This is a genomic window from Amorphus suaedae (genome assembly GCF_053629675.1).
The window spans coordinates 2,554,897-2,612,567 of record NZ_JBRJIT010000001.1 but is presented as its reverse complement, the minus strand read 5'-3'; the positions used below and the strand labels follow the sequence as shown (position 1 = coordinate 2,612,567).

Annotated in this window: 47 protein-coding genes (2 of these 47 only partly in view); 20 read left to right on the top strand and 27 right to left on the bottom strand. The window is 65.9% G+C overall.

The genetic code is table 11. From position 1 onward, the window contains the following. Positions 1–302, bottom strand: the beginning of a protein-coding gene (locus AB7M35_RS11665; protein ID WP_453959941.1) for an ABC transporter substrate-binding protein. It extends 982 nt beyond the left edge of the window; 302 of the gene's 1,284 nt are visible here — the first part of the coding sequence; it begins with the start codon at positions 300–302; its stop codon lies beyond the left edge, outside the window. A 285-nt stretch (positions 303–587) separates the two neighbouring features. Here AB7M35_RS11665 and AB7M35_RS11660 point away from each other — a divergent pair, with 285 nt between their 5' ends. Together AB7M35_RS11660 and AB7M35_RS11655 are read left to right on the top strand one after the other, a co-directional pair. Then, entirely contained in the window at positions 588–1,274 is a 687-nt protein-coding gene (locus AB7M35_RS11660) for a DUF2848 domain-containing protein (RefSeq protein ID WP_453959938.1), read from the top strand. Positions 1,275–1,302: 28 nt separating this feature from the next. Further along, a complete protein-coding gene (locus AB7M35_RS11655; protein ID WP_453959937.1) occupies positions 1,303–2,007 on the top strand; it encodes a GntR family transcriptional regulator in 705 nt (234 codons plus the stop codon). Between the two features lie 28 nt (positions 2,008–2,035). On the opposite strand, the gene AB7M35_RS11650 is transcribed toward AB7M35_RS11655, so the two are convergent. Beyond that, a complete protein-coding gene (locus tag AB7M35_RS11650; RefSeq protein WP_453959935.1) occupies positions 2,036–2,725 on the bottom strand; it encodes a GntR family transcriptional regulator in 690 nt (229 codons plus the stop codon). Between the two features lie 175 nt (positions 2,726–2,900). On the opposite strand from AB7M35_RS11650, the gene dctP reads away from it, so the two are divergent. From dctP to AB7M35_RS11625, 5 genes are all read left to right on the top strand, one after another. Further along, the gene (dctP, locus tag AB7M35_RS11645) at positions 2,901–3,896 is read left to right on the top strand and encodes a TRAP transporter substrate-binding protein DctP (protein ID WP_453959933.1); all 996 of its coding nucleotides are present in this window, start codon (positions 2,901–2,903) and stop codon (positions 3,894–3,896) included. A gap of 180 nt (positions 3,897–4,076) precedes the next feature. After that, positions 4,077–4,646 (top strand): TRAP transporter small permease subunit, encoded by a 570-nt coding sequence (locus AB7M35_RS11640; protein WP_453959932.1) that lies wholly within the window; start codon positions 4,077–4,079, stop codon positions 4,644–4,646. Next, complete coding sequence (locus AB7M35_RS11635) at positions 4,643–5,971, top strand: TRAP transporter large permease (RefSeq protein WP_453959930.1); 1,329 nt, start codon at positions 4,643–4,645, stop codon at positions 5,969–5,971. The genes AB7M35_RS11640 and AB7M35_RS11635 overlap by 4 nt, the downstream gene beginning before the upstream one ends. Then, complete coding sequence (locus AB7M35_RS11630; RefSeq protein ID WP_453959929.1) at positions 5,968–7,341, top strand: malonyl-CoA decarboxylase; 1,374 nt, start codon at positions 5,968–5,970, stop codon at positions 7,339–7,341. Before AB7M35_RS11635 ends, AB7M35_RS11630 begins: the two co-directional genes overlap by 4 nt. Continuing rightward, positions 7,338–8,849 (top strand): malonate--CoA ligase, encoded by a 1,512-nt coding sequence (locus tag AB7M35_RS11625; RefSeq protein WP_453959928.1) that lies wholly within the window; start codon positions 7,338–7,340, stop codon positions 8,847–8,849. Before AB7M35_RS11630 ends, AB7M35_RS11625 begins: the two co-directional genes overlap by 4 nt. A 38-nt stretch (positions 8,850–8,887) precedes the next feature. Here the strand turns inward: AB7M35_RS11625 and AB7M35_RS11620 are convergent, their stop codons facing one another. From AB7M35_RS11620 to wecB, 3 genes are all read right to left on the bottom strand, one after another. Beyond that, positions 8,888–11,047, bottom strand: coding sequence for a glycosyl transferase family protein (locus AB7M35_RS11620; RefSeq protein WP_453959927.1), 2,160 nt, complete (start codon positions 11,045–11,047; stop codon positions 8,888–8,890). A 9-nt stretch (positions 11,048–11,056) separates the two neighbouring features. After that, positions 11,057–13,255 carry a hypothetical protein gene (locus tag AB7M35_RS11615; RefSeq protein ID WP_453959924.1) on the bottom strand — a complete coding sequence of 733 codons (2,199 nt, stop codon included), beginning with the start codon at positions 13,253–13,255 and terminating at the stop codon, positions 11,057–11,059. Between the two features lie 90 nt (positions 13,256–13,345). After that, positions 13,346–14,476 carry a non-hydrolyzing UDP-N-acetylglucosamine 2-epimerase gene (wecB, locus tag AB7M35_RS11610; RefSeq protein ID WP_453959921.1) on the bottom strand — a complete coding sequence of 377 codons (1,131 nt, stop codon included), beginning with the start codon at positions 14,474–14,476 and terminating at the stop codon, positions 13,346–13,348. Positions 14,477–15,132: 656 nt separating this feature from the next. Here wecB and AB7M35_RS11605 point away from each other — a divergent pair. Together AB7M35_RS11605 and AB7M35_RS11600 are read left to right on the top strand one after the other, a co-directional pair. After that, entirely contained in the window at positions 15,133–17,148 is a 2,016-nt protein-coding gene (locus AB7M35_RS11605; protein WP_453959919.1) for an NfrA family protein, read from the top strand. Positions 17,149–17,253: 105 nt separating this feature from the next. After that, positions 17,254–18,084 (top strand): hypothetical protein, encoded by an 831-nt coding sequence (locus tag AB7M35_RS11600; protein WP_453959916.1) that lies wholly within the window; start codon positions 17,254–17,256, stop codon positions 18,082–18,084. A gap of 29 nt (positions 18,085–18,113) precedes the next feature. Here the strand turns inward: AB7M35_RS11600 and AB7M35_RS11595 are convergent, their stop codons facing one another. From AB7M35_RS11595 to AB7M35_RS11555, 9 genes are all read right to left on the bottom strand, one after another. Then, positions 18,114–18,461 carry a RidA family protein gene (locus tag AB7M35_RS11595; protein ID WP_453959914.1) on the bottom strand — a complete coding sequence of 116 codons (348 nt, stop codon included), beginning with the start codon at positions 18,459–18,461 and terminating at the stop codon, positions 18,114–18,116. 23 nt (positions 18,462–18,484) lie between these two features. Continuing rightward, a complete protein-coding gene (locus AB7M35_RS11590; RefSeq protein WP_453959912.1) occupies positions 18,485–19,507 on the bottom strand; it encodes a histone deacetylase family protein in 1,023 nt (340 codons plus the stop codon). Continuing rightward, entirely contained in the window at positions 19,504–19,998 is a 495-nt protein-coding gene (locus AB7M35_RS11585) for an N-acetyltransferase family protein (RefSeq protein ID WP_453959911.1), read from the bottom strand. Before AB7M35_RS11585 ends, AB7M35_RS11590 begins: the two co-directional genes overlap by 4 nt. A 1-nt stretch (position 19,999) precedes the next feature. Next, positions 20,000–20,932, bottom strand: coding sequence for a 3-keto-5-aminohexanoate cleavage protein (locus AB7M35_RS11580; RefSeq protein WP_453960713.1), 933 nt, complete (start codon positions 20,930–20,932; stop codon positions 20,000–20,002). Between the two features lie 2 nt (positions 20,933–20,934). After that, positions 20,935–22,290 carry an aminotransferase family protein gene (locus AB7M35_RS11575; RefSeq protein ID WP_453959909.1) on the bottom strand — a complete coding sequence of 452 codons (1,356 nt, stop codon included), beginning with the start codon at positions 22,288–22,290 and terminating at the stop codon, positions 20,935–20,937. A 16-nt stretch (positions 22,291–22,306) separates the two neighbouring features. Next, positions 22,307–23,386, bottom strand: coding sequence for an ABC transporter ATP-binding protein (locus AB7M35_RS11570; protein WP_453959907.1), 1,080 nt, complete (start codon positions 23,384–23,386; stop codon positions 22,307–22,309). Positions 23,387–23,464: 78 nt separating this feature from the next. Next, complete coding sequence (locus AB7M35_RS11565; RefSeq protein WP_453959905.1) at positions 23,465–24,604, bottom strand: extracellular solute-binding protein; 1,140 nt, start codon at positions 24,602–24,604, stop codon at positions 23,465–23,467. Positions 24,605–24,644: 40 nt separating this feature from the next. Then, a complete protein-coding gene (locus AB7M35_RS11560) occupies positions 24,645–25,430 on the bottom strand; it encodes an ABC transporter permease (protein ID WP_453959903.1) in 786 nt (261 codons plus the stop codon). Then, positions 25,430–26,296 carry an ABC transporter permease gene (locus tag AB7M35_RS11555; RefSeq protein ID WP_453959900.1) on the bottom strand — a complete coding sequence of 289 codons (867 nt, stop codon included), beginning with the start codon at positions 26,294–26,296 and terminating at the stop codon, positions 25,430–25,432. Before AB7M35_RS11555 ends, AB7M35_RS11560 begins: the two co-directional genes overlap by 1 nt. Positions 26,297–26,396: 100 nt before the next feature. Between AB7M35_RS11555 and AB7M35_RS11550 the strand changes: the two genes are divergently transcribed. Beyond that, on the top strand, positions 26,397–27,368 hold the full coding sequence (locus AB7M35_RS11550; protein ID WP_453959898.1) for a LysR family transcriptional regulator: 972 nt from the start codon (positions 26,397–26,399) through the stop codon (positions 27,366–27,368). Between the two features lie 13 nt (positions 27,369–27,381). Here AB7M35_RS11550 and AB7M35_RS11545 read toward each other — a convergent pair whose 3' ends face one another. The 4 genes from AB7M35_RS11545 to AB7M35_RS11530 form a co-directional block, all read right to left on the bottom strand. Next, complete coding sequence (locus AB7M35_RS11545) at positions 27,382–27,981, bottom strand: nuclear transport factor 2 family protein (protein ID WP_453959896.1); 600 nt, start codon at positions 27,979–27,981, stop codon at positions 27,382–27,384. A gap of 96 nt (positions 27,982–28,077) precedes the next feature. Then, positions 28,078–28,641 carry an NADPH-dependent FMN reductase gene (locus AB7M35_RS11540; RefSeq protein ID WP_453959894.1) on the bottom strand — a complete coding sequence of 188 codons (564 nt, stop codon included), beginning with the start codon at positions 28,639–28,641 and terminating at the stop codon, positions 28,078–28,080. A gap of 94 nt (positions 28,642–28,735) precedes the next feature. Further along, positions 28,736–29,713: a tripartite tricarboxylate transporter substrate binding protein gene (locus tag AB7M35_RS11535; RefSeq protein ID WP_453959892.1), complete on the bottom strand. Its 978-nt coding sequence runs from the start codon at positions 29,711–29,713 to the stop codon at positions 28,736–28,738. Positions 29,714–29,856: 143 nt separating this feature from the next. Next, positions 29,857–30,627 (bottom strand): IclR family transcriptional regulator, encoded by a 771-nt coding sequence (locus tag AB7M35_RS11530; RefSeq protein WP_453959890.1) that lies wholly within the window; start codon positions 30,625–30,627, stop codon positions 29,857–29,859. A gap of 130 nt (positions 30,628–30,757) precedes the next feature. On the opposite strand from AB7M35_RS11530, the gene AB7M35_RS11525 reads away from it, so the two are divergent. Further along, a complete protein-coding gene (locus AB7M35_RS11525) occupies positions 30,758–31,192 on the top strand; it encodes a tripartite tricarboxylate transporter TctB family protein (RefSeq protein WP_453960711.1) in 435 nt (144 codons plus the stop codon). Between the two features lie 5 nt (positions 31,193–31,197). After that, positions 31,198–32,718, top strand: coding sequence for a tripartite tricarboxylate transporter permease (locus AB7M35_RS11520; protein ID WP_453959888.1), 1,521 nt, complete (start codon positions 31,198–31,200; stop codon positions 32,716–32,718). A gap of 100 nt (positions 32,719–32,818) precedes the next feature. Here AB7M35_RS11520 and AB7M35_RS11515 read toward each other — a convergent pair whose 3' ends face one another. The 5 genes from AB7M35_RS11515 to AB7M35_RS11495 all read right to left on the bottom strand — a co-directional run bounded on the left by AB7M35_RS11515 (position 32,819) and on the right by AB7M35_RS11495 (position 38,600). Further along, positions 32,819–34,255, bottom strand: a complete 1,437-nt coding sequence (locus AB7M35_RS11515; RefSeq protein WP_453959886.1) for an aldehyde dehydrogenase family protein — start codon at positions 34,253–34,255, stop codon at positions 32,819–32,821. A 134-nt stretch (positions 34,256–34,389) separates the two neighbouring features. Next, positions 34,390–35,193 carry an NAD-dependent epimerase/dehydratase family protein gene (locus AB7M35_RS11510; RefSeq protein ID WP_453959884.1) on the bottom strand — a complete coding sequence of 268 codons (804 nt, stop codon included), beginning with the start codon at positions 35,191–35,193 and terminating at the stop codon, positions 34,390–34,392. 153 nt (positions 35,194–35,346) lie between these two features. After that, complete coding sequence (gene araD, locus AB7M35_RS11505; protein WP_453959883.1) at positions 35,347–37,065, bottom strand: L-arabinonate dehydratase; 1,719 nt, start codon at positions 37,063–37,065, stop codon at positions 35,347–35,349. Further along, positions 37,062–37,865: an MBL fold metallo-hydrolase gene (locus tag AB7M35_RS11500; RefSeq protein WP_453959881.1), complete on the bottom strand. Its 804-nt coding sequence runs from the start codon at positions 37,863–37,865 to the stop codon at positions 37,062–37,064. The genes araD and AB7M35_RS11500 overlap by 4 nt, the downstream gene beginning before the upstream one ends. Before the next feature lie 15 nt (positions 37,866–37,880). After that, positions 37,881–38,600, bottom strand: coding sequence for a ribonuclease activity regulator RraA (locus tag AB7M35_RS11495; protein WP_453959880.1), 720 nt, complete (start codon positions 38,598–38,600; stop codon positions 37,881–37,883). A gap of 355 nt (positions 38,601–38,955) precedes the next feature. Here AB7M35_RS11495 and AB7M35_RS11490 point away from each other — a divergent pair, with 355 nt between their 5' ends. From AB7M35_RS11490 to AB7M35_RS11480, 3 genes are all read left to right on the top strand, one after another. Beyond that, on the top strand, positions 38,956–39,936 hold the full coding sequence (locus AB7M35_RS11490) for a C4-dicarboxylate TRAP transporter substrate-binding protein (protein ID WP_453959877.1): 981 nt from the start codon (positions 38,956–38,958) through the stop codon (positions 39,934–39,936). Between the two features lie 113 nt (positions 39,937–40,049). Beyond that, positions 40,050–40,559 carry a TRAP transporter small permease gene (locus AB7M35_RS11485; protein ID WP_453959875.1) on the top strand — a complete coding sequence of 170 codons (510 nt, stop codon included), beginning with the start codon at positions 40,050–40,052 and terminating at the stop codon, positions 40,557–40,559. Beyond that, entirely contained in the window at positions 40,559–41,839 is a 1,281-nt protein-coding gene (locus AB7M35_RS11480) for a TRAP transporter large permease (RefSeq protein WP_453959873.1), read from the top strand. Before AB7M35_RS11485 ends, AB7M35_RS11480 begins: the two co-directional genes overlap by 1 nt. 61 nt (positions 41,840–41,900) lie before the next feature. Here the strand turns inward: AB7M35_RS11480 and AB7M35_RS11475 are convergent, their stop codons facing one another. After that, a complete protein-coding gene (locus tag AB7M35_RS11475) occupies positions 41,901–42,632 on the bottom strand; it encodes a GntR family transcriptional regulator (RefSeq protein WP_453959869.1) in 732 nt (243 codons plus the stop codon). Positions 42,633–42,772: 140 nt separating this feature from the next. Then, positions 42,773–43,228: an acyl-CoA thioesterase gene (locus AB7M35_RS11470; RefSeq protein ID WP_453959867.1), complete on the bottom strand. Its 456-nt coding sequence runs from the start codon at positions 43,226–43,228 to the stop codon at positions 42,773–42,775. Positions 43,229–43,513: 285 nt separating this feature from the next. Here AB7M35_RS11470 and AB7M35_RS11465 point away from each other — a divergent pair, with 285 nt between their 5' ends. Then, positions 43,514–44,362, top strand: a complete 849-nt coding sequence (locus tag AB7M35_RS11465; protein ID WP_453959866.1) for a fumarylacetoacetate hydrolase family protein — start codon at positions 43,514–43,516, stop codon at positions 44,360–44,362. A 37-nt stretch (positions 44,363–44,399) separates the two neighbouring features. Here the strand turns inward: AB7M35_RS11465 and AB7M35_RS11460 are convergent, their stop codons facing one another. After that, positions 44,400–46,943, bottom strand: a complete 2,544-nt coding sequence (locus AB7M35_RS11460) for an HWE histidine kinase domain-containing protein (protein ID WP_453959864.1) — start codon at positions 46,941–46,943, stop codon at positions 44,400–44,402. After that, entirely contained in the window at positions 46,930–47,874 is a 945-nt protein-coding gene (locus AB7M35_RS11455; protein ID WP_453959862.1) for a biliverdin-producing heme oxygenase, read from the bottom strand. The genes AB7M35_RS11460 and AB7M35_RS11455 overlap by 14 nt, the downstream gene beginning before the upstream one ends. A 160-nt stretch (positions 47,875–48,034) precedes the next feature. Here AB7M35_RS11455 and AB7M35_RS11450 point away from each other — a divergent pair, with 160 nt between their 5' ends. The 4 genes in view from AB7M35_RS11450 to glgX are tightly spaced (at most 16 nt apart) and all read left to right on the top strand, a layout consistent with a single transcriptional unit that may run on beyond the window. Then, on the top strand, positions 48,035–50,119 hold the full coding sequence (locus AB7M35_RS11450; RefSeq protein WP_453959860.1) for an alpha-1,4-glucan--maltose-1-phosphate maltosyltransferase: 2,085 nt from the start codon (positions 48,035–48,037) through the stop codon (positions 50,117–50,119). Beyond that, positions 50,116–53,433 (top strand): maltose alpha-D-glucosyltransferase, encoded by a 3,318-nt coding sequence (treS, locus tag AB7M35_RS11445; RefSeq protein ID WP_453959859.1) that lies wholly within the window; start codon positions 50,116–50,118, stop codon positions 53,431–53,433. Before AB7M35_RS11450 ends, treS begins: the two co-directional genes overlap by 4 nt. Continuing rightward, on the top strand, positions 53,430–55,640 hold the full coding sequence (gene glgB / locus AB7M35_RS11440; protein WP_453959856.1) for a 1,4-alpha-glucan branching protein GlgB: 2,211 nt from the start codon (positions 53,430–53,432) through the stop codon (positions 55,638–55,640). The genes treS and glgB overlap by 4 nt, the downstream gene beginning before the upstream one ends. Positions 55,641–55,656: 16 nt before the next feature. Further along, positions 55,657–57,671, top strand: the 5' portion of a protein-coding gene (glgX, locus tag AB7M35_RS11435) for a glycogen debranching protein GlgX (RefSeq protein ID WP_453959854.1). The gene runs 73 nt beyond the window's last position; 2,015 of the gene's 2,088 nt are visible here — the first part of the coding sequence; the start codon lies at positions 55,657–55,659; its stop codon lies beyond the right edge, outside the window.

Here is a 57,671-nt window from a genome sequence, read left to right as displayed (position 1 = left end):
GCCACCATGACGTCCATCTTCGTGTCTTCCGCGAGACGGCGGAACTCCGACACCACGCCTTCACCACCCTGGGCTTCGTCGACGTAGGTCGGCGCGATCGGCACGCCACCGATGCCGCCGGCGGCGTTGATCTGGTCGATCATCAGCTCGGCGGCATTGCGCCCGGGCATGCCGTAGGCGGCCGCCGGACCGGACGTGAAGGTGAAAACGCCCATGCCGATCTCGGCGGGCTTGTCCTGCGCCAAGGCCGGCACGGCGCCGATGATCAGGGCTGCGCCCAATGTCGCGGCAAGTTTCCGCATCTTCGTTCTCCCTCGTGATTCGCGGCCGACACACGCTCCGTGCTCGACCAGACTGTCTGCGCGCGAGGAGGCTGTTGAAGGCATGGAACCGCGCCCTCGCGCCGGAACACGATTCCATCTAAAAAGAACTTGTGAAATTTCACAAGGGTATTAGTTCATCTTAGTGATGGAATTGCGGGCAGGCACGCTTCTGCGCCAATCGGCGGGCGGGCTTCGTCTGCCAATCGGCGCAACACCGCGATGAGCGGCCAAGCGCCATGGGAATGCGAGGGAAGGGCGACTGACATGACTGAACTTGCCGTTCACATCGAGAGCCTCGCCGGCCCGCGCCAGCGAACCGTTGCCGTCACGGACCTCGTCATCGCGGGCTGGACCGGTCGCAACAAGGAAGCGATGGAACATCACATCGCCGAGCTGGAGGCGCTGGGCGTCAAGCGCCCGCCACAGACACCGATGTTCTACCGCGTTTCCGCGAGCCGTCTGTCGACGGCCGATGAGATCGAGTGCCTCGGCGGGGCGTCGAGCGGTGAAGTCGAGTTCGTACTGATCTCCGCGCCAGACGGCCTCTACGTCGGCGTCGGATCGGACCACACCGACCGCGAGGCGGAAACGTCGGGCGTGACCCTGTCGAAGCAGTTGTGCGACAAGCCGGTCGGCGCAACCGTCTGGCCTTACGACGAAGTGAAGGACCATTGGGACGAGCTGCTCGTGCGCAGCCATGCCGTCATCGACGGTAAACGGGTGCTCTATCAGGAGGGGCCGGTCGCGGGCATGCTATCGGCGGAGACGCTGATGGCAGGCTACAGCGCGAGCGGATCGCTCCAGCCGGGAACCGTGATGTTCGGTGGAACGCTGCCTGCGATCGGTGGGATTCGGCCTGGAACCCGCTTCGAATGCGAACTCTGGGATCCAATCCTCAACCGGGGACTGTCCTGCGCCTACGATGTGAAGTCGTTGCCTGATCTCGGCTGAGCGTATGGCCGCAGCGGGGGAGAATGACATGCAGGCTATGGGCGTCGGCGAGCAGGCGGAACGGGGCGGCGAGGCGGGAGCGGCGCGTGACGGGCTCCGTCACCGCAAGTCGCTGCGCGAGCGGGCCTACGAGGCGATCAAGCAGCAGATCATCACCTGTGAACTCCGGCCGGGCGAGGTCCTGAGCGAGGCTGCGGTCAGCGCCGCTCTCGACATTGGCCGGACGCCTGTTCACCAGGCGCTCGACCGGCTGATGCTCGAGGGGATGGTTGACGTTCTGCCCCGCAAGGGCGTGATCGTGCGTCCCCTGAGCCTCGACGAGGCGCTGGAGATCATCGACGTGCGTCTCGTGAACGAAACCTACTGTGTCCGACTGGCCGCAGACCATGCCGATCGGGCAGACGTTGACGCCCTGCGTGCCAATCTGGATCGCATGAGCGACGCGTCCCGGCGACGGGACGTCGCGGAGATGATGCGGCTGGACCGGGCGTTTCACACGACGCTTTCATCGGCCGGCCGCAACACGATCCTGTCCGACTTCCTCGGCAACCTGCACGACAGGGCCCAAAGGTTCTGGTTCGTGTCGCTGCGCGCGCCGGATCACAACGACCGCGTCTGCGAACAGCATGCCGCGATCGTGGATGCGATCGCGTCCCATGATCCGGACGCGGCCGAAGCTGCAATGCGCTTTCATATCGAAGCGTTCCGGACCAACGTGACGCGTCAGATCTGACGGCTGGCGGCCGCCGGCCGTCGGATGCCTATTCGGCAGCATCCTTCGTACGCAGGATCGCAACGAAGTCGGCGAAGCGCTCGCCCTGGATCGTCACGTGGTCACGCAGTGCGGTCTCCGCCGAAGCTGCGTCGCCGGTCGTGATGGCCTCGACGATGGCACGGTGCTCGGCCAGCGACTGTCCCATTCGCCGCGGAACGCGGAGCTGCAGGCGCCGATATGTCATCAGCCGCTGATGCAGGCGGGTCGCCTCCGCGGTGAGATAGTCGTTGCCGCTGGCCGCGTAGATGATCGCATGGAACTGGCCGTTCTCGGCATAATAGGCATCGGGATCGCCGGCGGCGGCCGCCGCCTCGCACGCCTTCAGGCTGGCGACCAGCCGCTCGAGTGCCTCGGGTTCGGCGCGCCGCGCGGCAAGCCGCCCCGCCATGCCTTCCAGGCCGGCCATCACCTCGAACATCTGGATCAGGTCGCGGGTCGACATGCGTCGAACGAAGGCGCCGCGATTGGGGATCAGGTCGACAAGCCCGGTGGAGGAGAGCTGGCGCACGGCCTCTCGCACCGGTGTGCGCGACACGCCGAACCGCCGCGCGAGCGCCTGCTCGTCGAGCCGCGTTCCGGCCGGAGGCGTTCCGGTCAGGATCTCGTGCTCGAGCGCATCGCGGATGTCCACGACGCGCGAGCGGGAGGCGCGGGAACGGGGTGCGGGCGTGGTCATCGGGAAACTGCCGGCAACTCCTGGTACCTTCAGAGCGGCTTTCGGTCGCCATCCGTCTCGGAGTTCGAGAGGAAGCGCCGTCTCAAATCGTATACAACTGCATTGACATCGCATGCAACAGCTGGTTGCCTGCCCTCAACGTGCGGGACATGCACGGATAGAGGGAGGAACACCAATGACTGTAAAATCTGCAATCCTGTCCGCCGTCTGCGTCGCTGCGCTGACCGGCGGTGCCTACGCCGAAGACATCACGCTGCGGGCCTCGCATCAGTGGCCGGGCGGCAAGGGCGACGTTCGCGACGTCATGGTCGAGATGATTGGCGACGAGATTGCCAAGGACGATGTCGGCCTCAAGTTGCAGGTCTTCCCCGGTCAGTCGCTCTTCAAGGCCAGGGACCAGTGGGGCGCCGTGACCAAAGGGCAGGTCGACATCACCGCCTTCCCGCTCGACTACGCCTCCGGACGCCATCCGGAGTTCTCCGCGACGCTCATGCCGGGTCTGGTCGGCAACCACGAGCGTGCCCAGCGCCTCAACGATTCTCCGTTCATGGAATCCATCAAGGCGTCCATCGAGAAGGCCGGCGCAATCGTGCTGGCGGACGCGTGGCTGGCCGGCGGGTTCGTGTCGTCCACCGAGTGCATCACGACGCCTGACAGCGCCAAGGGACAGATCCTCCGGGCCGCCGGACCGGCGTTCGAGGAGATGCTGGTGGGCGCGGGGGCCTCGATCTCCTCCATGCCGTCCTCTGAAATCTACACCGGCATGCAGACCAACGTGCTCACCGGCGCGAACACGTCCTCGGGTTCGCTGGTCTCTTATCGGATCTACGAAGTCTCGAAGTGCCTGACGGCGCCGGGCGAGAATGCCCTCTGGTTCATGTACGAGCCGATCCTGATGTCGAAGCGCTCCTTCGACAAGCTGAACGAGAAGCAGCAGCAGGCGCTGCTCGAGGCCGGCAAGAAGGCGGAGGCCTATTTCGCCGAGGAAGCCGCCAAGCTCGATAGCGAATTGATCGAGATCTACAAGAAGGCCGGCGTCGAGGTCGTCGAGATGTCGAAGGAGAACTACGACGCCTGGCTGAAGATCGCCAAGGAGACCTCCTACAAGAACTTCGCCGAGAAGGTGCCGAACGGCCAGGAACTGATCGACCAGGCCCTCGCCGTCAAATAGCGGGTCCATCCGGGCGGGGCCGCACAGGTCCCGCCCTTCGTTTTCCGGGAGCCTTTGCGGCGGGGGCGGATCGAGAGCACCCGACGGAAACCGGCTCCTGTTTCATGTGCCTGAGCGCTATCCGGCTTCGCGGATCCCCGTGTGTCCGCGCCGAAATCGCTCGTGTGGGGGAGAGTGCCGATGCGCGGCTTCGTAGCTGTCGTATCCTTCATGTCGCGCATCGCCGGCGTGGTGGCGGCCGTGCTGTTGTTCACGGCGGTCCTTTCGGTCAGCCATATGGTGTTCGTGCGGTACGCGCTCGGTCATTCGACCGTCTGGCAGACCGAGTACACGACCTACGCGATCGTCGCCGCGACGTTCCTCGGCGCTCCCTGGACCCTGATGGTCCGCGGTCACGTCAATGTCGATCTGCTGCCGCTCGCCGCCGGTCGCCGTGGTCGCATCGTCCTGGAAACCTTCAGCAGCCTTGCGGCGCTCGTCTTCGTCCTGCTGCTCGCCTACAGCGCCTGGTTCTTCGTGGAAGAAGCCTGGGTCAACGCGTGGCGCACCGAAACGGTCTGGTCCATTCCGCTGTGGATCCCGGTCGCCCCCATGTTCGTCGGCACGGCGCTGCTGGCGCTCCAGTACGCCGCCGAACTGATCAACCTCCTCGTGTTCGGTCCGCGGGATGACGGCGACGACCCGCTTCTTGCGTCAGGCACCGCTCCGTTTTCCGGGACGATCCACAATTCGGAGGGCACCCGCACATGAGCCCGATGACCTCTGGCCTCCTCATGCTGGCGGGGCTGTTCGTGTTGCTCAGCATCGGCACCCCGATCGCCTTCGCCCTCGGGCTCGTCGCCCTCGGCGGGCTCTATTCCGTCTACGGAGGCTCGTTCCTGGAAACGCTGGGCGAGCAGATGTTCACCTCGCTCTCGTCGTTCAGCCTCGTTTCGATCCCGATGTTTATCCTGATGGGCGCCGCGGTGGCGTCCTCGCCGGCCGGCAAGGACCTCTACGAGGCGCTCGACCGGTGGCTGAACCGGGTGCCGGGCGGCCTCGTTCTGTCGAATCTGGGGGCCTGTTCGATCTTCGCGGCGCTCTCGGGTTCCTCGCCGGCGACCTGCGCGGCGATCGGCAAGATGGGCATCCCCGAGATGCGCGCCCGCGGCTATCCGGCCGAGATCGCCGCGGGGTCGATCGCCGCCGGCGGGACGCTCGGAATCCTGATCCCGCCCTCGGTCACCATGATCGTCTACGGCATCGCCACCGAGACCTCGATCGGGCGGCTGTTCCTGGCGGGTCTGGTGCCCGGCTTCATGCTCACCGTGTTCTTCATGGTGTGGACCGTCATTGCCTGCAAGCGGCGTGGCCTCGGCCTGACCGACCTCGCCAAGCGCTTCACCATGCGCGAGCGGTTCCGCGCGCTGCCGCGCGTGCTGCCGTTCCTCGCCATAGTCGTCGGGGTGCTCTTCACCCTCTACGGGGGCGTCGCGACGCCATCTGAGGCGGCGGGCGTCGGGGCGCTGTTCTGCCTGATCCTGGTGGTGCTGATCTACGGCGTGTTTTCCAGGAGCTGGAAGTTCCGGCAGATGCCGGTGATCTTCCGCGACACGCTCAAGGAGAGTGTGATGATCATGCTGATCATCGGCGCCTCCGAGATCTTCGCCTTCGCGCTGTCGTCGCTGTTCATCACCCAGTCGGTGGCCCAGGGCATCGCCGCGATGGACGTGAACCCCTACGTGCTGCTGGCGATCGTCAACGTGTTCCTGCTGGTGGCCGGGTTCTTCCTGCCGCCGGTGGGCGTGATCCTGATGACGGCGCCGATCCTGATCCCGATCATCACCGGTGCCGGCTTCGATCCCTACTGGTTCGCGGTGGTGCTGACCATCAACATGGAGATCGGACTCATCACGCCTCCCGTGGGCCTTAACCTCTACGTCATCAACGGCATTGCGCCCGACATCTCATTGAGTCAGATCCTGCGCGGCTCGCTTCCCTACGTGCTGTGCATGGTGCTGGGAATCGTCGTGCTGTGCGTCTTCCCGGAAATCGCTCTCTTCCTTCCGAACCTGGTGATGGGGCCTAGTCTATGAGCGGCGTGTCTCTGCTGTCCGATCTCCTGGGAACGCTCGCCCGCAGGTCCTGGCTGGGCGAGAGGCCCGCAGAGAAACGGCTGACGGTCGACGAGCTGAAGGACCTGTGCAGCAAGCTCGTCCGTTCGCGCGGCGAAGCGACCGGGGTGCGCATAGCGGCAGACATCCTCCAGGGCGTGAGCGCCCTCGAGGACGACGAGATGCCGGCGTTCTTCCAGATGTTGGCCGATCGGTTCTCCCCGGATGCCCCCCGCCTTGCCGAGGCGGCAAGCGCCTATGCCGCCCATCCGGACCATCACGCGCTCGCGCGTCTGCAAGCCGAGGCCGAGCCGCCGCGGCAGGAACTCTTCCGCCGTCTCAATCTGGCGCCGGGCGGAACCGCCGAACTGGTGCGGCTGCGCGAGCGGCTGCTTCCGCTGGTACGCGATGGCGGCGATGGCTTCCTGTCCGTCGACCTCGACCTCCAGCACCTGTTCGGATCCTGGTTCAATCGCGGCTTCCTGGTCCTTAGGCCGATCAACTGGGACACCTCTGCCCGGGTCCTGGAAAAGATCATCGCCTATGAGGCCGTGCACGCCATCGACGACTGGGATGCGTTGCGCGAGCGCCTGGAGCCGGCCGACAGGCGATGCTTCGCCTTCTTCCATCCCTCGATCCCGGACGATCCGTTGATCTTCGTGGAGGTGGCGCTCACCCGCGAGATCCCGGCGAAGATCGACACGCTGCTTGCCAGCGACCGTGAAAGGATCGAGCTGGAGGACGCGCAGACCGCGGTCTTCTACTCCATCTCCAACTGCCACAAGGGCTTGGCTGGCGTGTCGTTCGGCTCCTTCCTCATCAAGCAGGTGGCCGAGGATCTGAAGGAGAGCGTGCCGACCCTCAAGACGTTCGTGACCCTGTCGCCGGTCCCGACCTTCGCGAAGTGGCTGGACAGCCTGACTAAATCCACCGTGGCGCGGCTGGAGGCGGACGAGAAGCAGGCGATCGCCATCGTTGCCGGTCAGGGCTGGGCCAGCGACCCGGAAACCGCCGAGCAGGCGGAGGAGGGGCTGTTGTCGCTGGCGGCGCGCTATTTCCTCACGGCCAAGCGGAGCGACGGCCAGCCATTGGATCCGGTCTCGCGGTTCCACCTCGGCAACGGCGCGCAACTGCATCGCATCATGCATCTGGGCGACGCGTCCCCGGGAGGGTTGCGGCAGGCCTGCGGGCTGATGGTCAACTACCTCTATGACCTGCCGCGCGTGGAGGAACGCCACGAAGCCTACGCGGATGCCCGCACGATTGCCGCGAGCCGGCAGGTGATGAACCTCCTGCCTGCGCGCGCCGCACAGACCTCCACCACCGACGCTTCCGCGGAGACTGCCGCATGACGAACCACCTTTTCAACGGGCTGCTCGACACCGGGCTGGCCGCGCCCGAGCGGACCTTCGCGGAGCTCACGAGCGGCGAACGCTTCACCTACGGCGACCTCGACACGATGTCGGCGCGCATGGCGAACGTTCTGGTCGCGAATGGTGTCGAGCCTGGCGACCGGGTGGCGGTGCAGGTTGAAAAGTCTGTCCAGGCGCTGATCCTCTATGTGGCGACGGTCCGTGCGGGAGCGGCCTTCCTCCCCCTCAACACCGGCTACACATCCAGTGAGATCGACTATTTCCTCAACGACGCCGGACCGCGCGTCTTCGTGTGCGATCCGGGCACGCAGGGAGCCCTGTCCGGCATTGCCGAGAAGGCCGGCGCGGCAGTGCTGACCCTCGGCAAGTCCGGCAAGGACGGCACGCTCGCCGACCAGGCAAGCGACGCGAAGACGTCCTTCGATCCGGTGCCGCGCGGAGCCGACGACCTGGCGGCCATCCTCTACACGTCGGGGACGACCGGACGCTCCAAGGGGGCGATGCTGAGCCATGAGAACCTGCTGTCGAACGCGCGCGTCCTGAAGGACACATGGGCGTTCACGCGGGACGATGTGCTGCTGCACTGCCTGCCGATCTTCCACACCCATGGCCTGTTCGTGGCGACCAATACCGCGCTGGTCGCGGGTGCATCGCTGATCTTCCTGCCGAAGTTCGATCTCGACGAGATCTTTGCCCAGATGCCCCGGGCGACATCGATGATGGGCGTTCCGACCTTTTACACCCGCATGCTCTCCGACCCGCGGCTGACCCGCGAGCTGGCGGGGCACATGCGGCTCTTCACCTCCGGCTCGGCCCCGCTCCTCGCCGACACGCACGTCGCCTTCGAAAAGCGAACCGGCCAGCGGATCCTCGAACGCTACGGCATGACCGAGACGAACATGAACACCTCCAACCCCTACGACGGGGAGCGCCGGGCCGGAACGGTCGGGTTCCCGCTGAAGGGCACCGAGGTGCGCATCGTCGGCAAGGAGGACGGAGAGCCCGTGCCGCAGGGCGAGATCGGCGTGATCGAGGTGAAGGGGCCGAACGTCTTTTCAGGGTATTGGAAGATGCCGGAGAAGACGGCGGCGGAATTTCGCGAGGACGGGTTCTTCATCACCGGCGATCTCGGCGTCATCGACGCCGACGGCTATCTGACGATCGTCGGGCGGGACAAGGACCTGGTGATCTCGGGCGGCTACAACGTCTATCCGAAGGAGATCGAGGGCTTCATCGACGAGTATCCGGGCGTGGTGGAAAGCGCGGTCATCGGCGTGCCGCACGCTGATTTCGGCGAGGGCGTCGTGGGCGTCGTGGTCGCCAGCGAGGCGATCGAGGAAAGCGCGCTCCTCGCTTCCCTGCAGGGCCGACTGGCGAAATACAAGCAGCCGAAGCGGATCGTTTTTGTGGACGAACTGCCCCGCAACACGATGGGCAAGGTTCAGAAGAACCTGCTCCGCGACTCCTATTCCGGGCTGTTCTCGTGAGGCCCGCTGGCGCCGAGCTGCGGTGACGTTCCGACCTGTCAGGTGATGGGTTGGGGCGCCGGCTCCGCGGCGGAAGCGTTGCCGTCACGCCGGTGCGCCTCGAACAGCCGCTGCTGCTCGGCCACGGCCCTGGCGAGGAGTTCGGGTGTGAGCAGCCCCCGTTCCACCAGGAATTCACCGATCTTGCCGTGCCTGCCCGGATCGTAGGCGGCGATCGCCAGGTCGAGGTCGAACGGAGAGATCAGGCCGGATTCGATCAGCAGCTCGCCGAGCAGCGGAGTTGCGGGCTGATCATCGATGGGCGCATCGCCGCCGGAGAGGATGCGCAACGCGGAGGTTACCTCGCTCTCGGTCGCGATGTTCAGCGCGTAGCCATCGGGCAGGTGCTCCGCGAGTTCCCGTTCGTGGTCTGGCGAGAGCGGGCCGGTAATCGCCAGCTCGACCTTGCCGCCTGCCTGTCGGCCGAACGGCACCGCTCCGCAATGCACGCACACACGCAGCGGCAGAAGCTCCGCATGGGCCCTCACCATCGCCTCGCTTAGCCGGCAGCGCGGCAGCCCGTTCTGGAAGCTCATGGCTTCTGCCAGGGTGTCCTCGTCGAGCGCACCGCGAAGAATGAGCGTCCGGCCCAGTGGCAGGTGGGTTGATGCCTGATCGACGAGCGCTTCCGTCAGCACCCGATCGTCGACCGCCCTCCACGACACCAGCAGTTCCCCCAGTCGCTGGCTGCGGTTCGCGGTCAGTTCGAAGGATGGGAAGTCGTGCATGGTCTTGTCCCAGACCAGCTTCTTTCCGAACAGGTAGTTGGCCAGGAACAGGCGCCAGGCGCGTGCCGCTGCACAGAAGTTGATGAAGTTGCCGATGACCATGCGCGGCGCCGACAGCAGCGCGTGCTCCCAGCCGTAGATGCGGCCGACGAAATACATCCGCTGGACCACCCGTAGCGACAGGGCGACGGCGTTTGCCTTGAGTGCCAGGGCAACCCAGCCATCGGGCGCGATGACCGCAGGAAACCGCAGCGTGGCGATGCCGAAGAGGGAGCAGAAGTAGAGGATCATCACCTGCAGAACGAGCAGGTAGGCGATGATGCTGACGAACGAGGTCACCAGCCCCTTGCGGTCGCGAAAGAGCAGATAGCGTTCTGCCAGTCCGCCGCGCCAGCCGATCTGCTGCCAGCCCTGCAGCGCGATTCCGAGGGTCCAGCGTGCCTTCTGTCGATAGGCCGCGCGGAACGTGTCCGGGAAATACTCGCGCACGCACATCGGCATCTCGATGCGGTTCCGCTTGTCGCGTCCATAGCCGAACCAGGTGTGCCGGGAGACCTCGTAGCGGACGGGAAACTGGCAGAACACGCCCTGCAACCCGTAGGCCGACAGGCGCGCACCGATGTCGTAGTCCTCGGTCAGGCTTTCGACGCTGAACGGCTGGTTTTCATCGCGCTCGCACAGCACCAGGAGGGCGCGGCGGGAGAAGCATGTCCCGACGCCCGCCGAGGGCACCATGCCGGACATGCTTTCGCGAACGACGAGATCCTTGGCGTGCCATTCGGCGAACTCGTCCATGTAGGTGCCGGCAACCAGCTCGTACCAGTCGCGCTCCAGCGAGGTGACCGGGATCTGGATCAGGTCCTTGCGCGGCAGGAGATAGTTGAAAAACCGCAGCTCGAGCGGGTGGAGAACATCCTCGCTGTCGTGCAGCACCACGCCGGCAAATTCGGTGCCGTGTGTCTTCTCGTACCCGAAGATCGCGGCGATGATCCAGTTGAGGCAGTCGGCCTTGCAGGTCGGCCCGTCGTGTGGAACTTCCACGCGAACGAGCTGGCCGTAACGCCGCCGCATGCGCTCCACCTCGGCGATCGTGCGCTCGTCGTTGCGATAGGTCCCGGCGAAGATCGTGTAGGTGCCGTAGTCGAGCGTGTTGACCATGTTCTCGAGCATCGGCGCAATCACGTCGTACTCGAGCCACGCCGGGATCATGATCGCGATCGGTTGCTCGGGCCGCGCCAGGATCTGGCTTGCCTCCAGCGGCTTGTGCGTCCGCCACACCGTCAGGGAACGCCAGATGCGTCGTGACCAGTACCAGGCGTCGATGAAGAGGTCGTCGACGCTGGAGATGAGGATGATCAGGCTGATGAGCCCGATCAGCCACTCCAGCGTCGAGTAGTAGGACGCGAATAAGTACGGCGCGTAGAGAGACATCGTCTTGCGTCAGTGCTTCTTCGCGCGACGGCGCGCAAACACGGCACGCAGCACCATGAGAACGAAAAGGATCACGACGGCCGCGGCGATGGGAACCCGCGCCTCCCATGCTTTGAGAAGGAGGCTCTCTGCCTTCTCGGTCACCGTCCCGCTGTCCTCGACGGTGTCCGCCTTACGCACCGCGGTGGGGGTCAGGATGGAACCGTCGGGCGTGATGATGGCCACGCTGTCGCGACCAAATCGGAAGGAATGGCTGACCGTCGGCAACGACGTTCCGAGCGTGCGCACCTGAATGCCCCTCTGACCCTCGAGGTCGAACGCTTCGGCCACCACGAGTTCGTCGATCGGCTGGGCATCGATCACGACGTCACCGTCGCGTTTCACGACCAGGCGTCCGTTCTCAACTGAGACGCTGGAGTTGGCACCAGCGACGGTGTTCCCGAACGCAAGGAAGGAGCTGTCGACGGCGACAGGCGAATCCACGGCGCTGAAACGGGTGTTTTGGACGGAAAGGCCGGTCGAGTCGGCACCGCGCACCACGAGGGGAAGCGAGGCCTCGGGGTCTGCCAGATAGCTTGCCGGGACGATCAGCCGGGGATTGACGGCAAGACCTGCGACCGCAGCCACGAAGCCTTCCAGGCGGCCCGGCTTGCCAAGAACGATGCGGCTTGTGGGCAGCACCTCTGCCGGAAATGCCTGAGGCGTCTCCGAGCAGTTATAGCTCGACGGCTGCCGCTGGACGCGAACGGTGAGGAGGTTGCTCTCAGCGAGCGCGTAGGCGGGAATCGCAGCCGTGATCTCGGTCGAGCTGCCGTCTTCCGGGAGCCGTGCGGCACCCAGCAGATAGTCGTTGAGAAGGACCGATGCGACGGGCGAGGAGGCCGATGCCCCGGGCGCCGCAGCGACGTCGATGACCACGCTGGACGGCAGCAGGCCCTTGGCGGCGACGGAGCTGAAGTCGAAAACCGTTGTCCAGTCCGATTGCGCGAGCACGTTGAAGGTGCCCCGGGTGCCGCCGAGCTGGACCAGGGGGATACTGTCTCTGTCGGTGTCGTTCGGATCAATCGCGTTGACGGTTATCGAGCGCGATTCCGCGAGCTTGCGCCAGAAACTGCCGAAAAGGGTCGCTGCGTTGCCCGCGCCGCCAGGGGGTATCGCCATCAGCGGCCGGTTTGCGAGGGTTGCGAGGCTGACCGTCGGTCCGGGGTCGGTGTGCACGAAGCTGGCTGCGCCGTCACGAAGCTTCTGGAAGGCTGCCTGCGCATCCGCGCCGCTCACCTGTTGCGCGAGGGCATCCAGCGCATCGCCGATCGATGCCTGGAGTGCCGGATCCGCGATCGCGAGATCAGCGGCGAGCGGGCTCGTCGGCAACAGAAGCAGCGCGCCAAGTTCCGCCTTGTCCCGGATCGTGTGGATGCCCTTGCCGCCGAGGCTCGCGAACGCCGGGAGACCGCTCAGGGCGGCGGGCACCTCGAGATCGGTGATGTCGACGTCGTCACCAACGTCCGGCAACGTCCGGAAAGTGGGGGATTTGCCCTGGTGCTCGAGCGTGACGCCAATGCGCCATGCCGCGTCGTACACCTCGGAGGGCGTGGACTTTCCGGAAACCAGGACGACGGGTTTGGACGGAAGCGCGCTCCAGGCCGTCAGAAGGTCGGTGATGCCGGCGGTGTCATAGCGGAACTGGAAGCGGGAGGACGGATCGATGGAGATGAGGTCGCCGATCGCGCGCGCTTCGCTGCAATAGTCTTCCGTTGCCACCGACCAGCGCAAGCCGAGTTCGACAAAGCCGGTCGGCCGCGCCGCGGCGTCCACGCCGATCACGAGATCCAGCGGTCCTTTTGCGGACGTCGGCGCGCGGGCCGCCACGGGATATCCGTCCACGGACACGACGAAGGTCGTCCGGCGATCGTCGGCCCGGAAAAAGCGGCTCTCGATGGAAACCTCGGCATCCTTGATGTCGAGGCCGGTCGGAACGGGCAGATAGACGAGCCGGCTCGCGTCGAGGGACGCGAGCGTTTCGGGCTTCGTCAGGCCGATGTCTGCGAAGGTGTAGCTGCGCGTAACCCAGGTATCGGCCTGCAGCGCCTCGAGCGCCGAAACGACGGAAGCGGAATCCGCATCCTGGGCATGTGCGGCGAGTGCGGACGCCAGAAGGGCAATTGCCCCGAGCGTTGCGGTACGGGCGTTCGGCGTCAATCGGATCATGAAGCTGACTTATGTTTTTCTCTTGAGGCAGCAAAAAGCGGCCGTGCGCGTTTGGGGCGCTATCGATGCGGTCGTGCGCGGCGGGTGGAGTTAGTTAAACTCCTCGATCATGTTCCCTTTGAGCGCGGCGACGATGCGTTCGGCCGCGTGGCCGTCGCCGTAGGGGTTCGTGATGCGAGACATCTCCATATAGGCGGCCTCGCTGTCGCACAGACGTGAAATTTCTGTCACGATTCGATCCGGGTCGGTTCCGACCAGCCGCACCGTGCCGGCGGTGACGGCTTCCGGCCGCTCGGTCACGTCGCGCATGACGAGCACCGGCTTGCCCAGCGAGGGCGCCTCTTCCTGTACGCCGCCGGAATCCGTCAGGATCACATGTGCCCGCTGCATCAGGTAGACGAACGGCAGATAGTCGAGCGGAGGGAGCAGGTGGATCGCGCCTTGCGTCCCGAGCATCGCGCGGACGGGACCCTGCACATTGGGGTTGAGGTGAACCGGATAGACGATCTGCACGTCGTCGCGCGCAGCAAGCGTGGTCAGCGCCCGGCAGATGTTCTCGAAGCCGCTGCCGAAACTCTCGCGTCGATGCCCCGTCACGAGGATGATTTTCCGCAGCGGGTCGAGAAAGGCGAACTGCTCCGTTAGGCGTGAGAGCAGGGCGGGGTCGGCCTCGATCGCCGCAAGGGTCGCTTCCAGCCCGTCGATCACGGTATTGCCGGTGACGAAGATGCGTCCGGCGGCCTGGCTTCGCTTCAGGTTTTCCTTCGCGGTGTGGGTCGGGGCGAACAGGAGGTCGGCTACCAGGTCGATGACACAGCGGTTCATTTCCTCCGGCCACGGCTGGCTGAGATCGAATGTCCGCAGTCCCGCTTCGACATGGGCGATCGGGATATGGCGGTGGAAAGCGGCGAGCGCGGCCGCCATTGCCGTGGACGTGTCACCGTGCACCAGAACACGGTCGGGCCGAACGTCGGCCAACACCGTATCCACCGCGCTGATGGCCTTGGCGACTAGGCCATTGAGCGACTGGTCGCGCGTCATGATCTGAAGATCGTGGTCGGGCCGGATGTGGAACAGGTTCAAAACCTGTTCGAGCATTTCGCGGTGTTGGCCCGTAACGCAGACCACCGACTCAATGGTCGGGTCTGCTTCGAGCGCCATCACCACCGGCGCCATCTTGATGGCTTCCGGCCGGGTTCCGAAAACGGAGAGGACTTTCACAGAAATCACCTGACGTGCCGCCGTGGCGCGAGTCCAGCCACGACCTGACACCGTGCGCGGGACGACCTGGCGGGCTTGGTTTTGCGGCTCGCCGAGATCGCCACTCCGCCGCCTGGCGGGGTTGCACGCTCCAAGCCGATTGCGAGCACGCTCTTACGTCCGGCAGGCCCTCCTGTCGACTCTGGCCAATGCGTTGCCTGCGGCAGATTGAATCAGCGGGCGCCGCCCGACGCGCGGCGGGGCGGCGCCGGCCGCGGGCAGATGGCTGTTCGAAGTCTCGCTCGGGCGGGAAGTGCTGGACGCTCGACTCGCGGGACTCGATGATCGATTCGCGGTCGGAAATTGATTCGCGCAGCCGCTGCCGTCCGGTCGGTACGGCCGACCGGCTCTTGTCGGTGCTTCTGGCCCGTCTCGGAGACCGGCATATCGCTCCGGCTCCTGAGATGGCGCGCAGGGCGGTCTCTTGCCCGTTCAGAGGCGCACACGCAGGAAAGGCAAGGGTACAGGTGGAGATCTTGCGATCTGGTAAAGCGCCGCGGTCGGCCTCGCGCAAAGGCGGGCGGTCCGCTTGGCGGTTGCCTGCGCGCTGGCTTCTGCCTGCCCGCGGTCCCTTGGGATGCCTTCTTGTCCTGGGCCCGCTTTTCTGCGGCGCATTCGTGAACCCTTCGGCGTTCGCGCAAGATCCGGGGCAGGCTGGTGCTGCGCCGGAGACCGCCGGTCCGGGGACCGGGTCCTCGACGAATGCCGCGCGGCCCGACGGCGAACCAGCCGCGGCCCCTGCGGCCGAGCCGACAGAGAGCGGTGTCGAGATCGTCCCGCTGCCGTTGACGGGGCCGGCCTATCTTCTTGCGCAAAAAGCCTACGCCGAGCTGGACGCCGGCGACTACGACGCGGCGATCGCCCATACGCGTGAGGCACTGCGCCAGCGGCCGGACGTACAAAGGCTGAAATATCTGCTCGTCGACGCCCTCGTCGCGGCGGGGCGGCGCGATGAGGCAGAGGCGGCGATCGAGGGCTATCTCGCGTCGACTCCTTCCGATACGCGGCTCCAGGAGACGCTGGCCATGCTGCGGGCCGGACCCGAGGGCCCCACGCCCGCCTTCCTCGCGGCCCGGGATGCCTATGCCGCCTATGCCGCGCGCAAATACGAGCGCGCGGTCGCGCGGGCGGAAGATGCGCTCCGGCTCGACCCGGGCAACGCCGCCTACCGCAAGCTCTTGGCCAACGCGAAGGCGGCAATCGTTGCAAGCAGGCCCGATCCGTCGTTCGTCGCGGCGCAGGCCGCCTACCGCGCCTACGACGCCGGCCGCTACGACGAGGCGATATCCAGCGCACGCACGGCGGTTCGCCTTGCTCCCGGTAACCGGGGCTACAGCCTGCTTCTGGCCGATGCCCTGTCGGCCGCCGGTCATCCCGATCAGTCGCTTGCCGTTCTCGGTACTCTGCCTGACCCGGACCGCTACGACGTCGTCTCCCGCATGGCGGTCGCCGAAGCAGACCTTGAGAACTGGACCGCTGCCGCATCGGCCTATCGCCAGGCAAGGCTCGTTGCGCCAAACGAGACCGACCGGGCTACCGCAGTTGCGGGCGAGATCCGGGCGACGGCGGCCGCCGGTGACAAGGCGGCGGCCGCCCGTCTGTTCGACGAGGCGAATGCGGCCGGCGCCCTGGCGGCGCTTTCCGATCTCGATCGCGCCTACACCGCCGCCAATGTCGGCCGGGACGCCGCGGCCCTCGCCGCCTTCGATGCGGCCCGCGAGGCCGGCAAGGTGCACGGCACGGTCAATTTCGATGCGGCCTATGCCGCCAAGCACGCTTTTCAGAATGCCGATGCGGTTGGTTACTTCAAGTCGGGCATCGACGATGCCGTCGCCGCCGGGCAGGACATCAACGATCCGACGCTGTTTGCGATCCGGCGTGACGTCTCCGACCTGACGCGCGTCTGGGGCGCCTATCTGACGCTGTCGCATGCCCCGCTCGGTGCGGCTCAGGCCGGCTCGGGCGTTTCATCGTTCACCAACGGCTCCGCCATCACCCAGCTCGGTGCGGAGGTCTTCTGGCGACCGCCGGTGATCGGTTATCGCGACGGCGCGCTGTTCGAGTTCTTCGCCCGTGACTTCATCACCCTGCACGACGAGTCGGGCGGCCCCACCGGCTTCAGCACCCAGCAGGGCATGGTTGGTGCGCGCTGGAAGCCTCTGAAGGACTGGAACCTGGTCTTCGAAGTGGCGAAGCTCGTCAAGCTCGGTTCGGATGCGCGCAACGACACCGTCCTGCGCACCGCGTTTTCCGAAGGGATGGGAACAGACCTGCGCGTGGACGTGCCGTCCTGGTGGATGTGGCAGGTCTACGGAGAGGTGGACTACTACCTGGAGAACCCGCAGACGATTGCGCTGGCGGACGCGCGGGTCGGCCGCAGCTTCCGCCTCGACGGGATCAGCGACCGGCTGGTGGCCACACCCTTCGTCGGGATCTCCGAGAGTTATGACAGCTCGCTGGCAACGGCGGAGGCGCTTGGTGCGGGACCCGGCATCGCGCTGCGCTACTGGTTTCGCGAGGACACCTATAATGCGCCGCGGTCCTATGTGGATGCCAGCATCCGCTATCACGCCAAACTCACCGGCGACGACCGTGCAGAGGGCCTGTTCGGCGGCATCACCTTCTACTACTAGCCCCGGGCGCTCTCGATCGGCGATCGGCAGGCGGTCAGAATTTGGCGTGACCGGTCAACGAGGTCCTGGCGGTCGGGAAGCATGGTTATGAGGTGGAAGTTTGCCGTGGCGCTTGCCCTCGCGCTCGCGGTTCTGGCCGGGGCCCTTGCCGGACTGCGATGGTGGTCGGAGCCCGAAAGCGCAAAGATCGCCGGAGTGTTGTGGCAGCCAGATCGCGCGACCGTGCGCCCGGATGGCAACTGGGACCGCCTCGGTGCGCGCACGCTCGTCGTGCAGTTCGGCGTCGCCGGGGACGTGGCGTTCTTTGCGGGTCTGTCGGAGACGCCGGTGTCGCCGCTTCCGGACTGGTCGCGGATCGCGCGGGAGCCTTGGGCGAAGGACGTGATCCTCGGGCTCGCCGGTGCCTATGACGAGCCCTGGGCGCGCGCGCATGTGGCGGAGCTCGTGGCGCGGTCCCGGCAGGTTGCCGCCCTGAAGACGCCGCTGAACGTCACCGGCTTCTATTTTCCCGTGGAGGTGGATCCAACCTGGACGGAGGCGCCTGAGATCGCGCCGCTGCTCGATCAGTTGCCGCGTCCGCTCTGGATCAGCGTCTATGACAACTCCAACATCGGCCCTGACACGCTGGTCGACTGGTTGGAGACGTGGTTGCCCGGCGATGTCGGGGTGTACTTCCAGGACGGTGTCGGCGTCTTCGCCCGCTCGCCCGAAGTCGCGCGCGACTATGCCGAGGTGATGCGCGGGAGGTTGGGAGCGGCACGGTTCCGGCTCATCGCCGAAGCCTTCCGGCCGAACCCCGGCGGCGGTTTTCGCTCCGCCACCGCCGGGGAACTTGTTTCACAGCTCGATGCCTACGACGGATTCCAGACCTATCTGTTCGACGGACCGCACTACGTGTCGGAGGAACTCGTCGACAAGGTTCTGGAAGCCGACTGACCCGCCGGCGGGGGCCGTCCGGCCCGGTGCTACTGCGCGGCGACGATGATGATCTCGACGAGGTGCTTCGGCGTGGCGAGCTTGGCTTCGCCGGTCGCGCGGGCCGGCGCATGGCCCGGTGCCACCCAGGCGTCCCAGACGGCGTTCATTTCGGCGAAATCGGCCATGTCGGCGAGCCAGATGGTGGCCTGCAGGATCCGTGTCTTGTCGGTGCCCGCGGTCGTGAGATGCGCGTCGATCTGTTCGAGGATGGTCTTCGTCTGCTCGGCCACGGTGGTGTCCGGCGTGCCGACCTGGCCAGCCAGATAGACGGTGCCGTTGTGGATCACGACCTGGCTCATGCGGGGGCCGGTCTCGTGTCGGATGATGTCGCTCATTGTGTCCTCTGGGTGGGCAGGGCTCAGGCTTCCGCGAAGCCCTGCAGTACGTGGGTGAGGTTGTCGCCAAGGGCGTCAGACAGATACCCGCCCTCCTGCACGAAAAGCGTGTCCAACCCAAGCCCCGCGATTGCCGCACCGATCCGGGCGAAGCCTGGCGTGGTCACCGCGAGACCCTTGAACGGGTCGTCGACATGGGCGTCGAGACCCAGTGCCACGACCAGCGCGTCGGCTCCGAAGGCCACAATGCGCTCGAAGGCGAGGTCCAGCGTTTGGAGAAAGGCGTCGTCGGCGGTGCCGCGCTCCAGCGGAAGGTTGAGATTGAAGCCCAGACCGTCGCCTGCGCCGCGCTCGTGCGCATGGCCCCAGAAGAACGGATAGAAGCGGACCGGATCGGCGTGAATCGAGACCGTCAGGACGTCGGCGCGGCTGTAGAAGATACCCTGGGTGCCGTTGCCGTGGTGGACGTCGACATCGAGGATCGCCGGCCGACGGCCGGCCGCGCGCAGTCGCTCGGCCGCGATGCCGGAATTGTTGAGGAAGCAGAAGCCCCCGGCGAGATCGGCGAAGGCGTGGTGGCCGGGGGGACGGCTGAGCGCGTAGGCGCTCCGCTCGCCGGCCGCGACAAGGTCTGCCCCGGCGATGGCGCTCTGCGCCGACCAGTAAGCGGCCTCGTAGGTGCCTTCGGCGATCGGACAGGCGGTGTCGGCCTGATGATAGCCAGCCTGGCCGACGGCGGACTTCGGGTAGGAGTCGCTTCGGTTGGCCGGATGGATGTTGGGGATGACCTCGGCGCCCGCTCCCTCGATCCGCCGCCAGCGCGCATGGATGGTCTTCAGGAAGGCGAGGTACTCGGCGGAGTGAACGGCGGCGATCGGTCCGGTCCCCGCGTCCGAAGGAGAGCCGAACACGCAGCCGGCGGCCTTGGCCGCCGCGCGGAGCACCTCGATCCGCCGCGGCTGTTCCGGGTTGGGCAGGATCGTGCCGTTTGCCATGAAGTGCTTCGGATCGTGGCGCCACTGGCGTTCGTCGAAGATCGCTTTCATCGGTACCTGTCCTGGCTGGCCGCGAGCGACGCGAAGCCCGCCGCATCGAGTGTCAGTGTGGTCTCGCCGCTGGCGGCGATGAACCCGAGCCGGTCGTAGAAGGTCCTCGCCCGCGAATTGCCGTCGTAGACCACGAGCTTCAGGAACTTCGCGCCCCAGACGGCTTCCGCATCCCGGGCCGCCGCCGCCAGAAGGCGTTGGCCCAGACCCGCGCCGCGCACCGACGTGGCGACCCAAAGGTCGGAGACGTAGAGGCCAGCGCCGGCACGAACCGTGGAGAAGACGGGCGAATAGAGGGCGATCCCGACGACCGAGCAGCCGGCTTCGGCAATCTGCGCCCGAAAGGCTGGATGGGTCCCGAAACCGGCCTCCCGCAATTGCTCCGGCGTGGCGCCATGGGGGTCCCCGATCGCCTCGGAGAGGTGGCGCAGTGCCGTGTCCAACTGCCCTGTGTCGTTGGCTTCGGCCAGCCTGATGGTGATGTCGCTCATGTCAGATCGCGGTCCGGTCCGCACCCTTGAGGCCGAGCATGTCGCGCGCCTCGGCAGGCGTCGCCGGCTCACGCCCCAGTTCCGCAACGATCCGTCTGATCTTCGCGACCTGCTCGGCGTTGGAACGGGCGAGCGTCCCGCGCGCGATCATCAGGCTGTCCTCCAGGCCGACACGCACATGGCCGCCGAGCGTTGCGGCCATGGTCGCCATCGGCATCTGGTGCCGTCCGGCAGCGAGGACGGAGAAGGCGTAGTCGGCGCCGAACAGCCCGTCGCCGATCAGCTTCATGTGCATGAGGTTGGCGGGATCGGCGCCAGCCCCGCCCAGCACCCCGAACACGAACTGGATGAAGAACGGCGGTTCGACCAGCCCACGGTCGGCGAAGTGGCGCAGCATGTAGAGATGGCTGAGATCGTAGCACTCGAACTCGAAGCGGGCACCGCGTTCGGTGCCGAGCTCGGTCAGGATGCGTGCGATGTCGCGCGGCGTGTTCTTGAAGACGAGGTCGTCGGACGACTCCAGGAACGGCTTTTCCCAGTCGTGTTTCCAGGTGTCGATCTTCGCCGCGGCCGGGTACAGCGCGAAGTTCATCGAGCCCATGTTGAGCGAGCACATTTCGGGCTCGAAGCGCTTCGGTGCGGCCAGCCGTTCGTCCAGCGACATGGTCGCGCTGCCGCCGGTCGTCAGGTTGAGCACCGCGTCGCTGGCCTGCTTGAGACGCGGCAGGAACGCCCCGAAATCCTCCGGCAGCGGCGAGGGCCGGCCCGTCGCCGGATCACGGGCATGCAGATGCAGGATCGCGGCGCCCGCCTCGGCGGCATCGACCGCCTGCGCGGTGATCTCGTCGGCGGTCACGGGCAGGTGCGGCGACATCGACGGCGTGTGGATGGAGCCGGTGACCGCGCAGGTGATGATGATTTTCGACACACAAATACTCAGGCGCTCTGCGGAAGGGCCGCATGGATTTCATCGGTGAACTGACGCAACGACAGCTCGAGAAGGCCGGTGATCTCGTCGATCTGGGTCTCGTCGACGATCAGCGGCGGGCAGACCAGGATGTGGTCGCCTTCGAAGCCGCCACGGGTGCGGCGGGAGTAGACGATCAGGCCGTTGTCGTAGGCGATGTTGACGAAGCGCTCATGGGCCGAGAGGGCCGCCGGCAGCGGCGCCATCGTCCGCCGGTCGGCGACGAACTCGAAGGCGAGCAGCAGGCCCTTGCCGCGGACGTCGCCGATCATGGCGTGACGCTGCATCAGGTCTTCCAGCCGCGACTTAAGGAGATCGCCCATGCGTTCCGCGTTGGCGATCATGCCCTGGTGCTCGATCTCCTCGATTACGGCAAGACCGGCGGCACAGGCGAGCGGATTGCCGGCGTAGGTGTAGCCGTGCTGGAAGCCACCGCTCTCCAGCACCGGATCGATCAGCCGATCGTGCGCCGCCATCGCGCCGAGCGGGACGTAGCCCGCCGCAAAGCCCTTCGACATGACGACGATATCGGGTTCGAGGCTCCAGTGTTCGCCGGCCAGGAAGCGGCCCGTGCGTCCCGCCCCGGTCATCACCTCGTCGAGGATTAGCAGGATGCCATAGGTCCGGCAGATCTCCTGGATCCGCTCCATGTAGCCCTTTGGCGGGACCAGGGCGCCGGTGGAAGCTCCGCCGACGGGCTCGACGATGAAGGCGAGCACCGTCTCGGGCCCTTCCTCGAGGATCTTCGCCTCCAGCATGTTGGCGTAGTGCAGGCCGGTGGCGTCGTCGTCGGGATCGAGCCCGTCCAGATAGGCACGCGGCGCAGGAATCTTGGGCATCGTCCGCATCATCGGCAGGAAGGGTTCTGTCAGCGGGTCGTAGCCGGTGAGGGCCAGCGCGCCGAGCGTCGAGCCGTGATAGGAGGGGTTGCGGGAGATGACCTTCCAGCGCGAGGCCTGACCCGTCGACACCGCATGCTGGCGGGCGAGCTTGATGGCGCTCTCGACCGCCTCGGACCCGCCCGAGACGAAGAAGATGCGGTTCAAACCCTCGGGCATCAGCGACGCGGTCTTGGCCGCGAGCTTCTCCGACGCCTCGGTTTCGAAATGCAGACGGTATCCGAAGGTCGCCTTCTCCATCTGCCGTCGCATGGCGGCCAGCACGACCTCGTTGGAATGACCGATGTTGCAGACCATCGCGCCCGACGAGCCGTCGATGTAGCGCTTGCCGTCGATGTCCCACATGTAGATTCCGCGGGCCTCGTCCAGCACCGGCTTGCGCCGCCGTGTCTGGTAGAACAGGTGGCTTTTGTACTGAGCACTCATCTGGCGCGTCCGGATGTCAGGTTGTGGGAAGTGCTGCGCAATCGCGCGGGCGGAGGTGCAGGGCGACCTCCGCACCCTCCGCGAACGGGCGATCGTCGATCATGTTGATCGCCTGAAGCTGGTGCTCGCCGACCCGGACGAAGTAGCGGGCGGACTGGCCCTGATAGTCGACGGTTTCGACGACGCCCGATGCGGTGACGAGGTCATCCGCTGGCGTGCCGGGGGTCGCGAGATGAAGCCTCTCGGCGCGGATAACGAGCTTCACCGGGCCTGCTTCCCTGATCAGGGGGGCCCGCTCGCGGGGAATGGAGAACCGTCCGATGCCCGCGGCCTCGATGCCGACGGCATTTCCGTCGACGCCGGTGCATCGCGCGTCGAGCACATTCGAGGCGCCGAGGAAGCGGGCGACGAATTCCGACTGGGGATTGTTGTAGACGTCCTCCGGGGCGCCGATCTGCTCGACCCGCCCGTCCGACATCACCACCACCCGGTCGGACATGGCCAGCGCCTCGGACTGGTCGTGGGTGACGAACACCGTGGTGACGCCGATCCGGTGCTGGATCCGCTTGAGCTCCACCCGCATGTCCTCGCGCAGGTTCGCATCCAGCGCGGAGAGCGGTTCGTCGAGCAACAGGACGTCGGGTTCGATGACGAGGGCGCGGGCGAGCGCGATGCGCTGCTGCTGGCCTCCCGAAAGCTCCTTGGGATACCGGTCGCCCACATGCGGCAGCTGAACGAGCTCCAGTGCCTCGCGCACGCGGCGTTCCGCATCGGCGCGCCCCACGTCGCGGTATTTCAGGCCGAAGGCGACATTCTCCGAAATCGTCTTGTGGGGAAACAGCGCGTAATTCTGAAAGACGAGGCCGAGATTCCGCTTGTGGATCGGCACGTCGTTCATGCGCCGGCCCTTGATGGTGATCTCACCCTCGCTGGGGTCGAGCAGCCCGGCGATCATCCGGAGCGTCGTCGTCTTACCGCAGCCGGACGGGCCCAGCAGCGTGACGAAGGTGCCCTCGGCGATCTCCATCGACATGGGATGGAGCGCGGTGAAGCTACCGAAGCGCTTGACGATGTTGGTGAGTGTGACGGCGCTCACGGGATTGAATCCGGTTCTGGTTCGCTCGGAAAGAGGGGGAGTGCGCGCCGGCGCGGCACGCACTCCCACAATCGCGGGTCAGTAGCCCTTCTGGACCTGGCTGAACTTCTTCGACCAGGCCTGCTCGTGACCGTTCCAGTAGGCGGGATCGGCGAAGGTGAGGCCCGACAGGGTGCCCGACGGGTCGAAGGCCGGCAGCTTGGGGATCTTGGTGCCGAGATCGACCTTCTTCGGGTCGAGGGCGGGCGGATAGTTCTGCCCTTCCGCCACCGCGATCGACGTCTCCGGCGCCAGCATGAAGTTGAGCAGTTCCTCGCAGGCGCTCATCGGCGATCCCTTGATCACGAACAGGCACTCCTGCCAGCCGAACCCGTTCGGCGGGTCCATGTAGCCGATGTCGTGACCCTGCTCCTGCAGCGCGTAGATGCGCCCGGACCAGCCCTCGGTGACGTAGATCTCCTCTTCGGCGAGGAGGCTCATCAGCTCGGCCCCGGAACTCCAGTACTTCAGGAGAAGATCACGGTTCTTGCGCACCGCGTCCCAAACGGCGTCCATGTCGGTCGCGTTGTTGGGGTCCTGGTCGGTCTGCAGCGAGGCGTACCAGATGCGGGTGCGCCAGTCGCTCCAGCCGCCGATCTTCTTCTTGTACTTCTCGTCGATCAGGATCCTGGCGCCCTTTTCCTTTACCTCCTCGTCGGAGATGTACTTGCGATTGTAGGCGATGCCGGTGGTGCCGTAGTCGTAGGGCACGCAGGAGAGCTTGCCGTCGCTCACCTTGCGGAAGACGTCGGTCAGCTTCGGGATCACGTACTCGAGGTTGGGGATCTTGCTCTCGTCGAGCGTCGAGCCGAGGCCGAGATTGGTGTAGCGCACGTAGTCGAAGACGCCCGACAGATGGGCGATGTTGTACTCGCCGGGCTGGCTCGCCTTCACCCGCGACAGATATTCGTCGCCGCCGCCGAACGTGCCGTCGACCACCTTGATGCCGGTCTTCTCGGTGAAGGGCGTGAAGGCATACTTCTGGAAGGCCTCGGAGACGACGCCTCCCCAGCCGTCGAAGCGGACCTGGTCGACGGCCGCCAGCGCCTGCCGGGCGAACGGCATCTGCACGCCGTAGGCTAGGCCTGCGGCCCCCAGCAGGCCGAGGAAGGTGCGGCGGTCGACGCTTCCGTCCATGTAGCGTTCGCGGAGGCGTTCGTAGCGTTTCGTATCGTCCATTTGATGGCTCCTTTTCCCTGGAAGGTTGTTTGTTGTGGGCTTATCCGCCGCGCCTGGAGGAGACGCGCCGGGCGATCGCCAGCCCCGAAAGCGGCAGTCCAACGGTCAGGAGGATCATCACCGTCCCGAGCGCGTTGATTTCGGGCGAGATGGAATTGCGCAGCATCGCGAAGATCTGGGTGGGCACGGTCTCCACGCCGCCCGGCTTCCAGAACAGCGTGCCGGTGATGTCGTCGAAGCTGATGGTGAAGGCGAACAGCATGCCGGCGAAAACAGCGGGCGCGAGCAGCGGCAGGGTGATCTGGAAGAACGCCTGCACCGGGCTGGCGCCCAGGCTCATGGCCGCCTCTTCCATGTCGCGGCGGATGCCGACGAGGCGCGCCTGGACCACCAGCACCACGAACGGCAGCGTGAAGATCACGTGCCCCATGAGAAGCAGCGGGAAGCTCTTCGGCAGCGAGAGGAAATTGAGGAACAGCAGCAGCGCCACCGCCAGCACCACCTCGGGGACGAGGATGGGGGCGATCAGGATCGTGGAGATCAGGTTGCTGCCGGGCAGCTTGTAGCGGACCAGCGCAAGCCCGGCGAGAACGCCCAGCGTGGTCGAGATCACCGCCGTCAGGGCGCCGAGGACGAGCGAGGTCTGGAAGGCGCGCAGGATGGCGTCGTTGTTGGCGAGTTCGACGAACCAGTGCAGGGACACCCCGGTCATCGGGAAGGCGCCGAACTGGCTGGCGTTGAAGCTGAGCAGCACCACCACGGCGACCGGCAGCAGCATGAAGAGGTAGACGAGGACCGTCCAGATGCGGATCAGCTGCCAGCCCATCAGCCGAGCCCCTTCATCAGCTGGGCCATGCCGAGGAAGTGGTTGTAGACCAGGACCAGCACGCCGAGCACGGCGAGCAGCATCAGCGACAGGGCGGAGCCGAGGGGCCAGTCGAGCTGGGTGATGATCGCCTCGAAGACGAGGTTGGCGAACATCGCGTCGGTCGGTCCGCCGAGCACCAGCGGCGTGATGTAGGTCCCGGCGGACAAGACGAAGCACAGTAGCCCGCCGGCGGCGAGGCCGGGCAGGGAGAGCGGCAGCGTGATCTCCAGGAAGCTGTTCCAGCGGGTGGCGCCGAGCGAGCAGGCGGCGTGCTCGAGCGTCTCGTCGATGCCTTCCAGGCTGACGAAGACATTGAGGATCATGAACGGCAGCAGGAAGTGGACGAGGCCGAGAATGACCGTCGTCTCATTGTAGAGCATCTGGACCGGCTCGTTGATGATGCCGAGCCAGATGAGCGCCGAGTTGACCGCACCGGAGACGCCGAGGATGTTGATCCAGGACATCGTGCGGATGATGTAGCTGATCCAGAAGGGCAGCATCAGGAGCAGGAGCAGCAGCGCCTTGTTGCTGCGCGACCGGGCGATGAAGTAGGCGGCCGGATATCCGACGAGGCCGCATACGACGGCGGTAATCGCGGCGATCTTCAGCGTGTGCAGGAGAATGTCGCGATAGAAGCGGTCGGAGAGCGCCTCGCGCCAGTTGTCGAGATAGAAGCCGACCTGATCGGCGCCTGTCGCCGTGCGCAGCCAGAACGAATAGACGACGATGAACAGCAGCGGCACGAACAGCAGCAGGGTGATCGCCGTCAGCGCCGGAGAGAGCAATATCCAGGGTTGGCGTGCCTCGCGGCTTTCAACCGACATTGACCGTGCGGCTCCCCCGTTCCCACCACAACCTTGACTTTGGCGAGCGCAGGGTCATTCCTCAAATAGATAATAGGTATCGTGACTATAGGGTCTGTCTATGGTGAATGATGAGCTTCCCCTGCAGCCAGCCGAACGATTGGTTCGCGAGCTCGACTGGAACCTGCTCAGAACGTTCATCGTGATGGCGGAATCGCGCTCGGTCACCGACGCGGCGGGCAAGCTCAGGCTGAGTCAGCCGTCGGCATCGACGGCGCTGAAGCGTCTGGAAACCCGGATCGGCAAGAAGCTCATCGATCGCTCGCCGGGACATTTCCGGCTGACCCGCGCCGGAGAACTGCTCTACCGGGAGGCGGTCGAGATCCAGGGCGCCATCTTTCGCCTCACCACGGCGGTGCGCGACGTCACCGACGAGGTGCAGGGGCACGTGAAGATTGCGCTGGCGAGCCACGTGGTGTGCCCGGTGTTCGATGAGGCCCTGGCGCAGTTCTATGCCGCCCACCCCAAGGCAACCGTCTCCATCGACGTTCATCCGAGCCACGAGGCGATCGCCGCGGTTACCGCGCGCAGCGCGTCGTTCGCGGTCTGCCTGGTTCGCGAGCGCAACCCGAAGCTCGAATACAGCCGCCTTTACCGCGAGTTCTTCGGGCTGTTCTGCGGTCCGCCGCATCCGCTGTTCGGCCGCACGGACCTGAAGCACGGCGACCTGGCCGGGCATTCGTCGGTGAGCTTCGAGACGGACCGGCTGCAGGATGTCCTGAAGCCGGTCACCTTGATGCGCGCCGAAGCGCAGCTCCGGGAGCGGGTGGTGGGAACGTCCAGCAATCTGGAGGAAGTCCGGCGCATGATCATCGCCGGCTTGGGCATCGGACCGCTGCCGGTGCACGTCGCGAAGGGCGATGTCAGGAACGGCGTGCTCTGGCACCTGCCACCCTACGACAAGATGCCGGAGATCGACGTGCACGTGGTGTGGAATCCGCGGGCGAACCTCAATCGGGCCGAGCAGACGATGCTGGCGGCCCTGCTCGCCCGGATCGAGGCGATGCCGATCGAGGAACGAACCTACGGCTGAGGGCGGCTGGAGCCTACAGCGGCTCCCCCGCCAGCCAGCTCCGGCCGCGCGCGTAGAGCTTGTGGACGGCGTCGCCCTTCAGGCCGGGCATATCGGGCTTCACCTTGAAGCCGAGGCGGGACTGCATGTAGGCGAGGTGCCGGTAGCCTTCCGGGAAGCGGCCGAGCAGATCCTGGTCGAGCTCGAGGCGACAGGCAGGGTCGACGGGATCGAGACGGTCCTTCTCGTAGATCGGCTGCCGCAGCACCACTCCCCATTTTCCATCGCGCTTCTCGATGAAGTCGTAGAAGCGCCCCGTGCAGACCACGTCGCACATGGCGCCATCGACGGAGCCGCGCTGGGAGATCGTCATCTTGGTCTGGGCAATCGCGCGTGCGCCGGCGAGGTCGATGGAGGTGCCGCCGAGGAAGTGGAGGATGTTCACCCCCTTCTCGAAGCCTTCGCGGCTCACCTTGATGAAGGCGTCGGCGTCGCCCTGGAACCAGGTGGCCATCATCACGCCGTCGTCGTGCCAGACGGTCCGGAAGCGCTCCCAGTCGCCGGCGTCCCGCCACACGGCCCAGTTTTCCACCAGATCGCGGATCGCAAGTCGGTCCAGGAGATCGTCGTTCATCATCGTGTCCTTCGAGGGCAGCAAAAGGGGCAGTGGCCCATCCCGCCCCCGAGGACGAGGGTGAAGGGAATGGGGCATGCTCTGCGAGTGTGAGACCTAGGCTCCGGCCATCCGCTCGACGAATGGAAGTAAGCCCGTCAGCTGGGCGGTGATGGCGTCGCGGGTGGGCGCGTCGGTGACGATGCCCTTGCTCTCGTCGACCTTCGATTTGGCGAAGCTCACGAACACTTCCGGCTTGTTGAAGACCTGGGCGTCCAGGAACACCATGATCTGGCGCAGGTGATACTGGCAGCGGGCGCCGCCGAGCATGCCGATGGCCGCCGACTGGAGGGCGACCGGCTTTCCGGCGAATGGCTGCTCGGGGAGCCGCGAGACCCAGTCGATGGCGTTCTTGAGCACGCCCGGCACGGAGTAGTTGTACTCCGGACTGACGATGATCACGCCGTCGGCCGCGCGGATCGCGTCACCCAGCGCCGAGACCGGCGCCGGCATGCCGGACGCCTGCAGGTCGGCGTCGTAGAGCGGAAACTCCGCGATCGACGGCGCATTGATGAAGTGCATGCCTGGCGGTGCGAGCTCGGGCAGGGTGTTGCAGATCATCCTGTTGAACGAGCCCGCACGCAGGCTGCCGCACACGACGAGGATCTCTTTCTGTGTCATGGCACCGATCGACTTTCCGGGTGAAAGGCCCGGGGACGTTGCGTGCCCGGGCCGTCAGGATCGTAGAGGCCGAGAAGACCTGCGGATGGACGCCCTAGCGCTGGGGAATGTCGGCGTTTGCCCGAACCTTGTTCCAGCGCTCGACGTCCGAAGCGATCTGATCTCCGAACTGCTCCGGCGTCGATCCCTCGATGATATATCCGGTCTCCAGCGCCTTCGAGCGGAGAGCGTCGTCGGCCAATGCCTCGCCGAGTGCGGTGTTGGCCTGGGCGATCACCTCTGCCGGCGTTCCGTCCGGAAACACGAGGCCGTACCAGGTCGAGACGTCGTAGTCGCCGTGTCCGGCTTCCGCCACGGTCCCGACGTCCGGCAGGCTCGGGTGCCGCTTCGCACTGGTAACCGCCAGCGCCTTGATGTCGCCGGCCTTGACCTGACCGACCACGGGAGCGAGCACCTCCACCAGCATGTCGACTTCGCCCGACAGGACGGCGGCCAGCGCCTCCGGCGTCTTCTGGTAGGGAATGTGAACCACGTCGATGCCCAGCGTCTCCGCGAGCAGCGCGCCGGCGAAATGCTGCGAGGAGCCGACGCCGACGCTGGCGAAGGTCAGCTCACCCGGCTTTTCCTTGGCAAGCGCCACCAGCTCGTCGAGGTTGCTGGCCGCGAAATCGGGACGGGACACGACGACAAGCGGCATGCGCGCCACGATGGACACCGCATCGTAGTCCGTCACCGGATCGTAAGGGAGCTCCTTGTACATGGCGGCCGCAACCGTGTGGCCATTCGCCATCATGTACATGGTGTAGCCGTCGGGATCGGCCTTCGCCGCGGCGTCCGCACCGATCGTCCCGCCGGCACCCGGCCGGTTGTCGATGACGACCGGCTGGCCGAGCGTCTTCGACAGGGGCTCCGCGACCATCCGCGACAGCGTGTCGGTGCCGCCCCCGGCGCCGTACGCCACGATCACGTGCACCGGCCGCTCCGGCCAGTCGGCGGCGGTCGCGGCTGCGGTTGCCAGCATCGCGGCGGCTCCGCCGGCCAGCAGAGCCCTGATGAATGTGTGAGCGGTCATGGCCAGTCTCCTCCCTCGGCTCTTTTCGAGCGTTTCATATTGTAAACTGTTCTGTTCAGTGAACAAAAGCATGGGCCGATTGGCCCGTCAAGCGGGCGGAAAGGGCCCGCTGCGGGCAACCGCATCGCCAAAGGGGCGTGGTTTCAGCGGTGGGAGGCGCGGTTCAGCACGGCTTCGGCCTGGGCGACGGCCTTGCGGATTTCCTGACGGATACGCATGCCGGTGCGCTGGTCGTAGCGGGCACTCGGGATCGCGACATTGATCGCGCCCACAACCGTCTCGCCCTGTCGGACCACCATGGCGAGGCCGACGATTCCAGGGGTGAACTCCTCGTCGACGGTCCCGAAACCCTCGCTGCGGATCCGTTCGAGATCGCGCGTCAGTCGTTCCACGGACTGGATGGTGTTGCGGGCGAACTGATCGAAACGCACCCGTCGCAGATAGTCGTCGAGCCACGCCTCGTCTTTCAGCGCCAGCATCGCCTTGCCCGAGGAAACCGCGTAGAGCGGCGCCAGATCACCGGTCTTCATGGTGAAGGAAAGCGAGTGCTGGCCGGAGTGGGTGAGCACCACTTCCGCGTCGTCGCCCAGCTGCCGGTTGAACCCGCATGTCTCGTTGATGGAGTGGCACAGGCCTTCGATGACCGGTCCCATCAGCTTGCCGAGATGCGCGCCGGTGTCCGGGCCGCGGGCCAGTTCGGCGACCTTCGGGCCGATCCTGTAGCCATCTTCGCCCGCTGCAACATAGCCCCGTTCCGTCAGCGTGGCGATCAGGTGGAACAGGCTGCTTTTGGGAATGCCCAGCGCGGCCGCGATCGTCGCCGCCGGGGTCGGGTTGGGTGAAACGGCCAGATATTCCAGCAGGTCCAGGGTCCGGTCGGCTGACTTGACTTTGCGAACGGAGGCGGGTCTCATAATGTCAATCCGATTACATATGTAAACAACACACTTAGCACGCCCGGGGAACTGCGCAAGCCGACAACGGCGCCCGGCCGTCCAAAGATCGGACAGGGGAGAGACGGGCTTGCGAGGGTTGCGTGTGTCAATGCCCGTCGGGCTCGCCGCCGGCGCTGTCGTCTTCGTCGGTCTGGTGGGGATGTGGGAGGCCTCGGGATACGAATTCGGTTCGCTCCGCCAGTTCGGGCCCGCAGTGTTTCCCTTCGCGCTCTCCGCCCTCCTTCTTCTTTCGGGGCTTGGCATTCTGCTGGAAGGGAGTCCGGCGGGTGAGGAGCCCTTCCGACTGTCCATGCCGCGCGGGGTCGTCTTTCTCACCATCCTGGCCGGGCCGATCGCGTTCGCGCTGACGGTCGGCACACTCGGCCTGGTGCCGGCGATCTTCGCATGCGTGCTGATCTCCGTGCTTGCAGAACGCAGCCTGTCGCTCCTCAAGGCGCTCCTGCTCGGCGCCGTGCTCGCCGCCGGATGCACGATGGTCTTCGTGGTGTTCCTCAATCTTCCGCTTCGACCGTTCGTCTGGTGAGCCCGGTGGATCTCGTCGCCAACCTCAGCCTCGGCTTCAGCGTTGCCCTGACCGCTTCGGCGCTGTCCTACTGCGCCATCGGGATCACCCTCGGCATCATGATCGGCGTGCTTCCGGGCATCGGACCTCTCGCTACCGTGGGCATGCTGCTGCCGCTGACGTTCTACGCGCCGCCGACCGAGGCGATCATCATGCTCGCCGGCATCTACTACGGGTCGATGTACGGCGGCTCCACGGCGGCAATCCTCCTGAACCTCCCGGGAACGGCCGGAGCCGCCGTCACCTGTCTCGACGGCCATCCGATGGCGCAGCAGGGTAGGGCCGGCGTCGCGCTGTTCGCCACCACCCTGTCCTCGTTCTTCGGCGGCATGGTGGGTATCCTCATCCTTGCCGGTTTCGCTCCGCTGCTTGCGGCGATCGCCCTCAACTTCGGCTCGCCCGAATACTTCGCACTGATGTGCCTGGGTCTGCTGGCCGCCGCGCTTGCCGGCGACGGCTCGCCGAGCCGGGCATTCGCGATGATCATCTTCGGGCTGATGATCGGCTGTGTCGGCACCGACGTGAACAGCGGCGTCCGCCGCTACATCTTCGGCTTCAACCACCTGAGCGACGGCGTGAACCTGGTGGTTGTCACCACCGGCCTGTTCGGCATCGCCGAGGTGATCGCCAACGCCGGCCGTCTGAACCGCAGCAGGATCAGCAACCTGGATCTTCGCTGGCGGGCGCTGTTGCCGACGCGGGAGGACTGGCGGCGCTCGATGTTGCCGGCATTGCGCGGCACGTCGATCGGCGCGGCGCTCGGTATCCTGCCCGGCACCGGCGCGGCGCTTTCCACCTTCGTTGCCTATGCCTGCGAGCGCCGCGTCTCAAGGCACCCCGAACGGTTCGGCAAAGGGGCGATCGAGGGCGTCGTCGCGCCCGAATCCGCCAACAACGCGGCGGCTCAGACGGCGTTCATTCCCACCCTCAGCCTCGGCATTCCGGGGGATGCCATCGTCGCGATCATGCTGGGCGCGCTCATCATCCACGGCGTGGTGCCAGGACCCCGGCTGATTGCCGACAACCCGGAGCTGTTCTGGGGCCTCACGGTCAGCTTCCTGATCGGGAACGTGCTGCTCTTGATGCTCAACCTGCCGCTGATCGGGCTGTGGGTGCGCATTCTGCGGATCCCCTACGGCATCCTCTATCCGGCGATCCTCGTGTTCATCTGCGTCGGCGTCTATTCGATCAGCAATTCCTACTTCGACGTGCTGCTGGCGGTCGTCTTCGGCGCCATTGGCTACGGGATGCGGCTCACCCAGTTTCCGACAGCGCCGCTGCTGCTCGGCCTGGTCCTGGGACCGCTGCTCGAGCAGAACCTCCGGCGTTCGATGATGCTGTCGCGCGGCGATCCGATGATCTTCATCGAGCGGCCGATCTCCGGCGCAATTCTCGCCTGCGCCGCCCTCCTGGTGGTGATGTTCGTGCTCAGCGGGGTGCGCAGGCGCCGCCGCGCACGGCAGGCCGCGGCCGTCTCTGCGTCCTGACGTCTGGCGGTTGCCCAGCCACTGGAAAAGTGGCCACACGGGCGCGTGGCCGGCTACTGCTGCGGCTGCCAGGTCGACAGCGGACGGGGAAGGGGCCGGCTCAGGCCAGCGTGTAGGCCGTCTTCACGGTCGTGTAGAATTCCTGCGCATACCGCCCCTGTTCGCGGGGTCCGTAGCTGGATCCCTTGCGACCGCCAAACGGTACGTGGAAGTCGACGCCGGCGGTGGGCAGGTTGACCATCACCATGCCGGCCTCGGAGTTCCGCTTGAAGTGGGTGGCGTGCTTGAGGCTCGTCGTGCAGATGCCGGCCGACAGTCCGAACGGCGTGTCGTTGGCGACGTTCAGCGCCTCCTCGTAGTCCTTCACCCGGATGACGCTGGCCACCGGGCCGAAGATCTCCTCGCGCGAGGTGCGCATGGCGTTGGTCGCCTCTGTGAACAGCGCCGGCTGCAGATAGAACCCCGGCGTCTCGCGATTCAGCCGCTCGCCGCCGAAAACGAGGTTGGCGCCATCCTCGTCGCGGCCGATGGCGAGATAGCGTTCGTCCTGTTCCAGCTGGGAGGCGTCCACGACGGGGCCGATATGGGTGCCCTCCTTCAGGGCGTCGTCCACGGAGAGGCCCTTCAGCCGCGCCACCACGGCATCGACGAAGCGATCGTGGATGCCTTCCGTCACGATCAGGCGCGACGAGGCGGTGCAGCGCTGGCCGGTTGAAAAAAAGGCGCCGTTCACGCACGCCTCGACGGCGGTGCCGAGATCGGCGTCGTCGAGAACCACCATCGGGTTCTTGCCGCCCATCTCCAGCTGGACCTTGCGCATGTGCTCGGCGCACGCGGCGGCCACGCGCTTGCCGGTCGCCACGGATCCGGTGAACGAGATCGCGTTTACGTCGGGGTTGTCTAGCATCGCCTGGCCGACCACCGAGCCCTTGCCCATGACGAGATTGAGGACGCCGTCGGGAAGCCCCGCGCGCTTCAGGATGTCGACCAGTTCCCAGGCGCATCCCGGGGTCAGCTCGGCTGGTTTCAGGACGACCGTATTGCCGTGACAGAGCGCGGGAGCGAGTTTCCAGGCGGGGATGGCGATCGGGAAGTTCCACGGCGTGATCAGGCCGACGACGCCGACCGGCTCGCGGGTCATCTCCACGCCTACACCCGGGCGGACCGACGGCACGGTCTCGCCGGTCAGCCGCAGGGCTTCGCCGGCGAAGAACTCGAACACCTGTCCGGCGCGCCCGGCCTCGCCGATGCCCTCGGCGAGCGTCTTGCCCTCCTCGCGCGACAGCAGTCGTCCGAGCTCTTCCTTGCGGGCGAAGATTTCGTCGGCTGCCTTGCGCAGGATGGCGTGGCGCTCCAGGAGACCGGAGCGCGACCAGCCGGGGAAGGCCGCCTTGGCGGCGGCGATCGCGGCGTTGGCGTTGGCAGCGGTCCCGCGTGCATAGGTCCCCACCACGTCATCGGTGTTGGAGGGGTTGATGTTGGGTACGGCGTCGCCACCAACCCATGCTCCGCCGATCAGGTTCTCGCGCAGTGGCATCTTTCTTTCCTCTCCTCGTCCGTGCATGAGTTTCGGCCGACCGGGGTGCTTCGGGCCCGTACAAGCACTTCGCACAGGGCCGCCACGTGAGCTGCAGGCCCGCCCGCCGGGCCAGGCGCTTGGATGCGGGCCGCTCAGGCGTCGTCGTCGGGGTGTCCGAGGGTGACGAACGCGCCACCCTGGTAGATCACGGCCGCGTCCGTCGGCGCTTCGGGGGCGGCTGTCGCCACAACCTCTGCGCGCCATGTAGCCGACGTGTGCTTCGGCGTCCAGCCGAGGAAGCCGGCGCGGGTGTTGTCCCACCAGCTCTCGTCGTTGGCGGAAGCGCCGTAGACGATGGTGTAGCCGAGCCGCGGCGCCGCGAACGCACGCTGCACAAGGTCGAAGAAGTCTTCGACCGCGAGCCAGGTCGCCAGCATCCGGGGATTCTGAGGTTTGTCGACGCAGGAGCCGATGCGCACGGCAAGACACTCCTGGCCGAACTTGTCGAAATAGAACGAGGCGAGGGACTCGCCGAACGCCTTCGAGACGCCGTAGAGCGTGTCCGGCTTCGGCAATGCCAGGTTGTCCAGGCGTTCGTCGCGCCGGTAAAAGCCGACCACATGGTTCGAGCTTGCGAAGATGATGCGCGGCTGTCCGCTGTGCCGGGCCGCCTCGAAAACGTTGTAGCAGCCGGCCACGTTGGCGCTGAGGATCAGCTCCCACGGGCGCTCCACTGAAATTCCGCCGAGGTGGATGACGCCATCGACGCCGTCGAACAGGCCTTCGACCGCTGCGGCGTCGCCCAGATCGCATGCGCGGAACGTCTCGTGGTCCGCGAGATCCGAAATCGCCGTGACGTCCGACAGGACGACCGAGCGTGCGAGGTCGGGAAGCAGCGGCCGGAGCCGCGTCCCGAGCCCACCAGCGGCGCCGGTCAACAGGAGTTTGTCGAGCATCAGCGGGTTCCCTCCATTCAACAGCAGGCGAGGGGAAGGTATCGCGGTGGCGTGGTCATTATCGTCTCCTCGGCCCTGCGGCAGCCGGCCCTGCGGCCGACGACCAGGTGCGCGACGCCGGGCGGTCTGCGCGGTCCGATGCCAAGAATGCTTCTAGTGGATCTCCGGTTCGGGCACGCCTCCGGAGCCGACGAGGAAATCGAAGTCGCAGCCGTCATGGGCCTGGCCGATGTGGCGCGCGAACATGTGGTTGTAGCCGCGCGGCACGTCGCGCGGCGGCGGCGACCACGTGGTCAGCCGCTCGGCGATCTCCGCGTCGCTCAACCGCACCTGAAGGCTGCGAGCGTCCACGTCGATGGCGATGATGTCGCCGGTCCGAACAGCGGCCAGCGGCCCGCCGATATACGCCTCGGGCGAGACGTGCAGCACGCAGGCGCCGTAGCTGGTGCCGCTCATCCGCGCGTCGGAAATGCGCAGCATGTCGCGCACGCCCTGCTTCAGGAGTTTCTTCGGGATCGGCAGCATCCCCCATTCCGGCATGCCGGGTCCGCCGACCGGCCCGGCATTCTGCAGGATGAGCACCGTATCTGCCGTTACGTCGAGATCCTCGCGGTCGATCATCGCCGACATTTCGTTGTAGTCGCGGAAGACCAGCGCCGGCCCTTCGTGCTTGAGGAGGCGCGGGTCGGCAGCCGACGGCTTCATCACGCAGCCATTCGGCGCAAGGTTGCCGTAGAGCACCGCCGTTCCGCCCGAAGCCGAAACGGGTCTGTCGAGGGGCCGGATGACGTCGTCGTCGTAGACCTCGGCGGTGGCGATGGTCTCGCCCAGGGTGCGGCCGCTGACGGTCGCCGCAGAGAGGTCGAGCTTGTCTCGGAGCGTGCCGAGCAGCGCGGTGAGGCCGCCGGCGTAATAGAAGTCCTCCATCAGGTACTGGCCCGACGGCTGGACGTTTGCGGTGACGGGCACGTCCCGGGAAAACCGGTCGACGTCCTTGAGGTCGAGCGGCACGCCGGCGCGGCGCGCGAGCGCCACCAGATGGATGAGGGCGTTGGTGGAGCCCCCCATCGCCATCTGCGCGACGAGCGCATTCTCGAACGAGGCGCGGGTGAGAATCCGGGACGGCTTGCGGTCCGCCCAGATCATCTCCACGGCCATGCGGCCGCACGCCGAGGCCATGCGGGGATGGCCCGCGTCCGGCGCAGGGATCGAGCTGGCGCCGGGTAGGGTGAAGCCGAGCACCTCGGCGAGTGCCGTCAGCGTCGATGCGGTCCCCATGGTCATGCAGTGACCGTGGGAGCGAGCGATGCCGGCCTCCATCTCCTTCCAGGTCTCCTCGGAGATGTTGCCGGCGGTCTTCTCCGCCCAGTATTTCCAGACGTCGGATCCGCTGCCCAGCGCCTTGCCCTGCCAGTTGCCGCGCAGCATCGGTCCAGCCGGCAGGAAGATCGACGGCAGGTCCATGGAGATGGCACCCATCAGCAGACCCGGCGTGGTCTTGTCGCAGCCGCCCATCAGCACCGCGCCGTCGACCGGGTGCGAGCGCAGGAGTTCCTCCGTCTCGATCGCCAGCAGGTTGCGGTAGAGCATGGTGGTCGGCTTGACGAAGGGCTCCGCCAGCGACAGCGCCGGCAGCTCCACCGGGAAGCCGCCGGCCTGGATCACGCCGCGCTTCACGTCCTCCACCCGCTCGGCAAAGTGAGCGTGGCAGGAGTTGATGCCGCTCCACGTGTTGACGATGGCGACGATCGGCTTCCCGACGAACTCTTCGTGGCTGTAGCCCATCTGCAGCATCCGCGAGCGGTGCCCGAAGGCGCGCAGGTCCTGGGCTCCGAACCAGCGGTGGCTGCGGAGATCCTCCTTGGTCTTCACTGATGGCTCTCCGGTTCGGGCGATGGCCCGGAAAGAGTGTGGACGTACGCCTCGCCAACACGCGGCAGGCGGTACTTGTCGGCGATGTCGAGAATGGCCAGAGAGGCCCGGAAGAGGTGCGGCGGGCAGCTGTTGTCGATGAACATGTCGTGGTGGCAGGGCAGGGCCACCTGCGGATCGATGTCACGCACCAGCTCGGCCGCTTCAAAGTGGCTGAGGTTGCCGTAGCCGCCGTTGATGCAGACGATCATCACGTCCGGCGCGTGGACCTTCGCTGCGCGCAGCAGCGGGGAGGGGGCCGTGTCGCCCGTGATGTAGACCCGCGGGCCACCGGCGACGTCGAGCACGAAGCCCATGTGATTGAGGTCGGTGGCGTCGGTCGGCAGCGCGAACGTGCCGGTGATGGTGACGTCGCCGACGGTAAACGCCTGCTTGGGATAGGTCAGCATCCGCTCGTCGGCGGGAACACCGGATTCGGCAAACACCTCAAGCGCCTGGGCCGGTCCGGCGAACCGGCGTGTTCCGGCCCGTCGGCTGCCGGCGATGGTTTCCGGACAGGCATGGTCGGCGTGGCTGTGGGTGCAGAGATAGAGGTCGACCAGCAGCTCGTCCGGCGGCATCGGCAATGGGACCTGTCGGGACGTGTCCAGGCCGGGACGCATGCCGTTGATGCGGTCCGACAGATAGGGGTCGATGGCGATCACCGTCCCGCCAGGCGACTTCACGAGGTAACCGCTCTGGCCGAGGGGCCAGAGCGCGACGCCGTCGGCCGGCACCGAAAGCGCGGCGAGCTCTTTCATCAAAGGGCTCATCCGCTATCGCCCGTTGTCCGTGCGCCAGGAGGCAAACCGCTCCCGGTTGGCCGGGTCGGTTGGCGGATAGAGGCCGACGATGGTGTGTCCGGCGCCCACCCGCTCGGCGACGAAGTCCTCGAAGGCGGTCATTTCGTGGGCTTCGTCGGCGATCTCGTTGGCGAGGTGTGCGGGGATGACAACGACCCCTTCGTCGTCGCCCACGATGATGTCGCCCGGGTAGACGGCAACTCCGCCGCAGGCAATCGGCAGGTTCAGGTCGATGGCGTGGTGGCGGATCAGGTTAGTCGGCGCGGAGGGGCGGGTGTGAAAGGCGGGAAAGTCGAGGCCGGCGATGTCGGGCGTGTCCCGGAACCCACCGTCGGTCACGATGCCGGCTGCACCCCGCACCATGAGGCGCGTGACCAGGATGCCACCGGCAGACGCGGCATCCGCGTCGCCACGTGCGTCGATCACCATCACGTGGCCGGGCGGGCAGCTCTCGATACCGACCCGTTGCGGGTGGCCCGGATCCAGGAAGGCGTCCAGCGTGTCGAGGTCCTCGCGCGCCGGGATGTAGCGAAGCGTGTAGGCCTCGCCGACCATCTGGCGGCCCGATGCGATCCGCCGCGGCCCCTGCAGGAACGTGTTGCGGAAGCCGCGTTTCAGGAGAGCCGTCGTGAGCGTCGCCGTGCTGACGTGATGGAGCCGCTCGCGGGCATCCGCACTGATCCGAGTGCTCATGCTCCAGAACTCCGCGGTCCGTTCGAGGGGCCATGGTCAGCGTGCGTGATCAGCCGAGTGCGGGGGCGGCGCGGTTCAGCGGCGGTCATCGTGTTTCCTTCCCTTCGCCTCTTCGGCGAGGCTGTGCCTGATTGCCAGCGCGCGGTGCAGGAGGATGGCGCCCCAATCTGGAGACGAAACCACCTTGACGCGAGCCAGAACTAAAATATTAATATACCTGACTGGAACGTCAACCGGGATCGCGCCTGCCGTCGTTCAGGGGGCGTCGTCATCGGAACAAAGAACGTGGCCGTGAAGCCGCGGGCCATCGGCGGAGCCGAACCGGCCGGATGACCTGTCAGGGGAGAAACGACAGATGCTGAAATCTCGAGTCATTTTCGGAGCAATGCTTGCCGGCCTTGCTCTTTCGCCCGTTCACGTGTTCGCGGCCGACTACACCCTCCGGCTCGGTACGGTGCTCGCTCCCGGCGACCCTCTGGTTGTCGGCGCCGAGGCGATGAAGAAGGCGGTCGCCGAGCGGACCGACGGGAAGGTCGAGATCCAGATCTTCCCGAGCTCGCAGCTGGGCGACACCCAGGACATGATGGATCAGGCACAGGCTGGCGCGAACGTCGGGACGTTCGTGGAGGCTTCGCGCCTGTCGGTCTATGTGCCCCAGTTCGATGTGCTCGTGGCGCCTTACGTGTTCGACAGCGTCGATCAGCTGGCCGAACTGGTCGAGACGCCGACCTACAAGAACTGGAACAAGCAGCTGGAGGAAAAGACAGGCCTCACGCTGCTGTCGTTCAACTGGTACCAGGGCGCCCGCAACCTGCTCACCAAGAAGCCGGTCAGCGGCCCTGATGACCTCAAGGGCGTGCGGGTGCGCACCATCGGCCAGCCGCTCTGGATCAAGACCATCGGCGCAATGGGCGCGGTGCCGACCCCGCTCGCCTGGGCGGAGGTCTATCCCTCGCTCCAAACCGGGGTGATCGACGGCGCGGAAGCCCAGCCGTCGGCCATTCGCGGCGCGAAGCTCTATGAGGTCGTCAGCGACGTGACCGTCACCGAACACATCTACCTGATGAGCGGATTGATCGTCAGCGCCAAGTGGCTGAATTCACTTCCCGACGACCTTCGGACGATCGTCGAGGAGGAGGCCGAAAAGGCCGGTGCCGGCGTCCTCAAGGCCAACGTCGAGCAGGCCGACGAGATCTTTGCCGAAATCGAGAAGGCGGGCGTTACGGTGCATCGCATCGACACGACGCCGTTCCGCGATGCGGTGGAGCCGGTGTACCAGGAACTCGGCCTGACCGACATGATCAAGGAAGCCCGCGGCGCCATCGGCGCCAAATAGGGCCGCTTCCTTCCGATCCCGCGCGGCCTCGATCGCGCGGGATCCCCGGGGCGCCGCCGCGGGCGGGCGTCTCAGGCGCTTCATGACGCAACCCGATCGGCATCGGCGTGACAATGACATCCCTCCTTTCGACTGCGATGATCTGGCTGCGCCGCGTCGAGCGCGCGGTGGCCATGGCTCTCCTCTGCGGCGTGTTCCTCGTCGTCTTTCTGGCCACCATCGGCCGCTACCTCGGCACCCCGGTGATCTGGTCGATCGAGGCCAGCCAGGCCATGTTCGTCTGGCTCTGCCTGCTTGCCGGCGACATCACGCTGCAGAATTTCGGGCATTTCAGCGTGCCCCTGATCGCCGATACGCTGTCGCGTCCGGCCCGGCGTGTGCTCGAGACCTTCAACGCGGTGGTCGTGCTGGGGCTGCTCTGCCTGCTCGCATGGTACGGCCTCACCTTTGCGAAGATCAGTGGAGGGCGGCCGCTGCCGATGCTCGGGGTCAGCGAGGGCATCGCCACCGCGGCGCTTCCGGTCGGCTTCGCGCTGATGGCCATCACGACCATCGAGCAGTTGGTCCGGCGGTGGCGCAAGATCGGTTACGACGACGCGCACCTTGCCCGGGATGTCATGTGATGCTGTGGCTGATCGGCGCCATCTTTCTGGTCCTCCTCCTTCTCAATTTTCCCGTAGCCTTCGCCCTGGCGATAGCGTCTCTCCCGATCTTCCTGGTCAGCGACTACATGCCGCCGACGGTCGCTCTGCAGCGCATGTACGGGGCAAGCCTCTCCTATCCGCTGCTGGCGGTGCCGTTCTTCATCCTCGCCGGCAACCTGATGAACACGACGGGCATCACCGAGCGGTTGATGCGGTTCGCGCGACTGCTCACCGGCTGGATGGTCGGCGGTCTGGCCCAGGTCGCGATCGTTTTGTCGGCCCTGATGGGCGGCATTTCCGGTGCGGCGGTCGCCGACGCGGCGATGGAAGCGCGACTGCTCGGGCCGACGATGCTGGAGCGCGGCTATTCGAAGGGGTTCAGCGCCAGCGTGATCGCGTTCTCGTCGGTGATCACGGCGACCATCCCGCCGAGCATCGGCTTGATCCTGTTCGGCTTCGTGAACGAGGTCTCCATCGGCCGTCTGCTGCTCGGCGGCGTCATTCCCGGCATCCTGATGACCGCAACGCTGATGGCGGTGACGCGCTACGTCGCGGGTCGCAACGGCTACACACCGGAACTGAAGGAACGGCCAACCTTCCGCCAAGTCGCCGGAGGATTCCGGGAATGCTTCTGGGCCCTGATGTTCCCGATCTTCCTGCTGGCGGGCTTCCGGTTCGGCTTTTTCACCGCGACGGAGGCCGGAACGATCGTCGTCGCCTATGCGCTCATAGTCGGCGTCGCGATCTACCGGGAGATGACCTGGAAGACGTTCGTACTGGCGTTGCACCACTCGGTGATCGACATCGGCATGGTGATGCTGATCATCATCCTGTCGGCCGTGGTGGGGCACGCCTTCATCATCGAGCAGGCGCCGCAGGGCATCACCAACTCGCTCGCGTCCATCCATTCCAGCCCGTACGCGACCCTGCTGATCGTGCTGGGCATCCTGTTCGTCGCCGGGATGATCATGGAGGCGACGGTGAACGTCCTGCTGCTGACGCCGCTGTTGCTGCCGGCGCTGACGGCACAGGGATTCGACCCGGTTCACGTCGGCGTCGTGATGACGATCCTGATCACCTTCGGTGGCAACACGCCCCCCATCGGCGTCATAATGTACACGGTGTGCGGGATCATGAAGGTCAGCTTCGGACAGTTCATCCGCGCCTCCTACCCGTTCATCATCGCGATGGTTGTCCTGTTCATCGTACTCGGACTGTTTCCCGCAACCGTGCTGTTCCTCCCCAACCACATGATGTGAGGGGGCGGGGAAGCCTGCAGGACCGAGGTGGTGAACCCGCCGGAACGCTAGGGGGCTTTCGCTAGTCCTTGATGTGGTTGGGGAACCGGTCGCGCAGCTCTTCGACACTCGCCAGCGTGCCCGACAGGTGACGGCGCATGGCCTCCTGCGCCTCTGCCGGGTCGCGCCGGCCGAGAGCGGCCAGGATCCCCCGGTGCCCGCCGATGACGCTCTGCGCCTTGCCGGGGGTCGGCAGATGGAGGTGCCGCAGCCTGTCGAGGTGGCCGCTGCGGCTGCGGATCAGGGTCCACAGGCCGGGAACCCCCGCCATGTCCTGCATCGTGCGATGCATCTCCCGGTCGGCCTCCGCAAAGGCCGCGAAATCCTCGCGCTGGAGGAAACGCTCCTGTTGCAGGATCAGGCTCTCGATCGGAAACAGGTCGAGCCCTTCGGTGAGCGCCAGCTTGCGCACCACCTCGATCTCCACCGAGATCCTCAGGAACTGCGCCTCGCGCACGCTCTGCAGGTCGATCTTCGCGACCTTGGTCGCCGACTGCGGATAGGTCTCGACGAGCCCTTCTTCCTCCAGCTTCAGGATCGCTTCGCGCACGGGCTGCTGGCTGACGCCGAACCTGTCCGCCAGTTCCGCCCGCGACAGGGTCGCGCCGGGAGGAACGGCGAGCGCGATGATGCGCGCGCGCAGTTGCTCGTAGACCTGCGCAACAGCCGGCCGCTTACGATCGACCCGCACGTCGGCGAAGGGGTCGTCCTCCCGCCGGGAGAGGATCGGTGAAATCGGGTCGGTGTTCGGCATGAACTCTTCGGAAACTGATATATCAATTTCCATCGATAGCCGGTTCTGAACCGGCCCGCAATCATCGCTGCGGCGAAAGCAACGGCGGTCGGGAAGAAGTCGATCCGTTGGGCGGCAGATGGCGGCAGGGCATCCCCGGTTCAAGGCGTCCAGACGGTTCGGACCTCCACCCTCCGGGGGGCTTCAAGTGCCTGGCGGATGGGATCGGGGATCGCCACAGCCTTGATGCGATCGGCGTCGTCCGGGTCGACCGCACTCCAGACGCGGACCTGGGTGATTTCCGCGACCCGCGCATCGTCCCGCGTGAAGCGGTGCGCCATGTCGAAGGATGAGCGCCCGAAGCGCGTTATGGTGGTCGACAGCACGAGGTCGTCGCCGAACCGGGCCGGGGCCTGGAACGCTGCCTCGCATTTCACCAGCGGCACGCCCCGATAGGCCGGGTCGCTGTTCATCAGGTCGGGCAGTCCGAAGCCAGCCGCCTCGAACAGCGTCGTGACCCCCGTTTCGGACCATGAGAAGAAGTGCGGATTGTAGACGATCCGGGCGGCGTCGCAGTGACTCCATTCGACGCGGATGTCGATGCGGGTTTCGAGCATGGGACGGGCCTGGCTGGCGGATGACGCGGGGACGGGGACTGCACGGGGCGGGACGATACTGGCTGATCTGACGGCGATTCGCAGGTGCCCCGCAAGGCGCAACGGGCGTGCGCCTGCATACACGAGAGCGCTAACGCCAGCGCAAGCCGCAGATCACGGCATGTGGTGCCCGCGCACGGAAGCATGGTACGGACCCGTGGCGACTGCGAGGGTCGCGGCGCGCGTCGCCCCGCACCTTTGCATGCTCGCTCAAGATCAATGCGGCATCTGGAAGGTGTGACGCCCATGAAACTTGTCTCGTTTCGCATGAACGGAACCCCCAGCTACGGCGTCGTCAAGGACGATGGCATCGTCGATCTCGGCGCGAAGCTGCCGAATGCCCCCACGCTGCGTGCGCTGCTCGAAACCGACGGTCTCGACAAGGCGCGCGACCTTGCCGCCTCTGCTCCGGTTGACGTTGCGCTGTCCGATGTCACGTTCGACCCGGTTATCCCAGATCCGGCCAAGATCATCTGCATCGGCCTGAATTACCGCGACCATGTCGCCGAGACCGGCCGTACCGAGACGGCGAACCCGGCGCTGTTCCCCCGCTATCCGGCGAGCCAGGTCGGGCACGGCCAGCCGATGATCAAGCCGCTCGAATCCGACATCTTCGACTACGAGGGCGAACTGGCCGTCATCATCGGCAAGGGCGGCCGGCGGATCGCGAAGGAAGACGCCTTCGACCACGTGGCGGGGTACGCCTGCTACAACGACGGCAGCATCCGCGACTGGCAGGGCCACACCGGGCAGTTCATGGCGGGCAAGACGTTCGTCGGGACCGGAGGCTTCGGCCCGTGGATGGTGACGGCCGACGAGATACCCGATCCCTCAAAGCTCACCCTGACGACCCGCCTCAACGGCACGGTCATGCAGACGTCCACCACCGACATGCTGATCACGCCGATCCCGGGCCTGATCGCCTACATCTCCACGATCCTGCCGCTCGAACCGGGCGATGTCATCGCCACCGGCACGCCGGCGGGCGTCGGCTTCAAGCGGAAGCCGCCGGTCCTCATGCGCGACGGCGACACCATCGAGGTGGAGATCACCCAGATTGGAACGCTGCGGAACCCGGTGGTCGCCGAACGCTGAGCCCCTGCGGTCGGCGGGTCGAGGACCCGCCGACGCCCTACGGGGCGGTGGCCAGAAGGACCGACGAGATCGCGTCGAGCAACTCGGTCATCTCGTAGGGTTTGCGCACGACAGGCACGTGGGCGAACGCGGCCGGGATCATCGAGCCGTCACCGTAGCCGGTCGCGAACACGAACGGGATGCCACGCCGCGTGAGCTCTTCGGCCACGGGGATCGAGGTTTCGTCGCCGAGGTTGACGTCGAGAACGGCGACGTTCGGTGTGGACCGGAGCAGCTTCTCAAGCGCTTCGGAGGCCGAAGCCGTCGTCGTGATCTCGGTCAGCCCCTGATCCTGCAGGCTCGCTTCCACGTCCATCGCGATCAGCATGTGATCCTCGACCAGCAGCAGCCGGGTGGTGCTGTCGAGGGAACCGTCCGACGTCCGGACGCCCGCCGCCTTCACTTCGGAACGGCCGGGCTCGTCGGTGAGCTCGGTGAACTTCGCCGGGATGACCAGCTCCGCCGATACCCCGTCCGCTCCATACTCCACATGACTGCGGCCACCGAGGTCGTAGGGAATGGAGCGGCTGATCAGGGCGGAGCCAAAGCCCGAGCGTGTGGGCGCCGAAACCGCGGGGCCTCCGGCCTCCTGCCACGAAATCCGGCAGTCGCCCTCGGCATCCACATCCCATCTGACGATCAGCTCGCCGCCCTCCTGCGAAAGCGCGCCATACTTGGCGGCGTTGGTTGCCAGCTCATGCAGTACCAGCGCGAGCACCGAGAAGGCGCGCCCGTCCATCCAGATGCCAGGGCCTTCGAGCCGGACCGTCGTCGAGGGGTTGCGATAGGGTGACAGCTCGGCATCGAGCAGGTCGGCAAGCATGCCGCCGCCATCGCCGCGGACCACCTGATCGTGGGCGAACGACAGCGCCTGCAGCCGCCCCTTCAGCGTGTCGACATACTCCACCATCGTCCGGCCGTCCTGGACGGGATGCCCGACCAGGGACTTGATGATCGCGAGGATGTTCTTGACGCGGTGGTTGAGCTCCTGATTGAGCATCCGTTGACGGACGTCGGACTTGCGTCGCTCCTCCGCCATCAGCTCGTTCTGGCGCAGCACGATCTCGACGGTTGCCGCGCGCACCTCTTCGGCGCTTTCCACTTCGGACTCCGTCCACGGAGCCGACTGGGCGTGCACCGTCTCCTTCCAGATCGCAAAGCTCTTGCGCGGCGTCAGCCGGTCGCCGAACCGACCGCTTTCATAGGATTTGTCGGGGTTGCCCGCCCAATCGAGGGTCTGAACGAGCTCCTTGCGGAAGAAGAACATGTAGTCGTTGGGGAGCTGCGACAGGGGGATCGCGAGCACGCCGGAAGCTTCCTTGATGTAGGCCTCGGCTCCCGGCACCTCCCGAGACACGCTGTTGGTCATCCAGACGCGACCGTCGGCCACCTCGCCCACGTGCCGCGCAAGTTCCGGGATGGCGTCGGCGGGCGGCGTCGTCCCGTGAGCATGGAAGCTTCCCCCGAGCCAAAGTCCCACCCCGTCGCACGGCACGAGGCTGGCGAAGTCGGGCAGGCTCTCCTTGAACAGGTTTTCCACACCGCCCACGTGGGTGGCGCGTCGCAGGAAACGGTCCAACGATGCGCGCGCCGCCGTTGCAGTACCCAGACGCCGCTTCTGTTTCAGCGTGTTCAGGTGCAGCGAAAAGAAATCGCCGAAGATTTCCGCCGCGACCCGTTCCGCCATCGGCAGGATCCGGGGCGAATAGTGATGGCAGGCGATCAGGCCTGCCAGGGCGCCGTCGACGATGACCGAGATCGACATCGACGCCGCCACCCCCATGTTGCGCAGATACTCGCAGTGGATCGGCGAGACGCTGCGAAGATGGGCGTGGGAGAGGTCCAGAGGCTCGCCGGCGGCGTCCAGTTGGGGGACGATCGGGACCGGCTGGAAATTCACGTCGGAGATGATGCGGATCGTGTTGTCGAGATAGAGCGCGCGCGCCTGCTGGGGAATGTCCGTGGCGGGAAAATACTGCCCGAGGAAGCTCTCCAGGTCCGACCGCTTGACCTCGCTGATGACCTTCCCGGATCCGTCCGGCTCGAACCGGTAGATCATGACGCGGTCGTAGCCGAGCGCCGAGCGAACGAGGTGGGCCGCGCGGTCCATCAGCGTGCCCTCGTCCTCGATGTCGCCGACGCGACCGACCATGTCCCGTGTCAGACGGAGCGGCTGGTTGGATTTCATCGCCGGTTCGAATTCGATCAGGACGGCCGCACCCTTCCTGTGCACGCTGACATCGAAGCGGCGTTCCGGGGAGACCGGCAGGTCGAACAGAAGCGCAGGCCGCGCCACGTCACCGGCGATCGCTTCCGCGGTCCGCAGTGCTTCGACACACGCTTCGTCGAACAGGCTCTCGAGCGACGCCCCATTCAGCGGCTCGCTCAGGCCGAGCATCTCCGCCGCGTTCTCGGAGTGACGCAACACGGTGCCCCCGCCCGGGCTGCACACGACCATGCAGCCGTGCGGCTGAATGCTTCCGGGAATGTGAATGGGCTCCCGGTCGCAGTTGGTCAGATTGACGGGATCAGGCAGCGACATGGTCAAAGCTCTCGAAAGTGACAGTGGCGGCGCGGAAGGCGGCCGTCGCCGCCTCGGCAGCGATAACCAGGCTGAATGGCTCGGCGCGTTCCAGGAGGTCGAGGAAGCTGCGCCAGTTGCCAAGCGAATGGCTTTGCGCGCCGAGATGATGCGCGCCGTTGTGTACATCGAAGCCCAGCTTCAGGGCCCGTTGCGCGATGATCCTGCCGCCAAGCGCGGAGCCTTCGAGTACATATGCGACGCCGACGGCGGCGGATGGGCTTTGCTCGATGGGCAGGGGGGCCGGTGCCCGCCCGGCTGCCATTCCGAGGTGAACGAGGTCAGCCTCCAGGTGATCGGCAATCCGGGTCGGACGCCAGTCGGAGAATGCGGCCGGCATTGCGGCATGGGAAAGCCACTGCTCGGCCGCGCCTCGGAACCCGTGCAGGCCAAGCAGATACCGCCTGTAGGCAGCGGTCGTGTCCAGCGGGCCGACTGTTGCGTCCAGCAGAGCATGCGCCGAGGCTGTCAGCTCTCTGAGCCCCCCGCGACGAGAGCCGAATTGCATCAGGTACCGTTCGATCCGTGCGTGTGAGGATGTCTGTTGTTGGCTCGACCCGGCCCGTGCCTCGGCGCGGAGCGGGAGGTGGCAGTCGTCGCGGATCGCCTTCCAGCGTGCCGCGCTCCCGCGCAAGATCGCAAATCGAGCGTGAGGCAGATATCGCATAAGACATATGGGGGTCACGCGCAGCAGATACTGTGGCCCCGAGGCGCTGGAACCAAATATTTTTTCGGCCTCCAGGGTTCCGATCGGCGCATTGGACCTCAGCAGGTGGGCAGGTTCAGAGGACAATTCGCGATCGGTTTTCAGCGGAACATGCAGTCTTCGGCCTGCTTCTTGCGTGCCACCACCAGCGGAACCAATCCACGCCGAGCCGCGTTGGCCAATCACGTCGATATCGCGGGCTGGGGGGTAGGTTCGATTCTGGAGGGCAGGCTTTCGTCATCATTGGTGACGGAGCATTTGTCTGATGCGATATCCTCAAGACGATCAAACACCGTACGCGATGGGTTGAAATCAGCGATCTGCAAATCAAGACAAGGGGCAATTCTTGGCCGAGAGATTGAGCCGAAAGGCGTCTAAGCTTGTCTCGCCCGCGGCGAGCTCCGGACTCGGACCGCTCGACGATCCGGCCATTGAGCGCATCTACGCTCTGGCGGATCGGCGTATCGCCATCGAAGGCATCGGGACCGAGATCGACGGGGGGAGGTTCCCCGCCAAATCGGCGGTGGGGGAGCCGTTTGTCGTCGAGGCCGACATCTTCGGCGACGGCCATGACGTGATCGACGCCGCCCTCATTTTCAAGCCGCGTGGTGGTCCCGCTTGGGAAGAGGTTCCCATGCGGTTCCTCGAGAACGACCGGTGGCAGGGGAAGGTCACCTTCCAGCAGCCGGGCATCCATCTCTACAGCCTAATCGCGTGGCGCGATCTGTTTGCCAGCTGGCTGCGCGACACCGAGAAGAAGATCGCGGCCGGCGTGAAGATCTCCCTGGAGATCGAAGAAGGGCGCCGTCTGGTGGAGGCTGCCCTGGCCAACGAATTCCAGCCGGGAACGATCGCCAGGGCCGATTTCCAGGCCGGGCGTGCCGGGTTATCGGACGTCATGGCGCGTCTTGATGCGGCCGGAGAGGCCGAGCGCCTCGAAATTCTGCTCGCGCCGGCGACCGGCGATCTGATGCGGCGCGCCGGGCCGCGCACCAATCTCACTCGTTACGAACGAGACCTTGAGGTCTTCGTCGACCGCCAGCGCGCCGCCTTCAGCGCCTGGTACGAGATGATGCCGCGCTCCCAGTCTGGAGAGCCCGGAAAGCACGGCACGTTCGACGACGTTATCGGGCGGCTGCCATACGTCCACGATCTCGGGTTCGACGTCCTGTATTTCACGCCGATCCATCCGATCGGGCGGATCAACCGCAAGGGTCGGAACAACACCCTCACACCGGGACCCTACGACCCGGGGAGCCCGTATGCGATCGGGTCGGAGGAGGGCGGTCACGACGCCATCCATCCGGAACTCGGAACGATCGAGGATTTCGACCGGCTGGTCGACGCTGCGCACGCGCACGGTCTGGAGATTGCGCTCGACTTTGCGATCCAGTGCGCGCCGGACCACCCCTGGATCAAGGAGCATCCGGAGTGGTTCGACTGGCGTCCGGATGGGACCATCAAGTTCGCCGAGAATCCGCCTAAGAAATACGAGGACATCGTCAACGTCCATTTCTACCGGGATGCCATTCCTGGGCTGTGGCTCGCGCTCCGGGACGTCGTGCTGTTCTGGGTGGATCACGGCGTGAAGATCTTCCGGGTGGACAATCCGCACACCAAGCCGCTGCCGTTCTGGGAGTGGATGATCGCGGAGGTGCGCGAGCGCCACCCCGACACGATCTTCCTGGCGGAGGCCTTCACGCGACCGAAGGTCATGAAACGGCTCGCGAAGGTCGGCTTCAGCCAGTCCTATTCCTACTTCACCTGGCGCAACGCCAAGGCGGAGTTGACGGAGTACCTGACGGAACTGACGACGTCGGAGTGCGCGGCGTACATGCGCCCGAACTTCTTCGCCAACACGCCCGACATCAATCCGGAGTTCCTGCAGACGAGCGGGCGCGCCGGATTCCGGCTCAGGTTGGCGCTCGCCGCCACGCTCGCCGGCAACTACGGCCTCTACAACGGCTTCGAAATCTGCGAGGCGGAGGCGGTTCCCGGCAAGGAAGATTACCTGAACTCGGAGAAGTACGAACTCCGGGTCTGGGACCTCGACAAGCCCGGGCACATCAAGGACGACATCCGTCTCTTCAACCGGCTGCGGAACAACCATCCGGCGCTGCGCAGTTTCACGTCGCTGTCGTTCTTCAACGCCTTCAACGACAGCGTCCTCTACTACGGAAAGAGCGACGAGGAGGCGGGCAGCTACATTCTCGTCCACGTCAATCTTGATCCGCACACCGCCCAGGAATTCGACTTCGAGGTGCCGCTGTGGGAGTTCGGCCTCCCCGACGAGGCGTCCATCGAGGTGGAGGACCTGCGGCACGGAAACCACTTCACCTGGCACGGCAAGATGCAGCGATTACGGCTTGATCCGAACGACTGTCCTTATGCGATCTGGCGGATCTACCCGCCGGGAGCACCGCGCGCATGACATCCCGGAGCAAGCGTATGGACGGCATCATCGATCGCACGGTCGCCGACTGGTACAAGGACGCCGTCATCTACCAGTTGCACGTGAAGGCGTTCCAGGATTCCAACAACGACGGAATGGGCGACTTCGGCGGGCTGATGCAGCGCCTGGACTACGTTCAGGAGCTGGGCGCGACCGCGATCTGGCTGCTGCCGTTCTATCCCTCGCCGCTGCGCGACGACGGCTATGACATCGCCGACTACAAGTCGATCCATCCGTCCTACGGCAAGATGGCCGACTTCAAGGGCTTCATCGCCGAGGCCCATCGGCGCGGCCTGCGGGTCATCACCGAGCTCGTCATCAACCACACCTCCGACCAGCATCCCTGGTTCCAGAAGGCGCGTCACGCGAAGCCCGGTTCGGCTGCGCGCGACTTCTACGTCTGGTCCGACAGCGACCAGAAGTTTCCCGAGACGCGCATCATCTTCACCGACACGGAGAAATCGAACTGGAGCTGGGACCCCGTCGCCGGCGCCTACTACTGGCACCGCTTCTACTCGCACCAGCCCGATCTGAACTTCGACAATCCGCGCGTCCTGAACGAAGTGCTGAAGGTCATGCACTTCTGGCTGGACATGGGTGTCGACGGGCTGCGGCTCGACGCGATCCCGTATCTGGTGGAGCGCGAAGGGACCAACAACGAGAACCTCCCCGAGACCCATGACGTCCTGAAGAAGATCCGCGCCGAGCTGGACGCCCACTATCCCGACCGGATGCTGCTCGCCGAGGCCAACCAGTGGCCCGAGGACACGCGCCCGTATTTCGGCGACAACGACGAATGCCACATGGGATTCAACTTCCCCCTGATGCCCCGCATGTACATGGCGGTGGCGCAGGAGGACCGGCATCCGATCACCGACATTATCCGTCAGACGCCGGAGATCCCCGAGGACTGCCAATGGGGGATCTTCCTCCGCAACCACGACGAGCTGACGCTCGAGATGGTGACGGACCAGGAGCGCGACTATCTCTGGAAGGTCTATGCCGGTGACACGCGCGCCCGCATCAACCTCGGCATCCGGCGCCGTCTCGCGCCGCTGATGCAGAACGACCGGCGCAAGATAGAGCTCCTGAACTCGTTCCTGATGTCCTTTCCGGGCACGCCGATCATGTACTACGGCGACGAGCTCGGGATGGGCGACAATTACTATCTCGGCGACCGCGACGGCGTGCGCACCCCGATGCAGTGGTCCTCCGACCGCAATGCCGGCTTCTCGCGCGCCAATCCGCAGCAGCTCTTCCTGCCGGTCATCCAGGACCCGCTCTACGGCTACCAGACGATCAACGTCGAGGGGCAGCACTCCGACACCTCGTCGCTCCTCAACTGGATGCGGCGGATGATTTCCGTCCGCAAGCAGCACCAGGCGCTGGGCCGGGGCAGCATGACGCTGCTTTACCCGTCCAACCGCAAGGTGCTCGCCTACCTGCGCGAATATGAGGGCGAGACGATCCTCTGCGTCGGCAACCTGTCGCGCGCCGCACAGGCGGTCGAACTCGATCTCTCCGAGAAGCGTGGCCAGGTGCCCATCGAGATGATGGGCAATTCCGCGTTCCCGCCGATCGGCGACCTGCCCTATCTGATCACGCTGCCCGCCTTCGGCTTCTACTGGTTCGTCCTGGCGGATGCCGATCAGGCGCCGTCCTGGCACACGCCGATGCCGGAAATCCTGCCGGACTTCATCACGCTGACCACCCGCGACGGCCGCATCTCGACGGCGCTGTCCGGACGGGAGGGGCGCTTCCTTGAAAAGGATGTGCTGCCCAAGTTCCTGCCGCTGCAGCGCTGGTTCGCCGCCAAGGACAGCACCATCAAGTCGGTTTCGGTGACGCCGCTCGCCGAACTCGACGGCGGCCGTCACACGCTGGCCTGTGTCGACGTCGAGATCGATGGGGAGACCCAGCGCTACTTCCTGCCGTTCTCCGCCGTCTGGGGCGACGAAACGCTCTCCTTCGGTTCGCCGACGCTTGCCTACACGCTCGCCAAGCTGCGGCGCGGTCCCAAGGTCGGCGCGCTGATCGACGGGGCGTTCGAGGCAACGCTGCCGGAGTCCATGCTCGCCGCCATCCGCCGGGGGGAGACCGTCGAGTCGGGTGTAGGTAGCGTCGTCTTCCACGGCAACGACCTGCTTGCCGAACTCCTCGACGGCACCGAGACGCTCGAGCAACCCCGTCCGATCGGCGTGGAGCAGAGCAACGTCTCCATCATGTTCGGCGATACGCTGATCCTGAAGTTCTATCGGCGTCTCCGCCGGGGGCTTCAGCCCGAGGTGGAAGTTGCCCAGTTCCTGACGGAGACCGCCGGCTTCGCCAACACGCCGCCGTACCTGGGCTCTGTCGAACATCGCACGGACGACGGCCAGACCACGATGCTCGCCGCCGCCTTCGGCTTCGTGCGGAATCAGGGCGACGCCTGGGAAGTGCTGACGTCGGCACTCAGGCGCGATCTGGACGAGTTCGACGGATACTTGAGCGGGTCCGATCCGGCCCCTGGCGGAGATGAGGCGCCATTCCCTTATCCGTTGATGATCGGCGATCTTCTTGGCCGCCGCACGGCGGAGCTGCATCAGGCGTTCGCCACCGAGACCGACGACCCGGCGTTTACCGTCGAGGCCATCAAGGCCAGCGACGTGAAGGCCTGGACGAAGGAAGCGAAGGACGACGTCAAGTCGATGTTGAAGAGCCTTGCTTCGGCCCGCGACGGACTGTCGGACGATGCACGGGCTGCCGCCGATGTCGTGCTGGATGCGAAGGACAGGCTGCTGGCCAGGGCGGATGCCGCCTCCGGGCTGAAGCCGTCCGGCGGGCAGTCGCGCATCCATGGCGACTATCACCTCGGACAGGTCCTGATGGTCCAGGCCGACGTGATGATCATCGACTTCGAAGGCGAACCGCGCCGCAGCCTCGACCAGCGTCGTGCCAAGACGTCGCCCCTGCGCGACGTGGCCGGCATGCTGCGCTCGATCGACTATGCGGCGGCTGCCGTTCTCGATCCCCAGGGTGGGGCCGGCGAAGCCGGCAACGAGGGCGCCGGCACCCGCGCGCGTCTTTGGCGAGAACTGACGACCCGGCATTACATGGAGGCCTATGAGGCCGCGATTGCCGGATCCCCCACTCATCCCGACGATCCGGCGTTCGCCCGGGCGCTCCTCGACATGTTCGTCATCCAGAAGGCCGCCTACGAGGTCGCCTACGAACTGTCCAATCGCCCGGACTGGGTCGCGATACCGTTGCGCGGCCTGATTTCGCTGATCGGCAACGAAGAGGTCGACGTATGACGACCGACTTGAACACGCTTGCTCCGTCCGCGAACGAGATCGAGGGCATCATCCGGGGCCGTCATGGCAACCCGTTTTCCGTCTTGGGTATGTTCGGCGGCAATGGATCGCCCCTCGTCGTCAATGTCTTTGCCCCCGACGCGGCAACGGTCACGGTTCTCGATGCCGACACCGGAGAACCCGTCGGTGCGTTGGACCGCGTTCACCCGGAGGGTTTCTTTGCCGGCGAACTGAAAGGCCGTGTGGCACCGTTCCCCTACCGGCTTCGGCAGTCGGCGGGCGACCACGTCTGGGAGCGCGACGATCCCTACCGCTTCGGCGCGGTGATGGGAGAACTGGACGAGTACCTGCTCGGCGAGGGCCGGCACCTGGAACTCTACCGACGCGTCGGCGCGCATCCCACGACCCTCGACGGTGTCGCGGGCATTGCCTTCAGCGTCTGGGCCCCGAACGCGCGGCGCGTCTCCGTCGTCGGCCACTTCAACGCGTGGGATGGTCGCCGCCATCCGATGCGTCGCCGGCTGGGCGTGGGCGTTTGGGAACTGTTCATTCCGGGCCTGGAACGCGGGACGCTCTACAAGTACGAGATCGTCGGCGTGAACGGCGACGTCCTGCCGCTGAAGGCGGACCCGGTGTCCTTTTCCCAGGAGCATCCGCCGGAGACCGCCTCGATCGCAAGCGGATTGCCGGAGCACGACTGGGCCGACGCCTCCTGGCTGGGCAAGCGGACAGAGAAGCAGGCGCTCTCGGCGCCGATGTCGGTATACGAAGTGCACCTAGGCAGCTGGAAGCGGGGTGGTGGCGGCGAAGCGCTCGACTACGACGCGCTGGCCGACCTGCTGGTGGACTACGCCACCGACATGGGTTTCACCCACATCGAGCTGATGCCGGTATCCGAGCATCCGTTCACCGGGTCCTGGGGCTACCAGCCGATCGGCCTCTTCGCGCCCACGAGCCGCTTTGGTCCCCCCGAAGCGTTCGCGCGCTTCGTCGATCGGCTGCACGAGGCCGAAATTGGCGTGATCATCGACTGGGTGCCGGCGCATTTCCCTTCGGACGCGCACGGTCTCGTCCGCTTCGACGGGACGGCGCTTTACGAGCACGAGGATCCGCGGCTCGGATTCCATCGCGACTGGAACACGCTGATCTACAACTTCGGACGGCTCGAGGTCGCCAACTTCCTGGAAGCGAACGCGCTGTTCTGGCTGGAGCACTACCATATCGACGCGCTCCGCGTGGATGCGGTCGCGTCGATGATCTACCTCGACTATTCGCGCGATGAGGGGGACTGGATTCCGAACCGCTACGGCGGCAACGAGAACCTGGATGCCACCGCGTTCCTCCGCGAAATGAACACCCGCGTCTACGAGCGCGTGCCCGGCGTGCAGACGATCGCCGAGGAATCCACGGCCTTCCCGGGCGTCAGTCGGCCGGTCGATGCCGGCGGACTGGGGTTCGGCTACAAGTGGAACATGGGGTGGATGCACGACACGCTCGACTACATGAGCCTCGACCCCGTGCATCGGAAGCACCACCACGGCAAGATGACCTTCGGGATCCACTACGGGTTCACGGAGAATTTCGTGCTGCCGCTGTCTCACGACGAGGTGGTGCACGGTAAGGGATCGATGATCGGCAAGATGCCGGGCGATCGCTGGCAGAAGTTCGCGAACCTGCGGGCCTATTACGGGTTCATGTGGACCCATCCCGGCAAGAAGCTGCTCTTCATGGGCGGCGAGTTCGGCCAGGACCGCGAATGGAACCACAACCAGTCGCTTGACTGGCACCTGCTGGACGACCCGATGCACGCCGGCCTGCAATCTGCGGTGCGCGACCTCAACAAGCTCTACAAGTCCGAACCCGCCCTCCACGAACTCGACTGCGATCCAGCCGGCTTCGAGTGGATCGAAGCGGGGGACGCGGAGAACAGCGTCTTCGTCTATCTCCGCAAGGGGCGCGGCTCGGTGCGGCCTGTCGTCGTCGTCTGCAACATGACGCCCATAGTCCGGCACGGTTACCGTGTCGGCCTACCGGAAGGCGGGGCGTGGCGCGAAGTTATGAATACCGACGCGGAACACTACGGCGGTTCCGGCGTTGGGAACGGCGGCGTGATCACCGCCGTCGATCACGGCTGGCACGGCCGGTCTTCTTCGGCGCAACTGACCCTTCCCCCCCTTGCGACCCTCGTTCTCACGCCGGACCGCTGATTTCGGATTTCTTCCAATGTCCAAGACACGACAGACGGTTTCCGCGGGATTGCCGTTCCCGCTGGGAGCGCACTGGGACGGCTCCGGCGTCAACTTCGCTTTGTTTTCCGCAAACGCGACCAAGGTGGAATTGTGCCTCTTCGATCAGGCAGGGCGACGCGAAATCGAGCGCATCGCCCTGCCGGAATTCACCGACGAGGTCTGGCACGGCTACCTGCCCGAGGTTCGGCCGGGCCAGCTCTACGGCTATCGCGTGCATGGTCCCTACGAGCCGAGCGCGGGGCACCGGTTCAACCCGAACAAGCTGTTGCTCGACCCCTACGCGCTGGCGCTCGATGGCGACATCAAGTGGCACGACGCGATGTTCGGCTACCGTATCGGCCACAATCGCGGCGACCTCTCCTTTGATCGGCGCGACTCGGCCTTCGTGATGCCGAAGTGCGTGGTCGTCGACCCCGCGGTCACGTGGGGGCCCGACATCCGTCCGGCGACGCCGTGGTCGAAGTCGATCATCTACGAAGCCCACGTGAAGGGCATGACCGCGCTGCGCGAGGACCTGCCGCCGCACCTGAGGGGCACCTTCGAGGGGCTCGCCAATCCGCGCGTTATCGACCACCTGGTGAAGCTCGGCGTGACCGCGGTCGAACTGATGCCGACGCAGGCCTTCTTCCCCGACCGGCACCTGGTCGAGCGCGGGCTCACCAACTACTGGGGCTACAACACCATCGGCTTCTTCGCCCCGCGCCAGACCTATCTGGCGCCGAACGGCAACATCCACGACTTCAAGCTGATGGTCCGCCGGCTCCACGAGGCGGGGATCGAGGTGATCCTCGACGTCGTCTACAACCACACCGCCGAGGGCAACGAGATGGGGCCGACCCTCTCGTTCCGCGGCATCGACAATGCCAGCTACTACCTGCTGGGCGACGACCCGCGCTATTATTACGACACCACCGGCTGCGGAAACACGGTGGCGCTCGGCCATCAGCGCGTCCTCCAGATGGTGATGGATTCCCTGCGCTACTGGGTCGAGCAGTGCCACGTCGACGGCTTCCGTTTCGATCTCGCGAGTTCGCTGGGCCGCAACCGCGACGCCTTCGAGACCAACGCGGTGTTCTTCGACGCCGTCCGCCAGGATCCCGTGCTCTCGCGGGTGAAGCTCATCGCCGAGCCCTGGGACACGGGTCCTGACGGCTACCAGCTCGGCAACTTCCCGCCCGGCTGGGCCGAGTGGAACGACAAGTACCGCGACACCGTCCGTTCCTACTGGAAGGGCGATGAGGGGAACCTGCCGCGTCTGGCCGACTCGCTTCTCGGCTCTTCGGCGCTGTTTGAAAAGCGCGGGCGCCGCTCGTCTTCCAGCATCAATCTCGTCACCGCCCACGACGGCTTCACGCTGATGGACGTGGTCAGCTACGACCACAAGCACAACGAGGCGAACGGCGAGGACAACAACGACGGCCATTCCCACAACCTCAGCTGGGGCTGGGGTGCCGAAGGCCCGACGGACGATCAGGGTATCATCGAGGCCCGTGACCGGGCCCGCCGCAACATGATGGCGACGCTGCTGCTCTCCCAGGGCACGCCGATGATCCTGATGGGCGACGAGATCGGCCGGACGCAGAACGGCAACAACAACGCCTACTGCCAGGACACCGAGATCAACTGGCTCGACTGGAAGATCGACGATCCCCGCGAAATGGCCTTCCAGGATTTCGTGAGGGGCCTGACCGCCCTGCGGCGGTCGCGTGCCCTTCTGGGCCAGGATCGCTTCCTGCATGAGGAGCCCGAGCCGCGCAGCGGCACCTGGGCGCGCTGGCTCAGGCCCGATGGAAACGGCATGGAACCGGGCGACTGGGAGGATCCGCAGTCCCGGGCCATGGCGCTGATGATGTGCGGCCGCGAGGAGTGCCTCTACATGGTCCTCAATGCCCATCACGAGTCGGTCCGGTTCACGCTTCCGGAAGCGGCCGCGGGCTCGGGATGGGGGCTGCTGGTCGACACCTCGAACGGCATCGTGCTGCAGAAGGC

Bases quoted from the DNA above. Each gene is read 5' to 3' on its own strand.
- AB7M35_RS11660 (WP_453959938.1), top strand. From the start codon at position 588: ATGACTGAACTTGCCGTTCACATCGAGAGCCTCGCCGGCCCGCGCCAG.
- AB7M35_RS11655 (WP_453959937.1), top strand. From the start codon at position 1,303: ATGCAGGCTATGGGCGTCGGCGAGCAGGCGGAACGGGGCGGCGAGGCG.
- AB7M35_RS11650 (WP_453959935.1), bottom strand. From the start codon at position 2,725: ATGACCACGCCCGCACCCCGTTCCCGCGCCTCCCGCTCGCGCGTCGTG.
- dctP (WP_453959933.1), top strand. From the start codon at position 2,901: ATGACTGTAAAATCTGCAATCCTGTCCGCCGTCTGCGTCGCTGCGCTG.
- AB7M35_RS11640 (WP_453959932.1), top strand. From the start codon at position 4,077: ATGCGCGGCTTCGTAGCTGTCGTATCCTTCATGTCGCGCATCGCCGGC.
- AB7M35_RS11635 (WP_453959930.1), top strand. From the start codon at position 4,643: ATGAGCCCGATGACCTCTGGCCTCCTCATGCTGGCGGGGCTGTTCGTG.
- AB7M35_RS11630 (WP_453959929.1), top strand. From the start codon at position 5,968: ATGAGCGGCGTGTCTCTGCTGTCCGATCTCCTGGGAACGCTCGCCCGC.
- AB7M35_RS11625 (WP_453959928.1), top strand. From the start codon at position 7,338: ATGACGAACCACCTTTTCAACGGGCTGCTCGACACCGGGCTGGCCGCG.
- AB7M35_RS11620 (WP_453959927.1), bottom strand. From the start codon at position 11,047: ATGTCTCTCTACGCGCCGTACTTATTCGCGTCCTACTACTCGACGCTG.
- AB7M35_RS11615 (WP_453959924.1), bottom strand. From the start codon at position 13,255: ATGATCCGATTGACGCCGAACGCCCGTACCGCAACGCTCGGGGCAATT.
- AB7M35_RS11595 (WP_453959914.1), bottom strand. From the start codon at position 18,461: ATGAGCGACATCATCCGACACGAGACCGGCCCCCGCATGAGCCAGGTC.
- AB7M35_RS11590 (WP_453959912.1), bottom strand. From the start codon at position 19,507: ATGAAAGCGATCTTCGACGAACGCCAGTGGCGCCACGATCCGAAGCAC.
- AB7M35_RS11585 (WP_453959911.1), bottom strand. From the start codon at position 19,998: ATGAGCGACATCACCATCAGGCTGGCCGAAGCCAACGACACAGGGCAG.
- AB7M35_RS11575 (WP_453959909.1), bottom strand. From the start codon at position 22,290: ATGAGTGCTCAGTACAAAAGCCACCTGTTCTACCAGACACGGCGGCGC.
- AB7M35_RS11565 (WP_453959905.1), bottom strand. From the start codon at position 24,604: ATGGACGATACGAAACGCTACGAACGCCTCCGCGAACGCTACATGGAC.
- AB7M35_RS11560 (WP_453959903.1), bottom strand. From the start codon at position 25,430: ATGGGCTGGCAGCTGATCCGCATCTGGACGGTCCTCGTCTACCTCTTC.
- AB7M35_RS11555 (WP_453959900.1), bottom strand. From the start codon at position 26,296: ATGTCGGTTGAAAGCCGCGAGGCACGCCAACCCTGGATATTGCTCTCT.
- AB7M35_RS11550 (WP_453959898.1), top strand. From the start codon at position 26,397: ATGGTGAATGATGAGCTTCCCCTGCAGCCAGCCGAACGATTGGTTCGC.
- AB7M35_RS11545 (WP_453959896.1), bottom strand. From the start codon at position 27,981: ATGAACGACGATCTCCTGGACCGACTTGCGATCCGCGATCTGGTGGAA.
- AB7M35_RS11540 (WP_453959894.1), bottom strand. From the start codon at position 28,641: ATGACACAGAAAGAGATCCTCGTCGTGTGCGGCAGCCTGCGTGCGGGC.
- AB7M35_RS11535 (WP_453959892.1), bottom strand. From the start codon at position 29,713: ATGACCGCTCACACATTCATCAGGGCTCTGCTGGCCGGCGGAGCCGCC.
- AB7M35_RS11530 (WP_453959890.1), bottom strand. From the start codon at position 30,627: ATGAGACCCGCCTCCGTTCGCAAAGTCAAGTCAGCCGACCGGACCCTG.
- AB7M35_RS11525 (WP_453960711.1), top strand. From the start codon at position 30,758: ATGCCCGTCGGGCTCGCCGCCGGCGCTGTCGTCTTCGTCGGTCTGGTG.
- AB7M35_RS11515 (WP_453959886.1), bottom strand. From the start codon at position 34,255: ATGCCACTGCGCGAGAACCTGATCGGCGGAGCATGGGTTGGTGGCGAC.
- AB7M35_RS11510 (WP_453959884.1), bottom strand. From the start codon at position 35,193: ATGCTCGACAAACTCCTGTTGACCGGCGCCGCTGGTGGGCTCGGGACG.
- AB7M35_RS11500 (WP_453959881.1), bottom strand. From the start codon at position 37,865: ATGAAAGAGCTCGCCGCGCTTTCGGTGCCGGCCGACGGCGTCGCGCTC.
- AB7M35_RS11495 (WP_453959880.1), bottom strand. From the start codon at position 38,600: ATGAGCACTCGGATCAGTGCGGATGCCCGCGAGCGGCTCCATCACGTC.
- AB7M35_RS11490 (WP_453959877.1), top strand. From the start codon at position 38,956: ATGCTGAAATCTCGAGTCATTTTCGGAGCAATGCTTGCCGGCCTTGCT.
- AB7M35_RS11485 (WP_453959875.1), top strand. From the start codon at position 40,050: ATGACATCCCTCCTTTCGACTGCGATGATCTGGCTGCGCCGCGTCGAG.
- AB7M35_RS11480 (WP_453959873.1), top strand. From the start codon at position 40,559: ATGCTGTGGCTGATCGGCGCCATCTTTCTGGTCCTCCTCCTTCTCAAT.
- AB7M35_RS11475 (WP_453959869.1), bottom strand. From the start codon at position 42,632: ATGCCGAACACCGACCCGATTTCACCGATCCTCTCCCGGCGGGAGGAC.
- AB7M35_RS11470 (WP_453959867.1), bottom strand. From the start codon at position 43,228: ATGCTCGAAACCCGCATCGACATCCGCGTCGAATGGAGTCACTGCGAC.
- AB7M35_RS11465 (WP_453959866.1), top strand. From the start codon at position 43,514: ATGAAACTTGTCTCGTTTCGCATGAACGGAACCCCCAGCTACGGCGTC.
- AB7M35_RS11460 (WP_453959864.1), bottom strand. From the start codon at position 46,943: ATGTCGCTGCCTGATCCCGTCAATCTGACCAACTGCGACCGGGAGCCC.
- treS (WP_453959859.1), top strand. From the start codon at position 50,116: ATGACATCCCGGAGCAAGCGTATGGACGGCATCATCGATCGCACGGTC.
- glgB (WP_453959856.1), top strand. From the start codon at position 53,430: ATGACGACCGACTTGAACACGCTTGCTCCGTCCGCGAACGAGATCGAG.